General features: G+C 64.7%; 47 protein-coding genes and 1 pseudogene. 35 read left to right on the forward strand and 13 right to left on the reverse strand.

Features of this window, described 5'->3' with window-relative positions:
• Nucleotides 1-256: 256 nt before the first annotated feature.
• Both RBR52_RS11510 and parC read left to right on the forward strand, forming a co-directional pair.
• Nucleotides 257-2296 (forward strand): DNA topoisomerase IV subunit B, encoded by a 2040-nt coding sequence (locus tag RBR52_RS11510; protein WP_320377402.1) that lies wholly within the window; start codon nt 257-259, stop codon nt 2294-2296.
• Between the two features lies 1 nt (nt 2297).
• The gene (gene parC, locus RBR52_RS11515; protein ID WP_320377403.1) at nt 2298-4631 is read left to right on the forward strand and encodes a DNA topoisomerase IV subunit A; all 2334 of its coding nucleotides are present in this window, start codon (nt 2298-2300) and stop codon (nt 4629-4631) included.
• Between the two features lie 37 nt (nt 4632-4668).
• Here parC and RBR52_RS11520 read toward each other — a convergent pair whose 3' ends face one another.
• The 3 genes from RBR52_RS11520 to RBR52_RS11530 form a co-directional block, all read right to left on the reverse strand.
• Complete coding sequence (locus RBR52_RS11520; protein ID WP_320377404.1) at nt 4669-5109, reverse strand: GNAT family N-acetyltransferase; 441 nt, start codon at nt 5107-5109, stop codon at nt 4669-4671.
• Complete coding sequence (locus tag RBR52_RS11525) at nt 5106-5558, reverse strand: RidA family protein (RefSeq protein WP_320377405.1); 453 nt, start codon at nt 5556-5558, stop codon at nt 5106-5108. The genes RBR52_RS11520 and RBR52_RS11525 overlap by 4 nt, the downstream gene beginning before the upstream one ends.
• 117 nt (nt 5559-5675) lie before the next feature.
• Entirely contained in the window at nt 5676-7166 is a 1491-nt protein-coding gene (locus tag RBR52_RS11530) for a DegQ family serine endoprotease (protein ID WP_320377406.1), read from the reverse strand.
• Nucleotides 7167-7285: 119 nt separating this feature from the next.
• Between RBR52_RS11530 and RBR52_RS11535 the strand changes: the two genes are divergently transcribed.
• The 6 genes from RBR52_RS11535 to RBR52_RS11560 all read left to right on the forward strand — a co-directional run bounded on the left by RBR52_RS11535 (nt 7286) and on the right by RBR52_RS11560 (nt 10781).
• A complete protein-coding gene (locus RBR52_RS11535) occupies nt 7286-8020 on the forward strand; it encodes an SIMPL domain-containing protein (protein WP_320377407.1) in 735 nt (244 codons plus the stop codon).
• 76 nt (nt 8021-8096) lie between these two features.
• Entirely contained in the window at nt 8097-8972 is an 876-nt protein-coding gene (gene purU / locus RBR52_RS11540) for a formyltetrahydrofolate deformylase (RefSeq protein WP_320377408.1), read from the forward strand.
• Nucleotides 8973-8996: 24 nt separating this feature from the next.
• Nucleotides 8997-9449 (forward strand): YybH family protein, encoded by a 453-nt coding sequence (locus RBR52_RS11545; protein ID WP_320377409.1) that lies wholly within the window; start codon nt 8997-8999, stop codon nt 9447-9449.
• Nucleotides 9450-9519: 70 nt separating this feature from the next.
• The gene (locus RBR52_RS11550) at nt 9520-10083 is read left to right on the forward strand and encodes a DUF2946 family protein (RefSeq protein WP_320377410.1); all 564 of its coding nucleotides are present in this window, start codon (nt 9520-9522) and stop codon (nt 10081-10083) included.
• Between the two features lie 99 nt (nt 10084-10182).
• Entirely contained in the window at nt 10183-10461 is a 279-nt protein-coding gene (locus RBR52_RS11555; protein ID WP_320377412.1) for a type II toxin-antitoxin system Phd/YefM family antitoxin, read from the forward strand.
• Nucleotides 10461-10781 carry a type II toxin-antitoxin system RelE/ParE family toxin gene (locus tag RBR52_RS11560; protein ID WP_320377413.1) on the forward strand — a complete coding sequence of 107 codons (321 nt, stop codon included), beginning with the start codon at nt 10461-10463 and terminating at the stop codon, nt 10779-10781. The genes RBR52_RS11555 and RBR52_RS11560 overlap by 1 nt, the downstream gene beginning before the upstream one ends.
• A 45-nt stretch (nt 10782-10826) precedes the next feature.
• Here RBR52_RS11560 and RBR52_RS11565 read toward each other — a convergent pair whose 3' ends face one another.
• From RBR52_RS11565 to RBR52_RS11575, 3 genes are read right to left on the reverse strand one after another with little or no spacing between them, the layout of a single operon-like run.
• On the reverse strand, nt 10827-11039 hold the full coding sequence (locus RBR52_RS11565; protein WP_320377414.1) for a type II toxin-antitoxin system HicB family antitoxin: 213 nt from the start codon (nt 11037-11039) through the stop codon (nt 10827-10829).
• A gap of 5 nt (nt 11040-11044) precedes the next feature.
• Nucleotides 11045-11233, reverse strand: coding sequence for a type II toxin-antitoxin system HicA family toxin (locus RBR52_RS11570; protein ID WP_320377415.1), 189 nt, complete (start codon nt 11231-11233; stop codon nt 11045-11047).
• Between the two features lie 59 nt (nt 11234-11292).
• On the reverse strand, nt 11293-11496 hold the full coding sequence (locus RBR52_RS11575; protein ID WP_320377416.1) for a hypothetical protein: 204 nt from the start codon (nt 11494-11496) through the stop codon (nt 11293-11295).
• Between the two features lie 68 nt (nt 11497-11564).
• Here RBR52_RS11575 and RBR52_RS11580 point away from each other — a divergent pair.
• Nucleotides 11565-11638, forward strand: a pseudogene (locus RBR52_RS11580).
• 230 nt (nt 11639-11868) lie between these two features.
• Here RBR52_RS11580 and clpA read toward each other — a convergent pair.
• The 4 genes from clpA to uvrA all read right to left on the reverse strand — a co-directional run bounded on the left by clpA (nt 11869) and on the right by uvrA (nt 21992).
• Nucleotides 11869-14181 carry an ATP-dependent Clp protease ATP-binding subunit ClpA gene (gene clpA / locus RBR52_RS11585; RefSeq protein ID WP_320377454.1) on the reverse strand — a complete coding sequence of 771 codons (2313 nt, stop codon included), beginning with the start codon at nt 14179-14181 and terminating at the stop codon, nt 11869-11871.
• Between the two features lie 10 nt (nt 14182-14191).
• Nucleotides 14192-14518: an ATP-dependent Clp protease adapter ClpS gene (clpS, locus tag RBR52_RS11590; RefSeq protein WP_320377417.1), complete on the reverse strand. Its 327-nt coding sequence runs from the start codon at nt 14516-14518 to the stop codon at nt 14192-14194.
• 196 nt (nt 14519-14714) lie between these two features.
• Nucleotides 14715-15965, reverse strand: a complete 1251-nt coding sequence (gene icd, locus RBR52_RS11595; protein WP_320377418.1) for an NADP-dependent isocitrate dehydrogenase — start codon at nt 15963-15965, stop codon at nt 14715-14717.
• 96 nt (nt 15966-16061) lie between these two features.
• Nucleotides 16062-21992, reverse strand: a complete 5931-nt coding sequence (gene uvrA / locus RBR52_RS11600; protein ID WP_320377419.1) for an excinuclease ABC subunit UvrA — start codon at nt 21990-21992, stop codon at nt 16062-16064.
• An 88-nt stretch (nt 21993-22080) separates the two neighbouring features.
• Here uvrA and RBR52_RS11605 point away from each other — a divergent pair, with 88 nt between their 5' ends.
• From RBR52_RS11605 to RBR52_RS11615, 3 genes are read left to right on the forward strand one after another with little or no spacing between them, the layout of a single operon-like run.
• On the forward strand, nt 22081-23049 hold the full coding sequence (locus tag RBR52_RS11605; protein WP_320377420.1) for a M23 family metallopeptidase: 969 nt from the start codon (nt 22081-22083) through the stop codon (nt 23047-23049).
• Between the two features lie 8 nt (nt 23050-23057).
• Nucleotides 23058-23552 carry a polymer-forming cytoskeletal protein gene (locus RBR52_RS11610; protein ID WP_320377421.1) on the forward strand — a complete coding sequence of 165 codons (495 nt, stop codon included), beginning with the start codon at nt 23058-23060 and terminating at the stop codon, nt 23550-23552.
• Nucleotides 23553-23595: 43 nt separating this feature from the next.
• Nucleotides 23596-25401, forward strand: a complete 1806-nt coding sequence (locus RBR52_RS11615; RefSeq protein ID WP_413818320.1) for an ABC transporter transmembrane domain-containing protein — start codon at nt 23596-23598, stop codon at nt 25399-25401.
• Between the two features lie 8 nt (nt 25402-25409).
• Here the strand turns inward: RBR52_RS11615 and trpB are convergent, their stop codons facing one another.
• Nucleotides 25410-26381 (reverse strand): tryptophan synthase subunit beta, encoded by a 972-nt coding sequence (gene trpB / locus RBR52_RS11620; RefSeq protein ID WP_320377422.1) that lies wholly within the window; start codon nt 26379-26381, stop codon nt 25410-25412.
• Nucleotides 26382-27055: 674 nt separating this feature from the next.
• Here trpB and RBR52_RS11625 point away from each other — a divergent pair.
• From RBR52_RS11625 to RBR52_RS11715, 19 genes are all read left to right on the forward strand, one after another.
• The gene (locus RBR52_RS11625; RefSeq protein WP_320377424.1) at nt 27056-27550 is read left to right on the forward strand and encodes a hypothetical protein; all 495 of its coding nucleotides are present in this window, start codon (nt 27056-27058) and stop codon (nt 27548-27550) included.
• A complete protein-coding gene (locus tag RBR52_RS11630; RefSeq protein WP_320377426.1) occupies nt 27547-28443 on the forward strand; it encodes a helicase RepA family protein in 897 nt (298 codons plus the stop codon). The genes RBR52_RS11625 and RBR52_RS11630 overlap by 4 nt, the downstream gene beginning before the upstream one ends.
• Nucleotides 28427-29311 (forward strand): replication protein C, IncQ-type, encoded by an 885-nt coding sequence (repC, locus tag RBR52_RS11635; RefSeq protein WP_320377427.1) that lies wholly within the window; start codon nt 28427-28429, stop codon nt 29309-29311. The genes RBR52_RS11630 and repC overlap by 17 nt, the downstream gene beginning before the upstream one ends.
• Nucleotides 29312-29521: 210 nt before the next feature.
• Nucleotides 29522-30526, forward strand: coding sequence for a DNA-primase RepB domain-containing protein (locus RBR52_RS11640; protein WP_320377428.1), 1005 nt, complete (start codon nt 29522-29524; stop codon nt 30524-30526).
• Nucleotides 30523-30918, forward strand: coding sequence for a hypothetical protein (locus RBR52_RS11645; RefSeq protein WP_320377429.1), 396 nt, complete (start codon nt 30523-30525; stop codon nt 30916-30918). The genes RBR52_RS11640 and RBR52_RS11645 overlap by 4 nt, the downstream gene beginning before the upstream one ends.
• A 59-nt stretch (nt 30919-30977) precedes the next feature.
• Nucleotides 30978-31199, forward strand: a complete 222-nt coding sequence (locus RBR52_RS11650; protein WP_320377430.1) for a hypothetical protein — start codon at nt 30978-30980, stop codon at nt 31197-31199.
• Nucleotides 31196-31555, forward strand: a complete 360-nt coding sequence (locus RBR52_RS11655) for a hypothetical protein (RefSeq protein WP_320377431.1) — start codon at nt 31196-31198, stop codon at nt 31553-31555. Before RBR52_RS11650 ends, RBR52_RS11655 begins: the two co-directional genes overlap by 4 nt.
• Nucleotides 31552-32556: a hypothetical protein gene (locus tag RBR52_RS11660; protein ID WP_320377432.1), complete on the forward strand. Its 1005-nt coding sequence runs from the start codon at nt 31552-31554 to the stop codon at nt 32554-32556. Before RBR52_RS11655 ends, RBR52_RS11660 begins: the two co-directional genes overlap by 4 nt.
• Before the next feature lie 119 nt (nt 32557-32675).
• Entirely contained in the window at nt 32676-33149 is a 474-nt protein-coding gene (locus RBR52_RS11665; protein ID WP_320377433.1) for a hypothetical protein, read from the forward strand.
• A gap of 114 nt (nt 33150-33263) precedes the next feature.
• Nucleotides 33264-33494: a hypothetical protein gene (locus RBR52_RS11670; protein WP_320377434.1), complete on the forward strand. Its 231-nt coding sequence runs from the start codon at nt 33264-33266 to the stop codon at nt 33492-33494.
• A gap of 10 nt (nt 33495-33504) precedes the next feature.
• Nucleotides 33505-34212, forward strand: a complete 708-nt coding sequence (locus RBR52_RS11675) for a hypothetical protein (RefSeq protein ID WP_320377435.1) — start codon at nt 33505-33507, stop codon at nt 34210-34212.
• Entirely contained in the window at nt 34209-34529 is a 321-nt protein-coding gene (locus tag RBR52_RS11680; protein WP_320377436.1) for a hypothetical protein, read from the forward strand. The genes RBR52_RS11675 and RBR52_RS11680 overlap by 4 nt, the downstream gene beginning before the upstream one ends.
• A gap of 800 nt (nt 34530-35329) precedes the next feature.
• Entirely contained in the window at nt 35330-37078 is a 1749-nt protein-coding gene (locus RBR52_RS11685; RefSeq protein ID WP_320377437.1) for a type IV secretory system conjugative DNA transfer family protein, read from the forward strand.
• A gap of 422 nt (nt 37079-37500) precedes the next feature.
• Nucleotides 37501-37968 carry a hypothetical protein gene (locus tag RBR52_RS11690; protein WP_320377438.1) on the forward strand — a complete coding sequence of 156 codons (468 nt, stop codon included), beginning with the start codon at nt 37501-37503 and terminating at the stop codon, nt 37966-37968.
• Nucleotides 37965-38447: an outer membrane protein gene (locus RBR52_RS11695; protein ID WP_320377439.1), complete on the forward strand. Its 483-nt coding sequence runs from the start codon at nt 37965-37967 to the stop codon at nt 38445-38447. Before RBR52_RS11690 ends, RBR52_RS11695 begins: the two co-directional genes overlap by 4 nt.
• Nucleotides 38448-39194: 747 nt before the next feature.
• Nucleotides 39195-39413 (forward strand): hypothetical protein, encoded by a 219-nt coding sequence (locus tag RBR52_RS11700; protein WP_320377441.1) that lies wholly within the window; start codon nt 39195-39197, stop codon nt 39411-39413.
• 48 nt (nt 39414-39461) lie between these two features.
• Nucleotides 39462-39665 (forward strand): hypothetical protein, encoded by a 204-nt coding sequence (locus tag RBR52_RS11705; RefSeq protein ID WP_320377443.1) that lies wholly within the window; start codon nt 39462-39464, stop codon nt 39663-39665.
• A 55-nt stretch (nt 39666-39720) separates the two neighbouring features.
• A complete protein-coding gene (locus RBR52_RS11710) occupies nt 39721-40167 on the forward strand; it encodes a DUF6573 family protein (protein WP_320377445.1) in 447 nt (148 codons plus the stop codon).
• A gap of 57 nt (nt 40168-40224) precedes the next feature.
• Nucleotides 40225-40653, forward strand: coding sequence for a hypothetical protein (locus RBR52_RS11715; RefSeq protein ID WP_320377446.1), 429 nt, complete (start codon nt 40225-40227; stop codon nt 40651-40653).
• Between the two features lie 23 nt (nt 40654-40676).
• On the opposite strand, the gene RBR52_RS11720 is transcribed toward RBR52_RS11715, so the two are convergent.
• The gene (locus tag RBR52_RS11720) at nt 40677-41909 is read right to left on the reverse strand and encodes a tyrosine-type recombinase/integrase (RefSeq protein WP_320377447.1); all 1233 of its coding nucleotides are present in this window, start codon (nt 41907-41909) and stop codon (nt 40677-40679) included.
• Here RBR52_RS11720 and RBR52_RS11725 point away from each other — a divergent pair.
• On the forward strand, nt 41908-42030 hold the full coding sequence (locus RBR52_RS11725; RefSeq protein ID WP_320377448.1) for a hypothetical protein: 123 nt from the start codon (nt 41908-41910) through the stop codon (nt 42028-42030). The two genes, RBR52_RS11720 and RBR52_RS11725, sit on opposite strands and share 2 nt — an antisense overlap.
• A gap of 48 nt (nt 42031-42078) precedes the next feature.
• Here RBR52_RS11725 and RBR52_RS11730 read toward each other — a convergent pair whose 3' ends face one another.
• The gene (locus RBR52_RS11730; RefSeq protein ID WP_320377449.1) at nt 42079-42348 is read right to left on the reverse strand and encodes a hypothetical protein; all 270 of its coding nucleotides are present in this window, start codon (nt 42346-42348) and stop codon (nt 42079-42081) included.
• Between the two features lie 78 nt (nt 42349-42426).
• Between RBR52_RS11730 and RBR52_RS11735 the strand changes: the two genes are divergently transcribed.
• Genes RBR52_RS11735 through RBR52_RS11745 form a run of 3 tightly spaced genes read left to right on the forward strand, consistent with a single transcriptional unit; the run spans nt 42427 to nt 44108 of the window.
• Nucleotides 42427-43266, forward strand: a complete 840-nt coding sequence (locus RBR52_RS11735; RefSeq protein WP_320377450.1) for a thymidylate synthase — start codon at nt 42427-42429, stop codon at nt 43264-43266.
• On the forward strand, nt 43263-43760 hold the full coding sequence (locus RBR52_RS11740; RefSeq protein WP_320377451.1) for a dihydrofolate reductase: 498 nt from the start codon (nt 43263-43265) through the stop codon (nt 43758-43760). Before RBR52_RS11735 ends, RBR52_RS11740 begins: the two co-directional genes overlap by 4 nt.
• 3 nt (nt 43761-43763) lie before the next feature.
• Nucleotides 43764-44108: a hypothetical protein gene (locus tag RBR52_RS11745; RefSeq protein WP_320377452.1), complete on the forward strand. Its 345-nt coding sequence runs from the start codon at nt 43764-43766 to the stop codon at nt 44106-44108.
• Nucleotides 44109-44210: the final 102 nt, after the last annotated feature.

The raw sequence follows: 44210 nt of genomic DNA on the forward strand, positions 1-44210 counted from the left end.
CCAGCGCCCGTGTAGGGGCGAAGCCCCGCCTAATGGACAATCTGGGTTAGAGCCCCCTGCCTACAATCCTCCCCCAGACCTGCACAGCCATCGCGCAGTGCGGGTCTGCCTCCCGCATCGGCCTGCCTGTTTTTTGGGCAGCCCGATTCACCCGCATGAATTCAGGGCTTTGCGCCCCTCCGATGTCACATTTTCCCCAGCCGCTGGGGATAACTGGGCATCGGCGGCATCCCTGTGGATAATTTTTTGAACCTTTATGGCCAGTCGTCGACCACTGCCGCAGAGCCGCCTCAAGGCAGAGGCAGCCCCCTCGGGGGGCAGCGAACGTAAGCGAGCGTTGGGGTCAACACCTCCCGTTTATTCCGAATCGTCCATCCGCGTGCTCAAGGGCCTGGAGCCCGTGCGCCAGCGGCCGGGCATGTACACCCGCACCGACAACCCGCTGCACATCGTGCAGGAGGTGATCGACAACAGCGCCGACGAAGCCCTGGGCGGCTATTGCCAGCACATCGCCGTCACGCTGCATCTCGATGGCAGCGTGAGCGTGGAAGACGATGGTCGCGGCATCCCCTTCGGCCCGCACCCGGAGGAAAACGCGCCGGTGGTCGAGCTGGTGTTCACCCGGCTGCACGCCGGCGGCAAGTTCGACAAGCTGCAGGGCGGCGCCTACAGCTTCTCGGGCGGACTGCACGGCGTGGGCGTTTCGGTGACGAACGCGCTATCGAAGCGGCTGGAAGTCACCGTCTGGCGCGACGGCCAGGTGGCGCATCTGGTGTTTGCCGGCGGCGAGGTCATCGAACCGCTGACGGTGCGCAAGGCCACGCGCGATGAGCGCAAAAGCGGTACCCGGGTGCGCGTCTGGCCCGATGCCCGGTATTTCGACAGCCCGCATCTCCCGCTGACCGAGCTCACCCATCTGCTGCGCAGCAAGGCGGTGCTGCTGCCCGGGGTGAAGGTCGATCTGATCCAGGAGAAGACCGGCGACGCCACGCACTGGGAATATGCCCGCGGGCTGCGCGACTATCTGCAGAGCAGCCTGCAGCAGCCACCCTGCATCGACCTTTTCGAGGGCGAGCACTACGCCAGCGCTTCCTCCGATCAAGAAAGCTTCGCCGAAGGCGAAGGCGCTGCCTGGTGCGTGGCCTTCACCGAAGAGGGCGCCCTGCTTCGCGAGTCCTACGTCAACCTCATTCCCACGCCCGCGGGCGGCACGCACGAGGCCGGCTTGCGCGAGGGGCTGTTCCAGGCCGTGAAGGGCTTCATCGAACTGCACAACCTGCAGCCCAAAGGCGTGAAGCTATTGCCCGAAGACCTCTTCGCGCGGGCGTCCTTCGTGCTTTCCGCGCGGGTGCTCGATCCGCAGTTCCAGGGCCAGATCAAGGAAAGGCTCAACAGCCGCGATGCGCTGCGCCTGGTCGGCCAGGCGGTGCGGCCCGTGTTCGAGATCTGGCTGCATGAACGGGTGGATCAGGGCAGGAAGCTCGCCGAACTGGTCATCCGCCAGGCGCAGAGCCGCCTGCGCGCGGCGCAGAAGGTGGAGAAGAAAAAGGGCTCGGGCGTGGCCGTGCTGCCGGGCAAGCTGACCGACTGTGAGAGCCGCGATGTCGCACGCACCGAACTCTTTCTGGTGGAAGGCGATTCCGCCGGGGGCTCGGCCAAGATGGGCCGCGACAAGGAGTTCCAGGCGGTGCTGCCGCTGCGCGGCAAGGTGCTCAATTCCTGGGAGGTGGAGCGCGACCGGCTGTTCGCCAACACCGAGATTCACGACATCGCGGTGGCCATCGGCGTCGACCCGCACGGCAAGGACGACACCCCCGATCTGTCGAACCTGCGCTACGGCAGGATTTGCATTCTGAGCGATGCCGACGTCGACGGCTCGCACATCCAGGTCTTGCTGCTCACGCTGTTCTTCCGTCACTTTCCCAGGCTCATCGAGCGCGGTCATGTCTGCGTGGCACGCCCGCCGCTGTACCGCATCGACGCGCCCGCGCGCGGCAAGAAGCCCGCGCAGAAAATCTACGTGCTCGACGATGCCGAACTGCAGGCCGCGCAGGACAAGCTGCGCAAGGACGGCCTGAAGGACGGCGCCTGGCAGATTTCGCGCTTCAAGGGCCTGGGCGAAATGAGCGCCGAGCAACTCTGGGACACCACGCTGAACCCCGACACCCGGCGTCTGTACCGCGTGCGGCTCGATGAAGCAGAAATACTTTTCTCCCAGCTCATGGGCAAAGGCGAAGCCCAGGCCCGCCGCGCGCTGATGGAGGAATACGGCGACCAGATCGAAGTGGACATCTGATATGAGTGAACAAGCCACCCTCGAATTCGACAACCGGCCCGAAGACGACGCCGATACGCTGGCGCTGGGCGACTATGCCCGCCGCGCCTATCTCGACTATGCCATTTCCGTGGTCAAGGGCCGCGCCCTGCCCGATGTGTGCGACGGTCTGAAGCCGGTGCAGAGGCGCATTCTCTACGCCATGTGGCGCATGGGACTGACGGCGGAAGCCAAGCCGGTCAAGTCGGCGCGCGTGGTCGGCGACGTGCTCGGCCGCTTTCACCCGCACGGCGACCAGGCCGCCTACGACGCGCTGGTGCGGCTGTCGCAGGATTTCGCGCAGCGCTATCCGCTGATCGACGGCCAGGGCAACTTCGGCTCGCGCGACGGCGACGGCGCCGCCGCGATGCGCTACACCGAGGCGCGACTTGCTTCAATAGCCCGGCTGCTGCTGGGCGAAATCGACGCAGGCGCCACCGACTTCATTCCCAACTACGATGGCTCGACCACCGAGCCCCGGCTGCTGCCCGCGCGCCTGCCTTTCGTTCTGCTCAACGGCGCCAGCGGCATCGCCGTGGGCATGGCCACCGAGATTCCCTCGCACAATCTGCACGAGGTCGCCAGCGTCTGCGTCGCCCTGCTCAAGAATCCCCGCCTCGAACTCACCGACGCTCTGGCGCTGATGCCCGGCCCCGACTTCGCCACCGGCGGCCAGATCATCTCCAGCCCGCAGGACATCGCCGCGGCCTATGCCAGCGGCCGCGGCAGCCTGAAGGTGCGCGCGCGCTGGACCATCGAAGAACTCGCCCGCGGCCAATGGCAACTCGTCATCCACGAACTGCCGCACGGCACCAGCACCCAGCAGGTGCTCGAAGAAATCGAGGAACTCAGCAACCCCAAGGTCCGCCCCGGCAGGAAGGCGCTCGCACCCGAGCAGATTGCGCTGAAGACCAGCCTGCTGGGTCTGCTCGACACGGTGCGCGACGAGTCGGGCCGTGAGGCGGCGGTGCGGCTGGTGTTCGAGCCGCGCAGCTCGCGCATCGATGTCGCCGAGTTCGTCAACACCCTGCTCGCCCGCACCAGCCTGGAGACCAGCGTGCCGATCAATCTGGTGATGATCGGCGCCGACGGCAAGCCGCGCCAGAAGGGGCTGATGGACATCCTGCGCGAGTGGCTCGCCTATCGCGGCCAGACCGTGCAGCGCCGCACCCGCCACCGGCTGGAGCAGGTGGACGCGCGCATCCACATCCTGCAAGGGCGGCAGCAGGTACTGCTCAACCTCGACGAGGTGATCGACACCATCCGCAACAGCGACGATCCCAAGCCCGCGCTGATGACGCGCTTCGATCTCACCGAGCTGCAGGCTGACGACATTCTCGACATGCGGCTGCGCCAGCTCGCCCGCCTGGAAGCCATCCGCATCGACAAGGAACTCGCCGCGCAGCGCGCCGAAGCGGCCGACCTGCACAAATTGCTGGCCGATGACAAGGCCATGACGCGGCGCATCATCAGCGAGATCGAAGCCGATGCCAAACAGTTCGGCGACGAGCGCCGCACCCTCATCCAGTTTGATGAGCGCGCAGTGGCCGAGGTCAAGGTGGTGGATGAGGCCGTCACCGTCATCGTGTCGCGCAAAGGCTGGCTGCGCACGCAAAAAGGCCACGGCCTGATGCAGGGCGCCCTCGCCTTCAAACCCGGCGATGCGCTCTACGCCACGTTCGAATGCCGCAGCGTCGATCCCCTGGTGGTGTTCGGCAGCGATGGCCGGGCCTACTCGATCGATGTCGCCGACCTGCCCGGCGGACGCGGCGACGGCCAGCCCGTGACCACCTTCATCGAGCTTGCACCGGGCACGCAGGCCCTGCACTATGTCGCAGGCGAGCGCACCACGGCCATGCTGCTGTGGACGGCGCAGGGTTTCGGCTTTGTCGCGCGGCTGGGCGACGGCCTGAGCCGCCAGCGCGCGGGCAAGACCTTCATCACCCTCGAAGATGGCGACGCGCTGCAGCGCCCGCTGCGGCTCGACACCGACGCTGCAGGCCGCCCGCTCGGGCGTCTGGCCGTCTTGAGCGCGGACGGCCGCCTGCTGCTCTATCCGGCAGCGGAAGTCAAAACCCTGGCGCGCGGCGGCAGGGGCATCACCCTGATGGCGCTCGACGCCCAGGAAACCCTGCAAAGCGTGGCGCAACTGGCAACCGAGCGCGACGCCCTGCTGGTCAGCGGAAAAGGTCGCGGCGGTTTGCTGCGCAGCACCACGCTCGGCGCTGCGCAGCAAGCGCCTTACGTCGGCAAACGCGCCCGGCGCGGACGCAAGATCGAGGTGACGTTCAAGCCAGAGTGGATTGGCCGCGCCTGACAGGGCCAAAACCCAAAGGGTCAAAGCCCAACCTTGCTCACCGCCCCGGCACGCGCAACTCGAACAAGTGCTGTACCTTGACCTCGGTGAAACCCCGGCGCAAGTAAAACTGATGCGTGCGCCGGCGCTCGGCGCGGCTGCGCACCTGCAGCACGGCCAGTCCCTGCGAGCGCGTCCAGTCGATGGCGCATTGCACCAGTTCGGCACCCAGTCCATCGCCGCGGTGCGCCTCATCCACCACCAGCCCGGCGATTTCGGCGCACAGCCCGGATTCCAGATGCAGCACCTTGAGCACATGCACCCAGGCCACCTCCCGGCCCTGCACTTCGGCAACGAATACCGCGTGATCGACTGACGGCAGGATGAGCGCCAGCCGCTCGCGCATCACGGCCGCTGTGGCGGGATAGCCCAACTGCTCCGACAGCCCGGCCAGCGCCTCGGCGTCGTCCAGCCCGGCGCGGCGGATCGTCCTGCTCACACTTCGGCGATCAGCTCGATTTCCACCGCGGCGCCCATGGGCAACTGCGCCACGCCAAAGGCGCTGCGGGCATGCGCGCCGCGTTCGCCGAAGACCTGCGCGATGAGCTCCGATGCACCGTTGATCACCAGATGTTGTTCGGTGTAGCCGGGCGCCGAATTCACCAGGCCCAGCAGTTTCACCACGCGCTTGACCCGCTCCAGATCGCCCACCGCGGCCTGCAGCGTGCCCAGCAGGTCGATGGCGATGGCCCGCGCCGCTTCCTTGGCCACAGCGGTGTCCATGTCGACGCCCAGTTGGCCCACCCAGGGCTTGCCGTCTTTTCGGGCGATATGCCCGGAGAGAAACACCAGATTGCCGCTCTGCACATAGGGCACATAGGCGGCGGCGGGGGTGGAAACCGGGGGCAGGCTGATGCCCAGTTCCTTGAGGGTTTGCGCGATCGACATGAAAATCTCCGACAAAAAAACTCCAGTATAGAACCCGCTCGCGATCCGACCGCCCATAAAAAAGCGGAGCCGGCGGCCCCGCGAAACACTGCTTGGAGGAAAGGAGGAAGCGCTCGATCAGCCGATCTGCACGGGCACGAAGATGCGATTGCTGCCGCGCTGGATCAGCAAGGCCACCGACTTGCCCGCGCTTTTCAGGATATTGCGCACCTGATCGATGTTGTTGACCGATTTGCCGTCGACCGCGATCAGAATGTCGCCGGGCTGGATGCCGGCCTGCTCCGCCGGGCCGCTGACACCCTCGACGAGCAGACCATGCGACACCCCGGCCTGCTGTTCTTCGTTGGCGTTGAGCGGGCGCACCACCAGGCCCAGCCCGCCGTGGTCGCCATGCGCGCCGGGGCTGGCCGAGGCCAGCATCACGTTGTCGCTGAAGTTGCCCAGCACCGCGGTGATGGTCTGCTGCTTGTGGTCGCGCCACACGTCCAGCGTCACCTTGCTGCCGGGCTCGGACAGGCCGATCATCATCGGCAGATCGGCCGAGTCGTTCACCGGCTGCCCGTTCACGCTGAGGATGATGTCGCCCGGCTGCAGACCCGCCTTGGACGCCGGGCTGTCTTTCTCGACCTGCGCCACCAGTGCGCCGCGCGGGGTTTGCAGGCCGAAGGAAGTCGCCAGGCTCTGCGTCACCGTCTGCACCGCAATGCCCAGACGGGCGTGCTGCACCTTGCCATGCTCGATGATCTGCTTGGCCACGCGCTCGGCCACGTTGATCGGGATGGCGAAAGACAGCCCCTCGAACGCCCCGGTCTGGGTGAAGATCTGCGAATTGATGCCCACGACCTCGCCCTTGGTGTTGAACAGCGGCCCGCCGGAGTTTCCGGGGTTCACCGCCACGTCGGTCTGGATGAAGGGCACCATGCTGTCATCGGGCAGCGAGCGGCTCTTGGCGCTCACGATCCCGGCAGTCACCGTGTTGTAGAAGCCATAAGGCGAGCCGATGGCCAGCACCCAGTCGCCCGGCTCCAGATTGGAGGGGTTGCCCAGCCGCACCGTGGGGAGGTTGGTCGCCGCAATCTTGATCACCGCGATGTCGGTCTTGGTGTCGTAGCCCAGCACCTTGGCCTTGTAGGTGCGATGATCGGTGAGCGTCACACGCACCGAGCTGGCGCCCTTGACGACGTGCGCGTTGGTCAGAATCAGCCCGTTCGAGCTGATGATGAAGCCCGAGCCCAGCCCCTCGGTGGGCACTTCCTGCTGCTGGCCATTGAACTGCTGGAAGAAGCGGAAGAACGGGTCGTTGCGGAACTGCTTGGGGATCTGCTGCTGCACAGTCTCCTTGGTTTCGCCTTTCACATTGATGTGCACCACTGCGGGCCCATAGGCCTTGACGACGGCGGCGAAGTTCGGCGCACTCGCGGCGACGTTGGTCATCGGCGCTGCGGGAGGGTTGTTGAACAGAGGCACGACCTTGTGGTTCATCTCCACCTGCGGCGCCACCTCGGCATAGCTGAACTGATAGGCCATGGTGCCGGCCCCGGCGATGATGCCTGCTGCCGCCAGTGCGGCCCAGAGTCTTGATGAAGCCTTCGGCTTTGTGCTTTGCATGACTGCCTCCGAAACGAGTCAAACGAATTGCGATGATGGAATGTTCGCTGCGTTGCCTTAGACTCGGCTTAAAGCCCTCGAAATCTGGGTTCAACGCACCTTTGTCTGCGAGGAAAACCATGTCATCCCGTCCTGTTTCGCCCATTGCCGGTCTGTGGCTCGCCAGCCTTCTGTTCTGCTCTGGCGCGCAGGCGCAGAGCGCTCCACAGTCGAACGTGGTCGCTGGCGTGGTCGATCTCCAGGCCACGGCGCAGGTCGAAGTGACGCCCGACCTCGCGGTGATGCACCTGGCCGCAGAACGCAGCGGGCCCGACCCCGCCAGCCTCACCGCGCAGGTCAGCAAATCGCTGGAAGCCGCATTGCAGCGGGCCCGCGCCGTGTCCGGTGTGGAGGCCAGCAGCGGGGCATTCACCACCCAACCCCGCTGGAAGACGGTGAACAACCAGTCGCAGCGCGACGGCTGGACGGTGCGCGCCGGGCTGGTGCTCAAGTCTCACGACTTCGCCGCCCTGGGCAGAATCGCCGGGCAACTAGCGCAGCAGGGCTTCATGATCGAATCCAGCGGCTTCGAACTCTCCAAGGCGCTGCGCGACCGCGAGGAGACCGCCCTGATCGAATCGGCGATTGCGCGCTTCAAGGCCAAGGCCGCCACTGCGGCGCACGCCCTGGGCTACGGCGGCTACACCCTGCGCACCCTGCAGATCGAACCCACGCAGGGACAGTTGCCGCAACCTCGTCCCATGATGATGCGCGCCGAGTCGATGGTGGCCGCTGAGTCGCCTGCCGTCCCCCTGGCCACGGGGCGAACCCCGCTGCAACTCACGGTGCAAGGGTCTGTGCAACTCACGCGCTGATCGCGCGCGGCCATCTGATGCAAGGCTCCTAAAATCATCGCCTTGCCCCTCATCTCTGCCGCCCGCACGGCCCGGTATGCCTCACTCCAAGCCAGAATTCGTTCTCACCCTCTCCTGTCCGGATGCGCCCGGCATCGTGCACTCGGTCTCCGGCCTGCTGTATCAGGCGGGCTGCAACATCATGGATTCGCAGCAGTACGGCGATGCCGACACCGGGCTGTTTTTCATGCGGGTGCATTTTTCCGCCCCCGAGCATCTGCAGGATGCCGGCCAGCTCGCGCTGCTGTTCGGCGACGTGTGCAAGCGCTTTGACATGCAGGCGCAGTTCCACGATCTGCGCGTTCGCCCCAGGGTGGTCATCGCCGTCAGCCAGTACGGCCACTGCCTCAACGATCTGCTCTATCGCTGGAAGGCCGGGCAACTGGCGATGGACATCGCCGCCGTCGTCTCCAATCACCCCACCTTCGCCGACCTGACGCGCAGCTACGGCGTGGACTTTCATCATCTACCCCTGAAGGCCGGAGAAACCGTCGAGACCAAGCGCGCGCAGGAGCAAGCCATCTTCGCCGTGATGCAACACAGCGGCGCCGAGCTGCTGGTGCTCGCGCGCTATATGCAGATTCTGAGCGCCGAGTTCTGCGCGCAGCTCGAAGGCCGCGCCATCAACATCCACCACTCCTTCCTGCCCAGCTTCAAGGGCGCGCGCCCCTACGCGCAGGCCTATGCGCGAGGGGTCAAGCTCATCGGCGCCACGGCGCACTACGTCACCGCCGATCTGGACGAAGGTCCCATCATCGAGCAGGACGTCGAGCGCGTCGACCACACCATGAGCGCCGCCGACCTCACCGCCGTCGGCCAGGACGTGGAGAGCGTCGTGCTCGCTCGCGCCGTGCGCTGGCAGGTGGAGCACCGCATCCTGCGCAATGGCCACAAGACCGTGGTGTTCCGTTGACGCCGCCCCAAACCGAGACCTGTCATGCCGCGCCGCAAGCTCCCGCCCCAGACCCCCTGGACCAACTCGCCCGAAGATGTCGAAGCCGCTTTTTACGAGGCCCTCTCCAGCGGCAATCTCGACGCGCTCATGGCGCTGTGGTCGGAAGATGACGACATCTGCTGCATCCACCCCGGCGGCCAGCGGCTGGACGGTCAGGCAGCGATCCGCGAAGGGTTTGCGCAGTTGCTGGCCAACGGCGGGCTGCAGATCAATGCCGAGGTGCAACACCGCTGGCACAGCATGACCAGCGCTGCGCACAGCGTGGTCGAGCGCGTGCCCATCGACGTGGACGGTCAGGTGCAATGGGGCTTCGTCCTGACCACCCATCTTTTCGTCCAGACCGCCGTCGGTTGGCGCATGGTGCTGCACCACGCCAGCCCCGGCGTGCCCCAGACGCCGCTGGCCGCCCTGGCGCCGACCGACACCCTGCATTGAATCGGCCGCAGGCAGAATTTCCCTGCCACCTGCACCGCATCATCGCCTGCAGCATTTTCCAGCGAAATCGATGGACGCCGCCGTACTCCAGTCCCTGGCCCATTGGCCCCATGTGCCGCGCTGCACCGGCTGGCTGGCGCTCGACCAGCGCGGGCAGTGGTGGATGCGCCATCAAGCCGGCCCCGCCATCTGGCCGCGCGATGCTCACGGTCGATTGGTCAAGACCGACGCCGGTCCGGTTCTGCATGCAGGCCTTACCGCCTTCATCGGCCGCAATTACACGGTCGATGCCACCGGCGCGTGGTACTTCCAGAACGGCCCGCAACGAGTCGATGTCAGCCTGGAAGTCGCGCCGTGGATCATCCGGCTGCAGTCCCAAGCAAGTCAGGCGTGGAGCACTCACACCGGCCAGACCTGCAAAGTCGAATCCATCTGGCTGGACGGCATGGGGCGGATCTGGCTGCGCACCCACCTTGGCCCCGGTCTGCTGCACAGCGCCGACATGCCTCTCCTGGCCGATCGACTCGATGCGCAAGGCACACAACTGCGCCTGCCCGGCTCCGCGCCCATGAACCTGGGCCACTTCACCGCCCCGCCTGCAACATTCTTCGGTTTCCGGCTCGATCCGCCTTGAAGTAGCGAAAAAATCCCGGATGAAAGATGGCGCCCTCTCTGTTGACAGTCACCGAATACAGACCTAAATTCAGGCTACGCATTCCCGCCCGGAGTCAGCATGCAGTCCCTTACCAACATCAGATCCATTTCCTACCTCAAAAGTCACGCCGCCCAGATTTCCGAAGATCTGGAAAAAAATGGAAATCCTTATGTCATCACCCAGAATGGCGAAGCCAGCATGGTGATTGAACACGTCAGCCAGTTCCAGGAAAAGGAAGCCCTCATCGCTGCGCTGAAAATCATTGCCCTTGGTGAGCAAGACCGTTTACTGGGAAAAGGCATCACTGCAGAGGAATCACGGGCGCAATTACTGGCCACTCGCCTTACCCGCAAATAATGGCCATCATCATCCTGCCCGATGCGCAGGCAGACCTGTTAGCCCTGCAGGACTATATGCTCGAAAAATGGGGCGAAGCGGCTTGGGAAATCGCTGAAAACGAAATTTTTGAGAAACTCGCCAAGATTGAATCCGGCGTCCTCGATGGCACACCCATCCAGCAATTGGCGGCCATTGGCATGACGGATTACCTGGGTGTGCTGACGTCCCACCACAAACTGGTCTACCGCCGTATCGACCGTACAGTTTACGTATACCTCGCCGCAGGCCACCGGCAGGATTTCCCCAACATTCTGGTGAATCGAATGCTGCGCAGATAAAAAGTGGCCCACCTTTCCTTGACTCTGCCTTCCCTGATGCTACAACTAAGCCGCGATTTCCAGATATTCAACAATGCTGGTGGGTGGCGGAACGGTTAGGCCATCTTCAATGAGCCCTTTGATATGGAAGCTAATCGCCTCGCGTATTTCTCGCTCAATTTCCTCAATGGTGTGGCCGGTGGCCACGCAGCCGGGCAAATCCGGCACGTAGGCTGAATAATTATTCTCGGTCTTCTCCACAACAATCGCGTAGCGCATAGAGTTTAGTCCTTTAACTGAGCCTGCTTGAGAATGCTATTCAAGGTGCCGGGTGCAAGATCATCACTGGGTTTTCCTGGCACGGTGACACGACCGCACTTTACAGGATGCTTGAACTGACGATGACTACCGCGAGTTTCTGCGAGATACCAGCCATCCGCTTTCAGCTTCATCAAGACTTCACTGACCTTCATCTAAAAAACATAGCAGATTGCCGAGTTGCTGTGTGCGTCAGGCTATGAAGAATGCGACTCTAGAAATTGGAGGCCGCCATTGATGCGCCAAATGCTACAAAGCTAGACCTGACCCCATTTGTTTGCGCCAGCCGGGTTCCGCCTTTTTTGCTCAGGCTGCCGTCTTTCTTGCGGTTGCCTTTGGTCTTGTTCAGGTAGCGCGCCAGCCGGTCGAGCGCGGCGCGCACTTGCGCATCGTCGAGGGTGATGTTGAGGTCGGTCATGACGCTGGGTTTGCGATTGGATGCAATTTGGCAAGTTTTCGCGTAGGAGCTAGACTTCTACCCGCTGTGGCATGGTGTACGCCGATGGGTAAGGGCAGTCCGCAACGGACGATGATGCTGGTTCGAATCCAGCCCCATGTCACAGTTTTCCATCAAAATGGCGGCACATGGGGTCAGGCGGCACATGGGGTCAAGGCGGCACATGCATGAAAGATTGGGGTCAGGTCTATCTTCGTAGCACCCCGCCCCATACCTTCCACATAGTCTATCCCTCACCCCACCCACCACCCTAGCCACATTTGAACCACCCGCATCAAAAAGTAAAACGCCCCGAATAACGAGGCGTTTTATTGAACCGATGCTTGACGAACGTCAAGCCGCAGCGTCCTCAGCCTCTTTTTTCTTCGGCCTCGGCTCGGGCGGGGTGATGTCGAGTTTGATCTTGTCTTTCTCGGCTGCCGCTTCGTCGATATCCACCGACACCCGCCCACCATCGACCAGACGGCCAAACAGCAGCTCGTCGGCCAGGGCGCGGCGCAGGGTGTCCTGGATGAGACGCTGCATCGGGCGCGCGCCCATCAGTGGGTCGAAACCGGCCTTGGCCAGGTGCTTGCGCAGGGCGTCGGAGAAGGTGATGTCCACCTTCTTTTCGGCCAGTTGGGCTTCGAGCTGGAGCAGGAATTTGTCGACCACGCGCAGGATGACGGCCTCGTCCAGCGGCTTGAAGCTGATGGTCGCGTCGAGCCGGTTGCGGAACTCGGGGGTGAACAGGCGCTTGATGTCGGCCATTTCATCGCCCTGCTCGCGCTTGGTGGTGAAGCCGATGGTGGATTTCTGCATGGCTTCCGCGCCGGCATTCGTCGTCATGATGACAATGATGTTGCGGAAGTCGGCCTTGCGCCCGTTGTTGTCGGTGAGGGTGCCGTTGTCCATGACCTGCAGCAGCACGTTGAACACATCGGGGTGGGCCTTCTCGATTTCGTCGAGCAGCAGCACGGCATGCGGCTTCTTGGTCACGGCCTCGGTGAGCAGGCCGCCCTGGTCGAAGCCGACATAGCCGGGCGGCGCGCCAATCAGCCGCGAGACGGTGTGGCGCTCCATGTATTCCGACATGTCGAAGCGGATCAGCTCGATGCCCAGGGTGAAGGCCAGTTGCCTGGCCACTTCGGTCTTGCCAACGCCCGTGGGTCCGCTGAACAGGAAGGCGCCAATGGGCTTGTCGGGCTTGCCCAGGCCGGAGCGCGCCATTTTGATGGCGGCGGCCAGCGCGTCGATGGCGGCCTCTTGCCCGAACACGACGTTTTTCAGGTCGCGGTCGAGGTTCTTCAGCTTGGATCGATCGTCGGTGGTGACGCTGTGCACCGGCACGCGGGCGATCTTGGAGATGATCTCCTCGATCTCGATCTTGCCGATGGTCTTTTTCTGCTTGCTCTTGGGCAGAATGCGCTGCGCCGCACCGGCCTCGTCGATGACGTCGATGGCTTTGTCCGGCAGGTGACGGTCGTTGATGTACTTGGCCGAGAGTTCGGCCGCGGCCGACAGCGCCCCTGGCGAATACTTCACGCCGTGATGCTCTTCGAACCGCGACTTGAGGCCACGCAGAATTTCGACGGTCTGCTGCACGCTGGGCTCGACCACGTCGATTTTCTGGAAACGGCGCGACAGCGCGGCGTCTTTTTCAAAAATGCCGCGGTACTCGGTGAAGGTAGTGGCGCCGATGCAGCGCAACTGGCCCGAAGACAGCGCGGGCTTGAGCAGATTGCTGGCGTCGAGCGTTCCCCCCGAGGCCGAACCGGCGCCGATCAGGGTGTGGATCTCATCGATGAACAACACCGCATGCGGCTTTTCCTTGAGTTGCTTGAGCACGGCCTTGAGGCGCTGCTCGAAGTCGCCGCGGTACTTGGTGCCCGCCAGCAGCGCGCCCATGTCGAGCGAATAGACCACGGCGTCTTCGAGAATCGTCGGCACCTGTCCTTCGGTGATGCGCCAGGCCAGGCCCTCGGCAATGGCCGTCTTGCCCACGCCGGCTTCGCCCACCAGCAGCGGGTTGTTCTTGCGGCGGCGGCACAGCACCTGAATGACGCGCTCGACTTCCTGCTCGCGCCCGATGAGCGGATCGATTCTGCCCTGCTGCGCCAGCGCGTTGAGGTTGAGGGTGAACTGATCGAGCGGCGACTCCTTGCCGTCCCTGTCTTCCACGCTGTCCTCGTTCGACGACGAAGCCGACTTGGCCGGCTCGACCGGCTCCGACTTGCGGATGCCGTGCGAGAGAAAGTTCACCACATCCAGACGGGTGACGCCCTGCTGGTGCAGGTAATAGACGGCGTGCGAATCCTTCTCGCTGAAGATGGCCACCAGCACATTCGCGCCCGTGACCTCCTTCTTGCCGTTGGAGGTGGACTGCACATGCATGATGGCGCGCTGGATCACCCGCTGGAACCCCAGCGTGGGCTGGGTGTCCACATCGTCCGAACCGGGAACGATGGGGGTGTTTTCCTTGATGAACGCGGTCAGGCTCTTGCGCAGATCGTCCAGATTGGCCGAACACGCGCGCAGCACTTCGGCGGCGGAGGGGTTGTCGAGCAAGGCGAGCAGCAGATGCTCGACGGTTATGAATTCGTGGCGCTGCTGGCGCGCCTCGACAAAAGCCATGTGCAGGCTGACTTCCAGTTCTTGCGCAATCATCATGAGCCTCCTAAATGGCTTCCATCACACACTGCAAAGGGTGACCGGCCTGACGGGCCGCGCCGATCACCTGCTCCACCTTGGTGGCCGCAATATCGCGGGTATAGACCCCGCAAACGCCCCGGCCTTCCTGGTGCACTTTTAACATGATTTGCGTCGCTGTTTCGCGGTCTTTATTGAAATAGTGCTGAATCACGACAACCACGAATTCCATCGGCGTGAAGTTGTCGTTGAGCAGGACGACTTGGTACATCGCCGGCGGCTTGAGCCGCTGCGTCTGACGCTCGACGACGACGGCGCCGCCGTCGGCTGGAGAGGGGGAATGAGAAGCTGCCATGCGCAAAATTGTAGAAAGGTCTGCCGCCGTCTGTTGTCGCCGAGGGTAATTCCGCAGGGCTTGCGAAAGGCAAAAAAGCGACAAACCGTGCCGCTCATCTGCGGGGGGTCAGACAGAAAACAAGAGCGGATGTTCCCTCGCTCGAATCGACAAAAAAGACCGCCCAGGGCGGTCTTTCGGCGGTTGGCAGCACCGCTTACATCTGCTCGATCATCACCTGGCCGAAACCCGAGCAACTCACCTGCGTGGCTCCGGGAAGCAGCCGGGCGAAGTCGTAGGTGACCCGCTTGGACAGGATGGACTTTTCCATGCTGGCGATGATGCGGTCGGCGGCCTCGAACCAGCCGATATGGCGCAGCATCATCTCGGCCGACAGGATTTCCGAACCCGGGTTGACGTAGTCCTTGCCGGCGTACTTCGGCGCGGTGCCGTGGGTGGCCTCGAACATCGCCACGCTGTCCGACAGGTTCGCCCCCGGCGCGATGCCGATTCCGCCGACCTGCGCCGCCAGGGCGTCGGAAATGTAGTCGCCGTTGAGGTTGAGCGTGGCGATGACGTCGTATTCCTCCGGGCGCAGCAGGATCTGCTGCAGAAAGGCGTCGGCGATCATGTCCTTGACCACGATGTCGCGCCCGGTCCTGGGGGTTTTGAACGTCATCCACGGGCCGCCGTCGAGCGGCTGCGCGCCGAACTCGCGCTGCGCCAGGGCGTAGCCCCAGTCGCGGAACGCGCCCTCGGTGTACTTCATGATGTTGCCCTTGTGCACCAGGGTCACCGACTTGCGGTCATTGTCGATGGCGTACTGCATGGCCTTGCGCACCAGACGCTCGGTGCCCTCGCGCGACACCGGCTTGATGCCGATGCCCGAGGTTTCGGGGAATCGGATTTTTTTCACCCCCATGTCGTTGATGAGGAAGTTGACGACCTTCTTCGCGCCCTCCGATTCGGCGGCCCATTCGATGCCGGCGTAAATGTCTTCGGAGTTCTCGCGGAAGATGACCATATCGGTCTTCTCCGGGTGCTTGACTGGCGAGGGCACGCCCTGGAAGTAGCGCACCGGGCGCAGGCAGACATAGAGGTCGAGTTCCTGCCGCAGCGCCACGTTGAGCGAACGGATGCCGCCGCCCACCGGCGTGGTCAGCGGGCCCTTGATGGAGACGACGTAGTCGCGCAGGATTTGCAGCGTGATCTCGGGCAGCCACACGTCGGGGCCGTACACCCGGGTGGCCTTCTCGCCTGCGAAGATTTCCATCCAGGCGATCCTGCGCCTGCCGCCGTAGGCCTTCTCAACCGCCGCATCCACCACCTTGATCATCACCGGGGTGATGTCGAGCCCGGTGCCGTCGCCCTCGATGTAGGGAATGATCGGCTGGTCGGGAACATTGAGTGAAAAGTCCGGGTTGACCGTGATTTTCTCGCCTGCAGGTACGCGGATATGTTGATCCATGAGGGGTCTCCTTCGGTAGTAACCCGGGCATTCTATGCCCCGGCAAAGCTGGAATGGAATAGTCTTGTATATGACATAAGAGTTGCGTTTCGGGCATCAGATCGCCTGCCCTGATGCCGCTTGATGTTGCGCCCAGGCTACGCGCAGCGCCTGCGCCGTATGCCCCGGCGCATCGGCTTCGAGGAAGTCGCGCGTCGGCCCCTGCAACACCAGCCGCCCGCCACCCTTGCCACCTTCGGGGCCGAGGTCGATCAGCCAGTCGGCATTGGCCATCATGTCGAGGTCGTGCTCGATCACCACCACGGTGTGTCCTTCGTCGGTCAGGCGGTGCAGCACACGGATGAGTTTCTCGGTGTCGGTCTTGTGCAGGCCGACGGTCGGTTCGTCGAGCACGTACACCGTGGGTCGGGTTCCCGCGGTGGCCAGCTCGGTGACGAGCTTGATGCGCTGCGCCTCGCCGCCCGACAGGAAGGGGCTGGGCTGGCCGAGTTGCAGATAACCCAGCCCCACGTCCTGCAGCAGTTGCAGGGCATGGTGGATTTTGCGGTGCGCCGCGAAAAACTCGACGGCCTCGTCCACCTCCATCTGCAACACCTCGCCCGCGTTGCGGCCGCGCAGCCGCACCGCGAGCGTTTCGGGGTTGAAGCGCAGGCCGTTGCAATCGGTGCAGGGCACGGTGACGTCGGGCAGGAAGTTCATCGCCACCTTCACCGCGCCCTGCCCTTCGCAGGTCGGGCAGCGGCCCGGGCCGGTGTTGAAGGAGAAGCGGCTGGCGGTATAGCCGCGGATGCGGGCTTCCTCGGTGTCGGCGAACGACTGGCGGATGGCGTCCCAGATGCCCAGATAGGTCGCCGCGCAGGAGCGGGGGGTCTTGCCGATCGGGGCCTGATCGACTTCGAGCACGCGCTCGATGCCTTCCCAGCCCGTCAGATCGGCCGCGTCTTCCAGCTCACCTGGATCGCCCGCGAGCCGCTGGCGCAGCGCGGGCAGCAACACCTCGCGGGCCAGCGTGGATTTGCCCGAACCCGACACGCCGGTCACCACGGTGAGCCGACCGCGCGGAAACTGCGCGCTGACGCCCTGCAGATTGTGCAGATGCGCGCCGTGCAGATGCAAGGCGGGCGATTCGGCCTGGGTGGGCGGGCGTGGCTGCAGCGGCCAGGGCATGGGATCGCGCAGGCTGCGCGCGGTGGCGGTGTCGGCGCTGGCGAGCACTTCGTCCAGCGTGCCGCTGGCGACGACCTGGCCGCCGCGCCGCCCGGCTCCGGGGCCGATGTCGATGAGGTGATCGGCGCGGCGCATGGTGTCTTCATCGTGCTCGACCACCACCAGGGTGTTGCCCTTGGCTTTGAGCAGGGCCAGCGCGTCGAGCAGGATGCGGTTGTCGCGCGGATGCAGGCCGATGGTCGGCTCGTCGAGCACGTAGCACACGCCGCGCAGATTGCTGCCGAGCTGCGCCGCCAGCCGGATGCGCTGCGCCTCGCCGCCGGAGAGCGTGGGCGCGGCGCGGTCCAGGCCCAGATAGCCCAGGCCCACCTGCTGCATGAAGGCCAGGCGCGAGCGGATTTCGCTCAGGGCGTCGCGGACGATCTCGGCTTCGCGCGGCGTGAGTTGCAGCGCGTCGAACCAGACCGCTGCCGCGTCGACATCGCGCGCGGCGAGCTGGGCGATGGATAGTTCGCGAAATCGCACCGCCAGACTGTCGCGGTTCAGCCGCGCGCCGTGACAACTCGGACAGATGCTCGGTGCGCTGGCTTGCGTCACGGGCGCGGCCTTGCGGCCCCGTCCCGGTTTGGCTCGCGGTGCGGATTTCTCGCCGTCCGCCTCGACCCAGGCGGCCTCCTCGCCGGTCTGCTCGGCGTCGAAGCCGGCGATCAGTTCGCCCGTGCCGAAGCAGGTGGGACACCAGCCCGTGGGCGAGTTGTAGGAGAACTGGCGCGGATCGAGTTCGCGGAAGCTGCGCCCACAGCCTGGGCAGGCGCGCTTGGTGGACAGCAGCAGGCTCTTCATCCCGGCAATCGCCTGCCCCGACGCCATCGCCTCCTTCAAACCATCGAGCGGCGCCAGCACCCGCACCACGCCTTTGCCCAGCGCCAGCGCGCGCCGCAGCAGATCGCGCAGCGCCTCCTCGTTGTCGGCCCGCACCACGACGTCGCCCACAGGGAGTTCGATGCTGTGCTCCTTGAAGCGATCGAGCCGCGGCCAGGGCTCGGTCGGCACGAATTCGCCATCCACCCGCAGATGCGTATAGCCCATGCTGCGCGCCCACACCGCCAGATCGGTGTAATAGCCCTTACGCTGCACCACCAGCGGGGCCAGCAGGCCGATGTGCTGGCCGCGCCAGTCGCGCATGAGTTGCGCGAGGATGGCTTCGGGGCTTTGCGGGGCTATGGGGATGTTGCAGTCGGGACAGTATTGCGTGCCGCACTTGGCATAGATCAGACGCAGGAAGTGGTAGGCCTCGGTGAGCGTGCCCACGGTGCTCTTGCGCCCGCCGCGGCTGGTGCGCTGCTCGATGGCCACCGTGGGCGGAATGCCGACGATGGCCTCCACATCGGGCCGCGCCGCGGGCTGCACGAACTGCCGGGCGTAGGCGTTGATCGACTCCAGATAGCGCCGCTGACCCTCGGTGAACAGCACGTCGAAGGCCAGGGTCGATTTGCCCGACCCGGAAACGCCGGTGATGACCGTCATCTCGCCGCGCGGAATGTCCACATCGACCGCGCGCAGATTGTGTTCGCGCGCCTGACGGATGGCGATGAATCCGGCCTTGCCCGCGCGCAGGGCGCTGGCGAGGTGCGGGCCGACGGGTTCGTCGGAGGCATCGGCGACTGCGTAAGTTGCTGCGGGTTCGGCGGCCGACAGGAGAGAAGGGGCGTTCGCCGACTCCCCCTCCCGACCTCCCCCAGCAAGTGGGGGAGGAGCAAACAGCGCTGCGCTATGCAAACGATGCCCCTCCCGGCCTCCTCCACCTGTGGAGGAGGTGAAAACTCCCTCCCCACAGGGTGGGGAGGGTTGGGGTGGGGAGGGGTGCCGCCTCGCACTGCACATTGCCGCGTCCCGCGCCAGCGCCTGTCCGGTGAACGATGCCGCGCAGTCGCTCAGTTCGTCCGGCGGCCCGGCGAACACCAGTCGCCCCCCGGCATCGCCGCCTTCGGGTCCGAGGTCGATGACCCAGTCCGACGAGGCGATGACATCGAGGTTGTGCTCGATCACCAGCACGGTGTGCCCGGCGTCCAGCAGTTTGCGCAGGGCTTTCAGCAGCTTGGCCACGTCGTCGAAATGCAGTCCGGTGGTCGGCTCGTCGAACAGGAACAGCGTGCCCTTGCGGGCGAGGCCTGCCCGGCTCTTGGCGGCCTCGGCCAGAAAACCCGCGAGCTTGAGCCGCTGGGCTTCCCCACCCGAAAGCGTCGGCGTGGGCTGACCCAGGCGCAGATAGTCCAGCCCCACGTCCGCCAGGGCCTGCAGCGCCCGGGTAATGTCGGACTGCCCGCGAAAGCGCTGCAGCGCCTCGGCCACGGTGAGGTCGAGCACGTCGGCCATGTTCAGCGCGGCGAACCCGGCCTGCGCCGGCAGTTGCACTTCGAGCACTTCGGCACGGTAGCGCTTGCCATCGCAGTCGGGGCAGCGCAGGTAAACGTCCGACAGGAACTGCATTTCCACATGCTCGAAGCCCGAGCCGCCGCAGGTGGGGCAGCGGCCGTCGCCACTGTTGAAGCTGAAGGTGCCTGCGGTGTAGCCGCGCTCGCGGGCGGCGGGCTGTGCGGCAAACAGCGCGCGAAGACCGTCGAAAGCGCCGACGAAGCTCACCGGATTGGACCGCGCCGTCTTGCCGATGGGCGACTGATCGACCAGCACCACGTCGCCAACCTGTTCCACGCCGAGCAGTCGGTCGAAGGCGCCGGGCGCGGGCGCGGTCTTGCCCAGCGCGCGCGCCAGCGCCGGATACAGCACGTCGCCAATCAGGGTGGACTTGCCGCAGCCCGACACGCCGGTGAGCGCCGTCATGGCGCCCAGCGGAATCTCGACGCTCAGCGCCTTGAGGTTGTGCTCGCGCGCGCCTTCCAGAATGAGACGCGGCGTCAGCAGACCACCCTGCACATCGCGGCGCGGGGTGCGCCTGCGCGGCAAGGCGTCGCTCACCTGCAGCGCACCGCTGAGATAGCGCCCGGTCAGCGTGTTTGAGCGCTGCGCCTGATCGAGCGTGCCCTGGAACACCAGATGCCCGCCGCGCTCGCCCGGGCCGGGGCCGATTTCCAGCATCCAGTCGGCGATGCGCATGAGCTGGGGATCATGCTCGACGAGCAGCAGCGAATTGCCCGCCTCCTTGAGCCGATGCAGCACCCCGCCCAGGCGGTCGAGGTCGCGCGGGTGCAGGCCGATGGAAGGTTCGTCGAGCACGAACAGGGTCTGCGTCAAGGCGGTGCCCAGCGCGGTGGTCAGATTGATGCGCTGCACCTCTCCGCCCGACAAGGTGCGCGACTGGCGATCGAGGGTGAGATAGCCCAGGCCGACATCATGCAGGTAGCGCAGCCGCGAGCGGATGTTGTCGAGCAGCATGCTGCTGGCGGCCTGCGCCATGTCCGGCAGCGACAGATCGGCGAACAGCCGCTGCAGGCGCTCGATCGGCAGCGAGTTGATGTCGTGCAGACTCAGCCCCGGCAGGCTGGCCAGCACGGCATCGCTCCACTGCGCGCCGATCGGGCGGAAGCGCCGGTAGCCACCTTGCAGCGCGGTGTCGGCCTGGAGCTTCGAACCGATGCGCCACAGCAGGGCTTCGGTCTTGAGCCGCGCGCCGCCGCAGGCCGGGCAGACGGTATAGCTGCGGTATTTGGACAGCAGCACGCGCACATGCATCTTGTAGGCGCGGCTCTCCAGCCAGTCGAAATAGCGCCGCACCCCGTAGAACTGCTTCTGCCAGTTGCCGCGCCAGTCGGGGTCGCCGTCGATGACCCAGGTGCGCTCGCGTTCGGTCAGATCGGCCCAGGGCACATCGAGCCTGATCCCGGCCTGCGCGGCGTAGCGCTCCAGATCGGTCTGGCATTCGGCAAAGCTCTGCGTCTGCCAGGGCTTGACCGCCCCGGCCCGCAGCGTCTTGCGCGCATCGGGAATCACCAGATCGAGATCGACGCCGATCACCCGGCCGAAGCCGCGGCAGGTCTCGCAGGCACCGACCGGCGAGTTGAAGCTGAACAGGCCGGGACTGGCATCGCGGTAATGGAGGTCGCAATCGGGGCAGTGCAGATCCGACGAATAACGCCAGATCGCGCCATTCCCGCCACCTTCGGGCGGCTGTTCGTGCACGGCCATACGGCCCTGGCCGAGCCGCAGCGCCGCCTCGATGGCCTCGCTGAGCCGCGCCGTATCGTCGGCCGGCAGACGCAGCCGGTCCTGCACCACATCGAGCACCCTGCCCTGCGGCGTGTCGCGCTCACCCAGCATGCGGGTGTAGCCCTGCACGGCGAGCTGCTGGGTGATGTGCTCCACGCTCATGCCCTGCGGCACTGCCACCGCGAACACGATGGCGGCGCGCAGCCCCTGGGGCAGCAGACGGGCGCGCCGCTGCACGTCGCAGGCGATGCTCTGCGCCGAATCGCGCCGCACCTGCGCGCCGCAGCCCCGGCAGTGCAGCGTGGCCGCGCGGGCGAACAGCAGCTTGAGATGGTCGGCCAGCTCGGTCATGGTGCCCACGGTGGAGCGCGAGGTGCGCACCGGATTGGTCTGATCGATGGCGATGGCCGGTGGAATGCCTTCGATGCGATCGACCTGCGGACGATCCATGCGGTCGAGAAACTGCCGCGCATAAGGCGAAAACGTCTCGACATAGCGCCGCTGGCCCTCGGCATACACCGTGTCGAACACCAGCGAGCTCTTGCCCGACCCCGAAACCCCGGTGACGACGACGATGCGCCCCAGCGGAATGTCCAGGTCGAGATGCTTGAGATTGTTCTGCCTCGCACCCAAGATGCGGATCGCGCTGTCCTCGTCGGAGAAAGAAGCGCAAGGGCTGGGGAAATCTGCAGACATCCGGTCACTATACCGACAGGACTTGCGCAGCGCCGCGCGCAGGATTTTTCTGGAACGGAGTCATAAAGGGCTTGTAAACTGGCTTTTCATGCGATTTCCCAAGTACTCTGCCCTGTTCACCTCCCTGTTCGGCAAGCCGGCCAGCCCGCGCGCGGCGGCCCATTCGCGGCACCTGGAGATTCTCATCACCCGGCCGGGCCATGCCGCGCATCATCTGCGCATCGATCTCGACGCCCTGCGCCGCGTGGCGCTCTGGCTGCTTGCGGCCGTCGCCCTGTGGCTCGCCGTCACCCTTTTCATGGCCTGGCGCCAGGTCGCCAGCGGCAACCTGCAGCAGCGGGCGAATCGACTGGCCGAGCAGGCGGCCTCCGCGCAGAGCGCCAACGCCCGGCTGCAAGCCGAGAACGGCGCCTTGACCAACAACCTGCTCGCGCTCAAGCAACAGGTGGACAGACTCGCCGGCACCCTGCGCGGATTCGTGCAGAAGCGGGCCGAGCAATTTCCCGTCGAGGCGAAAAACCTGGCTCAAGGCGGCATCGCCCAACCCCTCGATACAGCCAATGCCCAGACGCTGCTGCATGATGAAGTCGATCTGATCGGCGCGCGCCTGAGCCTGCTGCTGCCGCAAGCGCATTACCTCGCCTCGCTGGAGGCGGCGCGGCCGATGGGCGAGCCCGTGCCCGGCGATGCCCCGATCACTTCCGATTACGGTCTGCGCTCCAATCCGATGGGGCCGGGAGTGGAATTCCACAACGGCATCGACTTCGGCGTGAAAGTCGGAACCCCCATCCATGCCACGGCCAACGGCGTGGTCGAAAGCGCCGGGTGGAAGGCGGGCTATGGCAACTGCGTGGTCATCGACCACCCCTTTGGCTACCGCAGCCTCTATGGCCACCTCAGCGCCCTGCGGGTCAAGGCAGGCGACGTCGTCACCCGCGGTCAGGTCATCGCCCTGTCGGGCAATACCGGCCGCTCCACTGGCCCGCATCTGCACTACACCCTGTTCTACGGGGACAAGACGCTCGACCCCGCCACCTACCTGCTTGCCCAACGATAGGAGTGCCCATGTTCAAGCCAAAATCCCAGAAAACCGCCGACGTTTGGTCGAAAGAGGCGGCCTCCGTCCCCACGGCGACTGCCGTCACGCCCTCGGCGCTGACCTATATCGGCGCGGGCAGCGAAGTGCATGGCGATCTGCGCACAGCGGGCAATCTGCGGGTGGACGGCACGATCCGCGGCACGGTGCAGGTCGATGGCGATCTCGAAGTCTCCAGCACCGGCGCGATCGAAGGCAAGCAGGTCAACGCCCGCAGCGTGCTGGTGCACGGGCGCATCAAGGCCAAGGTGCACGCCACCGAGCAACTGCGCATTCACGGCCAGGGCCAGGTCGAAGGCGACGTGACGGCACAGTCGCTCGACATCGAGGCCGGGGCGCATTTCACCGGCTACAGCCGCACCGGCAGGGCCCAGGAGGCCGAGGTGCTGCAGCTCGATCATGCAGTCGAAGCGCCCGAATCCGCGCGCACGCAAGGCGACGACGAGATTCGACCCGCGGTTTGACATCGGCCCGGCAACATCAAAGGTGACATGCTGTAATGCCTGCATGTCCGCCGAATACGCCTCATCCCGCTCCCTTCCCCAAACCGACAAACGCCCGCGCAGCCGCTCGATGCGCAGCTTGAGCGGCCTGCTGCCGTTTCTGCGCCCCTATCGCGGACGCATCGCGCTCGCGCTGCTGTTTCTGCTGCTGGCCGCAGGCAGCACGCTGGCCTTCCCCTTGGCGCTGCGCTGGCTGATCGATGCCGGCATGCTGCACGCCCAGGCCAGCCGGGCCAGCCTGGGTTGGCATTTCGCCGGGCTGTTCGCCCTGGCCGCAGCCCTCGGGGTGTTTTCCGCCGCACGCTTCTACATGGTGAGCTGGCTGGGCGAGCGCGTCACCGCCGATGTGCGCAGCGCCGTGTACGCCCATGTGCTGCGGCAGAGTCCGCAGTTTTTCGAGCACACGCAGACCGGCGAAGTGTTGTCCCGTCTCACCACCGACACCACGCTGGTGCAGACCGTCGTGGGCACCAGTTTTTCCATGGGCCTGCGCAATGGGGTGGTGCTGACGGGCGGCATGACCATGCTGATCATCACCAACCCCGGCCTGATGCTGGGGGTGGGCGTGGTCATCGCGCTGGTGGTGGCGCCTGCCGTGTTCATCGGCCGGCGCGTGCGCCGCCTTTCGCGCGCCAGCCAGGACCGCATCGCCGACGCCAGCGCGCTGGCTTCCGAAGTGCTCGCCGCCATGCCGGTGGTGCAGAGCTATGCGCGAGAAGACGACGAAGCCCGGCGGTTTTCCGCCTCGGCCGAAACCGCCTTTCGCACCGCCATCAGCCGCAACAAGGTGCGCTCGCTGCTCACCGCCTTCATCATCGTCGCCCTGTTCGGCGCCCTGCTCTACGGCCTGTATCTGGGCACGGTGTCGGTCATGGAAGGCCGCATGAGCGCGGGCGTACTGGGACAGACGGTGCTCTACATCGGTCTGGTGGCCGGCTCGGCCGCGGCGCTGGCCGAAGTATTCGGCGACCTGCTGCGCGCTGCGGGCGCCACCGAACGCCTGATGGAGCTGCTGGCCGAGCAATCGCCGGTGCGCAATCCGGCGCATCCGGTCGCGCTGCCCGCCGTGCGGCGCGGCTCGGCCGTGGTGCTTGAGCATGTGCGGTTTTTCTACCCCTCACGGCCCGACAAACCCGCACTCGACGACTTTTCGCTGCAGATCGAACCCGGCGAGACCGTGGCCCTGGTCGGACCCAGCGGCGCGGGCAAGACCACGGTGCTGCAACTGCTGCTGCGCTTCTACGACGCCCAGCAAGGCAGCATCCGCATCGACGGCGTGGACGTGCAGCAGGCCGACTTCAAGGCGCTGCGCCAGCGCATCGGCCTGGTGCCGCAGGATGCGGTGATCTTTTCCGCCAGCGCGGCCGACAACATCCGCTACGGCCGCCCCGAAGCCACGGAGTCCGAAGTACAAGCCGCGGCCCGCGCGGCACAGGCCGATGAATTCCTGCAGGAACTGCCGCAGGGTTACGACACCTATCTGGGCGAACGCGGCGTGCGGCTTTCCGGCGGGCAACGTCAGCGCATCAGCATCGCCCGCGCCATCCTGAAAAATGCCCCGCTGCTGCTGCTCGACGAAGCCACCAGCGCGCTCGACGCCGCCAGCGAGCGCGACGTGCAGACCGCGCTGGAACACGCCATGCAGGGCCGCACCACCCTGGTCATCGCCCACCGCCTCGCCACCGTGCAACGCGCCGACCGCATCGTGGTGATGGACCAGGGCCGCATCATCGACATCGGCACCCACGCCGAGCTGATGCAGCGCGGCGGCCTTTACGCCAGTCTCGCCGCGCTGCAGTTTTTGCAGTGAGGCCGCAATCACAGCCCGAGTTTTGCGGCGACGAAATCCGCGTCCTTGTCGCCGCGGCCCGAGAGGTTGACGAGAATGTCGGCTTCCTTGCCCAGCTTGGCGGCGTTCTGCATCGCCCAGGCCACGGCATGGGCCGATTCGAGCGCGGGAATGAGCCCTTCGGTGCGCGACAGGGTCATGAACGCCTCCAGGCAGGCTGCGTCGTCGACGGCGTAATACTCGGCGCGGCCGATGTCTTTCAGATAGGCATGTTGCGGGCCGACGCCAGGGTAGTCGAGCCCGGAGGCGATGGAATACACCGGGTCGGGCTCGCCCTCCTTCACCTCCTGCAGCAGATAGGAATGGAAGCCATGCAGCGTGCCGGGTTTGCCGTAGGTGAGCGTGGCCGCATGCTGGCCCGTCTCGCGGCCGACGCCCGAAGGCTCCACGCCCACCAGGCGCACGCCCGGATCATTGATGAAGCCGGAGAAAATGCCCATCGCGTTCGACCCGCCGCCGACGCAGGCCGCCACCACATCGGGCAGCTTGCCCGCCTGCTGCGGAAATTGCTCGCGCGCCTCGTGCCCGACGATGGACTGGAACTCGGCCACCATCATCGGGAAGGGGTGCGGGCCGACGACCGAGCCGATGGCATAGAAGAAGTGCTCGGGATCGCGCAGATATTCGTCGAAGGCGCTGTCCACTGCATCCTTGAGCGTTTTGGTGCCGCGATCGACGCTCACCACCTTGGCGCCGAGAATCTTCATCTTGGTGACATTGGGATGCTCCTTGGCGACGTCGATCTCGCCCATGTGGATTTCGCACGGCAGGCCGACCAGCGCGCAGGCCGTGGCCAGCGCCACGCCGTGCTGCCCGGCGCCGGTCTCGGCCAGCACCTTGGTCTTGCCCATGTGCCTGGCCAGCAGCGCCTCGCCCAGACAGTGATTGATCTTGTGCGCGCCGGTATGGTTGAGGTCTTCGCGCTTGAACAAACGCCGCAACTATATGACGTACAAAGAGCATGAGGCAACTCGCTCATCCAGTGTTACTGGATAGGTTACTGGAACCAAGGCGGCGGAAGCGGCGCGTTGACACGCTGCGAATTTAGTGTATAACTCGGCGTGATACGCATTTTTACAACAAATCTGCACGCGCCTATTGACGCAGCGGGGTAATGCGCTATCATATGCCTTGGATTAGTTGTCACCGCCGGGCTTGCATCCGGCGCACAGTTGGGTCAACTTGACAGCAGGTGCTGAAGGGGCAAACCGCTTCCCCGGGCGCACTCTCTTGCGGACACGCAAGGGCGCTGGGCAAAATCTCATCCCGCGAATGGAAAACGCGGGGTGTTGCGACTATCGGGGTCCCGCGCATTTTGGGGCTAGTTGGATGACCAGGGCATCCAGGCGGGTTTGCACAAACTTTGTTTGTGCCAGCCGGAGCTTGGCATGCCCTCGTCCACATCTGGCGCACCCGCGCCCATCGCCCCCCCACCAGCCCCGCAGGGGCTGGCTACCTGCGTCCAGGCGCAGGCATTCCTTTCGATATCAAAAACAACGCTATGGCGAATGGAGCGCGACGGGCTGCTGATGCCCGTTCGATTTGGCTCCAGCCGCATCATTCGCTATCGTTGGACTGATCTTCAGCGCATTGCGGGCGCAGAAGGGGGCGCGCAATGACCCCCGCCCGCCACGACCCCCGCATGGTCGCAGCCCTTGGGCCTGTGGCCCGGTCGTATCTCTCAAAATACATCGACCCCGCCGACGCTTGGCTGGCCGAGCAGGAGGGTCTGTTCCACAAACAGGCCCGCAGCCGCGCCAGGAACGCGGCGCGCTGCCTCGGCGGCAGCTGGCCCGACCGCTTGCCCGCCGGAGCGTTGATCGACCCCGCAGAAGCCGCAGAAACCCAGCATTCATGCGGGTTCCACGCCCTTGCACCTGACCAAATCCTTGAGGCGCTGGAGGCCGGCATCGCCGCGCTCGGCGGCGCTGATGGCGCCCGCATGCTGGCGCAGGCCGATGCGCGCGAGGTGGACACCCGCGCGCTGGCCGATATGTCCGGGCTGACACAGCGGCGGGCGCGGCAGATCAAGTCGCTGCGCGTTGCGCGGGCAGCAGTGCAGATGCCGTTGTTTACCGGCGAGGGTGATGAGGAAGGGGGTGAGCAATGAAGCGCTGCACCTTCTTAGAAGCATCCCAACCCCTCCCCCCCCTTGATTTTGTCCTCCCCGGCTTGCTGGGGGGCACAGCAGGCCTGATCGTTGGACCCGGCGCAGTGGGCAAGACCTACCTGGCCTTGCAACTTGCTGCATCCATCGCCCTGGGCCGGCCCGTGTGCGGGGATGAATGCACCCACCTTTACCCGGTGCAGGCCACTGGGGCAGTGGCTGTAGTGCTTGGGGAAGACCCACCGGAAATCGTGTTGCATCGCTTGCAAAACATCATGCGGGGCATTGGTCTCATCCAGCGGGAAATAGAACTGCTGGATGAAACGCTGGAAATTTGCAGCGCGGTCGATGATGACCTGGCTTTGCTCCGCAAAAACCCGGCATCAGGCGAATATCACAAGCTGAAATTCGCCGAGGAACTAGAGAGGCTCTGCGAGGGGAGAAGGCTGGTCATCCTTGACCCGCTGATCTTTTTTGCCGCAGGGCTGGATGAATCGAGCAATGGCGACATGGGGGCGCTCATGCGCACATTGAACCAGATTGCCCATAAAACAGGCAGCGCAATTCTGGTGCTGCATCACATTGGCAAAACCAGCGAAAAGGGGGGCGACGATTGGGAAAAGGCGCGTGGGGCAAGCGCACTGACAACCTCAGTGCGCTTGCAAATCAACCTCTCGCCACCAAGCGCCCTTGAGTGCGTCGAATTCGGCATTTCGCCGGAAGATCGCGGGTTTTATGTCCGGGTAGCGCAGGTCAAGGCCAACTATGCACCGCCCAGCGACCCCGTTTTTCTGAAACGCGGCATGCACGGCGTGTTGCAGGCGCAGCGGCTTGTGGCCGTACCACAGGCAGAGCCAACGGGGAAGAAGGGGGGGCGCAATGCGCAAGGATTTTGACCCATCAGCGCCCATTGCGCGCCATGAAATGGCCCTGGGCCTGACCTCGCTTTTCCGCGCGCTGCCAGACGGCGCAAGACGGCAGGAAGTCGTGCTGGAACAACGGTTCGGGGGATGGTCAATCAGGGTGATGGGGCCGGAACTCTCAGCTTTTGAGCAAGGCATTTTCTTCGCGTTACTTGAAATAGCGCGGCGCAATGAGGGGAGGCAGATCACGGCGCAGGCCGCCGGGCTTCTACCCCCTCCCGGGCGCAAGGCAGGGGTGAACCTCGCCGCAAACGCGCCCGCGTTGCGCTTCACATGCACGGTCCCTGACTTACTGTCAAGCGCAGGCTATGCAAGCGCGCACGAAACCGGCGGTGGCACCCGCGAAGCGCTCGAAAGGTCGTTGCAGCGGCTTAGCTGCGTGACGGTCGCAGCGACAAACGCACAAGGGGATGGCGGGGTTGTCAACCTCATGCTCGCGCGGTGGAGCGGCGGCGATCTGGAGATTTCACTGAATCCGCGCAGCGCCGCCGCGCTGCTTGCGCTGCGCAGCTACGCAGCAATCAACATGCGAACCTACAACAGTCTCGCCACACCCACAGCCAAAGTTTTTTATGCGTGGCTGTGCTCATGGTTCGGCGGGGCGGGAGGAGAAAGACTGATCTCGCTAGACAAGGCCGAATCGCACATCTTCGGTGGCCTGGCGAAGGCCAGAAGCACCCGCAGCAAGCGGCGAGCGGCAATCCACGATGCGGCGCAGCAGATCACCAAGTCTCGCTCATTTGAGATTCACTGCGGGCACAGGACGATCAGATGCCGCCGAGCGGTGGACATTTTGCCGCCCAGCGGTGAACACCTCTACTCGGAAAAACGCCCCGTATAAGTCTTGCTGCATAAAGCAGCAAGACAAGAGAGGGCACGGAAGAAAAACAAGCCCTACCCATAGCCCGGCCCTGGGGGGGCCGGTCAGGGTAGGGAGAGAGATGAAGGGCACAAGGCAGTAGGGCACGCGGGGGGGGATGAACCCCCCCGAGATTCAACCCCCCCCCGCGTGCCCGCCGAATGCCGTAGAGGACAGATGAAAGGACAGATCATGCACAACAGCCAATTGCCCGAATGGGCGCAGCAGCAGCCCCACGCCAAACGCAGCGCGCTGGCCCTCATGTTCGCCCTGGGCGACCCCTTGCCATGGGCTGCAGAGCCGCGCAGCGGGCTTGAAATAGCGGCCCGCATAAATCCCGGGCAGAGGGATGGGGCATTCAAGCGGATCGCCGCGCTGGGCGAAATGAGCGGCACTGGAGACTGGCTCGATGCGCTCACCAGCGCCGGGGGTATGAACCGCCGCCCCGCCCCCCTAGGGGCGAACATCTACATTCGCCCCCTGCCAGCCGCCGCGCACCCATGGATCCTGCTCGATGACCTCCCCTCGTCGCGGGCCGTCGCCCTCACGCACCGGCACTCAGGCATCGCCGTCCAGACCAGCGAACCCAACCCAGCGAAAGGCGAAAAGGAGGGCAACGCGCAGGCGTGGATTCTTCTTGACCGCCCCCTATACCACCCCGATCGCACCGCGATCGCGCGCGCTCTGGCCTCCCACCTGGACGGCGATCCCGCCGCAGCCAATGGCTCACAACCTGGGCGACTGACCGGCTTTCAGCAGCGCAAGTCCGGCAAATCCGGCTGGACAAACATTCTCTCTGACACCTCGCGCACGCTCCGGCCATGGAGCGCCGACGCGCTCCTAAAGCTCGCTGGCGCAGGCGCAGGGCTTGAATCTCGGGGGGGTTCATCCCCCCCCGCGTGCCCTACCGGTGCCCTTCAATCTCTCTCCCCGTCGCCCCTGCCCCCCAAGGGGCAGGGAGCAGAGGGGCATCGGCCTACCCATACCCTCTCAGCCCCCGGCGGGGACGAGTCCGCCCGCGAGTTCGCCTTTGCTTGCCACCGCCTGCGCGGGGGATGGCCGCGAGAGCGGATCGAGGCAGCGATCGCCGCGCGCGCACGGCAGCGTGACAAGCGCAAGAACGAGGTCGCCGCGCACAAATACGCGGCGGCCACTGTGCGAAAGGCGGAACTTGCTGTGAGGGGGGAACGCCCATGAGCGCGACCGAGGCCCGTGAACAGAAGATCGCGCGGCTGCGCCGCGAGATCGCCGAGCACTATGCCTCCACAATCGCGCAGCAGCCCGCAGCGCCGCCCGCAGCCGCAACCCCTACCCAACCCCTGCCCGAAGCCCTGCAAGCCGACCTGGACGCGCTGCGCGCAGCCGGTCTGCGCTTCACCGTCCTATCCATCTCCCCCGCGCCACCCCCGCAAGCGCCCTCGCGCGAGATCACCGCCGACGAAATCGCTCACCTGGACGCTGCCGACCCCATGCGCACCCTGCACCAGTACCAGCGGTATTACTCCCAGCGCGGGCAGCCCATGCCACAACACCTTATTGCAGCGCTGCGCATCGCCGCTGCTGAGCGCCAGAAGCGTCGCCTCCCCTGATTTCCGCCCCCGCCGAATGCGAGCATGGGCGTCTTGCCCATGCACACGGAGATCAACCCATGCTTCCCATCAACGTCCTTCGCCAAATCCAAACCCTCTTCCCCTCCCAAATCGCCGCCCTTGATGGCTGGCAGCAAAATTTCGTGCGCGACCAGCTGCAGCGCTTCCAAAAGTTCGGAGACGACACCCACATCTCTGAAAAGCAGGCGCAGGCGCTTGAAAAGTGCCTCACCGCCATGCAAAAGCGCGCCAAAGGGGCCGAAGAAGGGGGCGCGTTGTGAACGGCGGACTGATCGCGCTGGCGCTAGCCAGTGTGACCGGCCTGCTGGCTGCCTTTCTCTGGCTCTCTCAAACGCAGACCGTCAACAACACCGCCGACCTCCAGCGCGCTGAGCAGCGCTGCCAGCAGGCGCGGTTTGACCAGCGCTTTGACTCCACCCTATCCACCCCCAACCCCGCAGCCGCCGCCAGCGCTGCAGCCCGCGTGCGCCGCATCTGCGGCGAAGCGCACGACCTGCGCCAGCAGCAGCGCGCCCAGGCCGCTTCGCAGGCTGCGCAGATGCAGCGCCTGCAGAAGTCCTTGTCCAACACCTTCACTCCCGCCGCATCCCAACCCAAGAAGGAGCAGCCGAAATGAAACTGAACCACACCCTCAAACTTCTCCCCCTCGCCATCGGCGCCGCGATGCTGTCCGCCTGCCATCAGGGCGGGGTCGGGGTTGACTCGGGCGCCAGCCAGAAGGCCTCCACGAGCGCTGAGCAGGGCCTGAAAAGCGACCGCAGCATTCAGCAGCGCAGCGCTGCCAGCGCTGCTGTGCAGATGCCCGCGGCGGCGTTCATCATCAACACCTTGTCGGACTGGGGCGAATCAGAGCTTGCAACCGCCCCTAACGCACGGGCGCACTTCTGGAATTTGTTTTGCAGCCTGCCTTTGTCCAAAGTTTCTTTACAAGACCAGGCCAAGATGTTCCAGTCTATGGGCGCCTCGATGCAACAGACCGCCATTGAAATGTCCAAGAAACATCCAGATAAAGCCGCATCCCTCGCCGCCATCGCCCACCTGGGCGAGACCCCTCACCCCACACATCAAGCGGCCGCCCAGTTCATTGCCATGTCTGCGACGCCCCTACAGGGCTGGCCCGTGGGCGGCCTTGGCGCGAAAGGGCAGGCTGAGATGGCAAAATGGGGTCGATGGTCCGCTCAGAACATTGCATTCTCCAATCTTGTTTTGTCCCAGATCGCTGCCACGCCCGCGCTGCGCGACGCGCTGGCCGACCCCGCAGCCGCGAAAAAGGCGATCATCGCCGCGTTTCTGTCCATCCCTGCCTCACAGCTAGAGGCGGCATGGGCGCAGGCTGCGCAGGCTGCGCAGGGCGATTTGTCTCTGGACATGACCGGCAGCGGGCCTGCGCCGATTCATTTCACGATCGGCGCCAACGACTTTCAATGTGGGCCGATCGGCTGGAAGTGGAGCCAGTCGGGCGTGCCCTGGTTTGGTGAAGGGCGCATTAACGGCAAAACGGTAATGCTCGGCCTTGACAGCGCCATCGACAAATCCACCGCGCAGACCTCGACCACCGGCACCACCAGCGGCACCAGCACCGACCAGTCCGCCGGGGGCGCAGCAGGCGTGAAGTAACTCTCCCCCCATCCCCTCACCCACCACCAGCCCGGCCGCCGCCGGGCTTTTTTTCGCGGCGATTTCCGCCCCTGCTGAATGCAGGCATGGGCAATCCGCCCATGACACCGGAGAACACCATGACCTCTAAATTTTTCAAACCTGCACTCGAATGGCTCGGCGCAGGCGCGCTCGCTATCGTGACCGCCTGGCTCCTCATCATCTTCACGATCTTCATTATCTTGCCGCTGTTCACCACAACTGCGCACGCCGATGAGATTGGCGGCACCGTTGTCAGCGCCGCAGGCCCTGCGCAGGACTACGCCTGCACCCCACATAAAACCTTCCTCGGCTTTACATGGGGCTGGGATTGCCATGTACCCCTGTACACCAACACCCTCACCCTCACCACCGCCCCGACCAACATTTGGTGCGATGGTCATGGCGCCGACACCCGCTGTAAGACCGCCGCCGACGGGACTCTGCGCATCAACAAGGATGGGTTGGCTGGCCTCACTCAAGCCCGCCATTTCGACCTCGCCCTGCACTGCACCACCACCCCCGGCAACCCCGAAGCGCAATGCAAGGTCGTCATCAGTGGGAGCGAAAAATGAAAGCTGTTGGTCGCCATATGTGGCGGCTGCTGTTTCCGCAGCGGCTGCCATCCCTGCACAAACCAGTTCGCGTCATCCACCCGTTTTATCCACCCACACAACCGGAGAACCACCATGTCCAACCTGAGCGCCCTACTCAAAAAACGTCAACGTCTGGAAGCGCAAATCGCTGAAGCGCAGCGCACTGAAAAGCGCCGGGGCGAGATCCTCGACCTGCTCCAAAAGCACAACCTGCTGCACCTGACCGATGAGCAAATCATCGCCGCGCTGACCCCTCAACCCGCAGCGGCGCAGCCGTTGCAGCCTACCGCCACCACCACCGGAGCCGATGATGACTACCAATAACCTCCCCCGCATGACCCGCGCCGAAATCGACGCGCGGGCTGCTGCGAAAGAATCGCTTGTCCTGAACTTCCTTGCCTCCGGCGAGGTCTGGACGACGGTGCCCATTCTTCAAATGCTGCTCAACCTCTCCCCCCGGCGCGTGCACCTGTTGATGCAGCGCATGGAGCGCGACGCGTTGATCAAATCCGTCGCCGTCACTGACTTCGGTCACACTAAAGTTGCGTTCGGGATCACGCCGACCGGCCTTGCGTTTTCCCAAAACGCCGACCCCAACTGCCCGCGATTTGAATCGTTGCCATCGCCGCAATTCATGTCTCACCACCTGGACACCCAGCGCGCCCGGCTGCAAGCCGAGCGGGCAGGCTGGACGTGGAAACCGGGCAAGCTGCTCTACAACAGCGGCATGCTTAAGGTCCCTGACGCGCTGGCGACTTCGCCTGCCGGCGAGATCGTCGCCATCGAAATCGAGCGGACGATCAAGACGCCGCTTCGGTACAGCCAGATCATCCCGTCCGCATTGAAGGACATTAAATCGAACCGCTACAGCCGCGTGATTTACATCAGCCCACAGGGCAGGGCCGACGCCGTTCAGCGTGCCCTGCGCCGGGTTGACGTTGTGAAAGTCGGCGGTGAGCCAGTGCGTCTTGTCGCCTCGCACTGGGCGCGGTTCGAGTTCATGAACCTCGCCGATTTCCCGCCGGGAGGCGATCAAAAATGAAAACCTTGCTGCGCTGGCTGGGCCTCGTTTTTACGCTTATCGTCGCCCGGATTTTGCTTGCCGCTGCCGTCCTCGTCGTGATGATTTTTGCGATCACCGCCGGCCTGAACGCGCTTGGTTTGCGCCCGCCGACCGCCGCCGAAATCGAACAGCGCCTTGCCCCGGCCCTGCGCGAAATCGCGCCCATCGTGCAGCGGATTCGCGCAGCGTCCCCACCTGCGAGCGCGGCAAGTCCGGCCACCCCGGAAAGCCCTGTTGAACCCCAACCCCCACAGCAGTCCGCATCAATTCCGCAGGCCGCCGCCGCGCAAAATTGAGCGAGCACCCGCCGAACGATGCGCCACAATGCGCGAAATGCCCCCGCCGCAGCGCATGGGCGCGTGTGCATGTCGTGTCCGTGTGCTTAACTGCACCTGTCCCCCGAGGGGTCGGAAAAGCTCGCCTGCGGCTCGGCCCGGCTGGACGCCGGGCAGACTTTTCCTGATCGCTAGGGCGATCCCCCCTCGTGTGCCAGCGCAAAAGAGGCGCCGACACCCCCGCTGAAAGCGGGTGCGCGCCCGTGATCGCCAGACCGCCTTCGGCGGCCCTTCGGGTTCTCCCTCCCTACGGTCGGTCGAATCTGTCGCCCACGGGCGCGCACCCGCTTTCAGCGGGGCTTCGGGCCTGCGGCCCTCGTTCCTCGACTCCCTTGCGGTCGTCTCGGAATCGGCTCTCGTTCCGCTGTCGCTCCACTCGACCGACCTGCGCTCGCACTCGGCATTCAGTCGCTTCGCTCCCTCATGTCCTCGTGTCTTCGCTTGTGTCGGCGGGGCTCCGCCCCCGCCAGCACCGCCTCGCTGGGGCTCGGCTATCTCGGGCGGTTCGAGGCTCGACTGTCGCTGGCGCTCCGTCAAGCCTCTCTCCGTCCACTCGATTGCTGGCGGCTCCCCCGAAGCAAGACGCCCTGAACGGGCGTCACCAGGCAAGGCGGGCTCGTTGGCCCGCCACCAGGCACCCGCCCGCGTTTGTGTGATTTGCGGGCGGCGTCACCCACGGGCTTTCCTGCTTTGGGACTTGCCGATTTCCGCGCTCGCTGAATGCCAGCACCGGTTCATTTTTTCGTGAAGCTCCCATTCCCATGTTCGATCTGCAATCCCTGCTTGGCGGGCTGCTCGCCAAAATTCTTCTGTCCGTGTCGCATTTTTCATGGCTTGGGCTGTCCTCATGGTGGTTCATTTTTGCGAGCGACGCCCGGCACAAAGGCGATGAAAAGAAAGCGGAGTTGTTTACTCTTTTCGCGCTACCCAGCGTGCTGCCCGCGCTGGCGATGATTGCACTGCCATTCATCGCCCGATTCTTTTTCGCCACCGCATGGATGCCGCCGATCTGGCCGATTGTCGCGTGGATGCTCTGTTTCGCGCTGGGCATTGCTGGTGCGCTGTATTGGCACCGCGTCTGGATTCCGCGCATGAATTTTTTCGCCGCGAAGCTGACAAAGAAGACGCAGTTAGAGCGCAACAGAAAAACGGATGTGCGCGAAATCTCGAAGTTCTTGCCCGCCGAAATCGGCGACTATGACCCGGCGCGATACATCGATGAGCGCAAGGGCCTGTTCATTGGCCTTGATGAGAAAAAGCGGCCGGTCTACATTGACTACGAAGCTAGCCGCATTCAGCACATGCTGCTGACCGGGCGCACCCGCTCTGGTAAAGGCGTTGCAGCGCAGATCATCATTCCACAGCAAATTGCGCGCGGCGAATTCGTCGTTGTGCTCGACCCGAAGGTGGACAACTGGATGCCCCATGCATTCCGTGATGCGTGTGTACGCTCGAATGCCCCCTACCATTTTTTGGACCTGCGCCAGAGCGCGCCTGCGCAGTGCAACCCTTTTTCCGGGTGTGATACCGAAGTTCTCGAAAACATGTTAGTGGGCGGCTTCTCGTTGACTGAGAAGGGCGAGGCCGCCGATTTTTATAGACTCGCCGATCGAAAAGCCGCCCGCCAGTGTGCGGCATGGCTTGCCTCGAATCCCGGCGCGACGGCGCGTGATGCGTTGGCGAAGCTGGGCGGTGAATGGTGCGATGAAGAGGGGTTGAACGCGCCCGCCTTCCACTCGTATATGTCCGAAATGGCGGATCTCGACGCCGTGAATGCGCGCTCGGGAGGCGTGGACATTGCTTCTGGCGAGAAGACCGGCGGATGCCTGTATGTCGTGGGCGACATGATCAATCCGCGCATCATTCGCATGCAGCGCCTGATTCTCCTGCGCTTGTTGTTCCTCGCCAAAAACCGCAAGGTCATCGATACGCAGCCGCGCACGATCAGCGTGTTTGCCGACGAATTTAAGGTGCATATCAGCAGGCCCTTTATGACCAGCCTTGGCGCGAGCGCCGGCTGGGGCCTGCACACCATTCTGGCCTTTCAGTCGCTGCAAGACCTGGCTGACTGTCCTGCCGATCTGGACAAGGACATGGTGCGCGGCGCTGTGATGGAAAACTGTTCCATCCAGCTTTCCTATGCGATCAAAGACCCCGACACCGCATTGTGGCTATCGACCTCGACCGGCACGATTCTTGTGGACGATGAATCTCGCACCGTGCAGAAAAATGTGGCGCTCACCGAGACTATCCACAACGAACGCCGCATCTCGCAAAGCGAACGCGCGTTCATCGATGTGAACATGTACCTCAATCTTCCGAAATCCTGCGGCGTGCTCGCCATGCCCGGGCAGCTGGCCCGCTTCTGTTACACCAGTCCGCCGAAGACGGTGCGCAGCGAAGCCGCCATCACGCCGACGCCTGCCATCCTGACCGACGCCCCAACCAGCGCTGCGGCGGCCATTGACGTGAGCGACCCAACCAGCGCTGCGGCGGCCATCGACGTTTAGCGCCGGAGGCGCCGACGCCGGAGCGCCCGACCTCAAAGGCAGGGCCTGCGGCCCCTGCGCTTCGCGCGTAAGCGCCTTCGGCGCAAAACCAGACGCATCTCGCTTCGCTCGGTAAATCGCCTGCGGCGGGCATCACTGCGCCTTCGGCGCGTAAAGCGCCTGCGGCGCGCATCTCGCTTCGCTCGGTAATGCGCTACGCGCCATCGCGCTGTCGCGCGGTAACGCGCCTGCGGCGCAACACCAGACGCATCTCGCTTCGCTCGGTAACGCGCCTTTGGCGCTTTAAGCGCCTTCGGCGCCTCGCGCTTCGCGCGGTAATGCGCCTTCGGCGCCGGGTGCTCCGGACGCGGCGCCTTCGGCGCCGGGGCGCTCCGTTGTGCGGCGCCTTCGGCGCCGCGTTTCCGCCTGCGCTGAATGAGGGCATGAAGATCCTTGCCCTGCTCCTGCTCTCCGTCCTCCTGCTGGCTGCGCCTGCTGCGCAGGCTGCTGATCTGTCGCTTGATGTCAATGTCGCCGCCTGGCACACCCAGGCGTGGGCGCGGCATGACCTGAACCAGCGCAACCCCGGCCTTGGCCTTGAATACCGCCTGCGCCCGCGATGGAGCGCGCTGACGGGCTTTTACCGCAACAGCTACGACCGCACCAGCGTCTACCTTTTGTCCGCATGGACGCCGCTACGCGGCTCCCTGCTGGGCCTGCGCATGGGCGCAGGTCTGGTGGGCGGACTGTTGACGGGTTATCGCCGCAGCGAAGCGTCCTGCGAGCCGCTGGCCCTTGGCGGGCTGCTCACTCTGCGCAATGCGCAGGGCGCCGGCGTGAACCTGTTCATTGTGCCCCCCGTCGGGAGCGATGGCGGGTTTGTCGGGTTGCAGATTGTGGTGCCGCTATGAAGTCCGCGCGCATTCTGTTGACTGCTGCTGCGCTGCTCGCCTGCGGCGCAGCGAAGGCTGCTGACGTGGCCTGCGGCCCGTCTGCGCGCCCGCAGAGCTACGCCGTGTCGCTGCGCGGCAGCGGCTGGCTTGCTCCCGAGATCGAGTTCGTCAGCGAGGGCCGACAGCCTGACCATATCCCCAATATCAACCGGGTGTTGATGCTCAACGCCGTGGCGACTGCCAACCTTACTGACAGGTTGCAAGGCTTCGTGAAGGCGGGCCTTGCATCCAGCCGCTGGAGCACGAACGGCAGCGGCAATGGATACCGCAGCCCCGGGCGATTCGGGTATGACGTGGGAGCGGGGCTGACCTACTGGCTCACTCCGCGCTGGGGCCTGCGGCTGGAAACCCTGTACATGCACCACCAGCAGAGCGACGTGCCGCAGTTCGAGCACTTCACGCAGACTGTCGTGCAGGTGGTTTGGCGTTGGCGTTGAGGCGATGCTGTGTGCGACTGTCGCACACACTGTGTGTCGCTGAATTCTGCGACTGTCGCACACAACTTAGGGCATTACATGCGTTTGCGTCATTTATTCCGGCTCAATCGTTCGAGATTACCCGCTTCGGACGCGGGTACTGTGTGCGACTGTCGCACACATTGTGTGTCGCACACACTGTGTGTCGCTGAATTCTGCGACTGTCGCACGCAACTCTGCTGTTACCGGGTCACGCAATGGGGTGTCCCTTTGGGCCGGGCTGTCGCGCTGCGCACCGAGCCGCTGCGCGTCTCGTCCCTTCGGGCTTCCATCCCTCACCCAACTGCACCGCACCCGCTTTGCGGGAGCGCGCCACCCCGCGCCCGTGTGCTGCGCACACCAGCGCAAAGGCACCCCGGCTGTGCCGGGAGCGCACGACCAGACAGCGCCCGCTTTGCGGGCGGGGGATACGGCGCTTCGCGCCGCTAACGGGGCTTTGCCCCGTGGGGCGCGGGTGAGCTTTTCTGTCTGCCAGTCCGCCGGGCGGCTCTCATCAGTCAGCAGGGCACACCGACTTCTGCGCCTTTGCTCGCAAGCAAGTCCTGCGCGCCAGCCCCGCTGCGCGGGGACGTGGGAGCCGCTTCGCTGGGCTCCCACTCTGTCACTTGTCCTTGCAACTCGCAATGCCGCTGCGCGGCACCGGCTTGAAGTTCTGTTTGTGAGTGCCCTGCCGACCGATGAGAACCTTAACCACCCCGGAGAACCACCATGCAAACTAAAAACCTCAAAACCCCCCGCACCCCACGGCGCGCCGCCCCGTCCACTCCGGCCCGCCTCCCAATGAGGGGACAAAAGGCCAATAAACAGGCGGAGATCGTCGGGGGCGGCGTGGCTGCGCTGGTGTTGGCCTTCCTGCTGGGAGGCTGGCCCGCCGTGTCTGCGCTGGGCGCATTGATCGTTTTTGTCTTGCTACCCATCAATCGTTGACCACCCCGCCCGGCGCGTTGGCCGGGCTAGACCTAGAAAGGAACCATCATGCCGCACATTCGCCTTGTCACCACCCCCGCGCCGCGCTGGGTTTTGGCTATTGCCGCGGGCACCGACGCGCAGGCTGTCTGGAGTGAACATCGCACGCTTGAAGCCGCGATCAAAGAAGCCTGGCGCTGGCAGCGGGCGGGACTCAGTGACCTGGACGTGATGAAGCGCCTGCCGGACGGCACGCTGACCACCGAATTCTGACCACCACCCCGCCCGGCGCGTTGGCCGGGCTACACCACCACGAAAGGAAACCATCATGCAAACCACCACTGCCACCCCCGCCGACCTGTTCGGCGCACCCATCAGCGCCTACACCCGCGCCCAGGCCATCGAGGACGGGCTGCTGATCGACGTGTCCACCACCGCCCGCGAGGCGGGCACCGTCTGGCCCGTGGCCATGACCGCCGCGGCATGGGCCGATTGCGTGGAATGGACGGATGCCACTGAAGCCCGCAAGGGCTACATCGGCCAGAGCGAGAGCGGCAGGCTGTGGGACGTGTGCTGGATGCTCTCACGGGTTCTGCTGCGCGCTGCGCGCCTGGGCCTGCAAGCCAGCCCGTCGTATCCCATGTACGTCGAACTGCTGCGCACCCCGCGCGAAGGCCGGGGCGTCAAACCCCGCCTGGTGCATCTGAAATTCATCATCGGCCCGGACGATGCCGGGCGGCCTTGCATCACGGTGATGATGCCGGGGGAGGACTGATTTCCGCCTGCGTTGAATAGGAACGCCGGGCCGCGCTAACCCACAGGAGGACACATCATGCAAACCACAAGGCGAACACCGAAAGCGACCGCGTGCCACGAGGCCGCTCACGCGGTGGCTGCACTCCATTTCGGGGCGCGACTGGACAAAATTCAGATCGACACCCGGGGCGGGCAGTGCGACTTCAGCGCGCCGTCGTGGTGGACAGATCGAACTGATGCCGTTGCGTTGCTTGTCGGGCCGCTGGCCAGCGTGCGGGTACTCAAGAAAAACCGCCTCGCGCGCATTCTGCTGAGCCAGGACTACGAGATCGCCTGCGAGTTGTGCCGCGACGATCAAGAGCTTTGGGCCGCGATGGATGATGCGCGAGCGCTGCTGCGGGAGTTCTGGCCGCAAATCCAGCAGATCGCAAGCGCCCTGCTGGAAGCGCCGGGGCAAGAACTTTCAGGTGATGAAGTTATGAGCATTTTTTCCCGTTGTAGATAACAAGAGTTATCAATAACGGGAAGTCAGATAGTCCGCCCACCCTTGAGCTTGTCCAGATAGTCCGCCCAGGCTTGCATCATGGCGCGGCGCTGGGCGACAAACTCCGTGCGGTTGTAGGCGCGGCCCAGCGCATCGGGCACCGAGTGCGCGAGCTGGGCCTCGATGATGCGGTCATCGAAACCCAGGCGCTCGGCCAACATGGTTCGCGCACTGGCGCGGAATCCATGCGCTGTGGCGTTGACCCCCATGCGCTTGAGCGCGGCCAGCACCGCGATTTCCGAGATCGGACGGTGATAGCTGCGCGGCGAGGGGAACACCCACTCGCTGCGCCCCGAGAACGGACGGATCTCGCGCAGCAGATCCACAGCCTGCCGCGCCAACGGTACCAGATGCGGTTGACCGCTGATCTTCTCCTGTTTCGTGCGCTTCATGCGATCGGCGGGAATCGTCCACAGCGCGCCGTCCAGGTCGATTTCAGACCAGCGGGCATGGCGTAACTCACCCGGACGCAGGAACACCAGCGGGGAAAGCTGGAGCGCGGCAATCACGGAGGGATGCCCCTTGTAAACATCTATTGCCCGCAGCAGCCCGCCGAACTCCCCAGGCTCGATGATGGCCGCGTGATGCTCGACCAAGGGCGGGGGCAGTGCATCGCGCAGATCGGCGGATATGTCACGCTCGCAAACGCCTGTGGCGATACCGTACCGGAAAACCTGGCCGCAAGCCCTTTTGACCCTGTGCGCGGTATCCAGCGCACCACGATCTGCGACCCGGCGCAGGCACGCCAGTAACTCAGGCGGGCGGATTGACCCTATCGGGATCCGGCCCAGCCAGGGCAAGACATTTTGCTCAAGCAAAAACCGCGTTTGCTCCGCGTGACCCGCAGTCACCTTGAGCGCATGCACGCGCTGCATCCATTCGCGGGCGACAGTCTCAAAAGCATCGGGCGGCGGCGCAGGCTCGGATGGGTCTGGCGCCTGCGCTGCGGCCTTACGCGCGGCGCTGGGGTCGATGTCGTCCAGTAACTGCTGCCGGATCTCGTCGGCCCGCTGGCGGGCTCTCGCCAGCGTCACGTCAGGATAGACGCCCAGGCTCAGGGTCTTGTCCTTGCCCCCCAGCCGATAATCGAAGCGCCACCAGCGCTTGCCGTCTGGCCGCAGCAGCAAGTAAAGACCGTCGCCATCGCGCAGGCGCTGGAGCTTGTCTGTGGGCTTGGCGCGGCGCAGGGCCGCGTCGGTGAGAAGGTTGGATGCCATGCCAGTAACCGCCTTTCAGGAAATGAGCGTTACCGGCAAGGTTACTGGAAGAGACGTTGAAAACGCAAGAAATGATCTGCAACGTCGGGAAATGCAAGATCAACTTAAGCCGCTGATCTAACTGTGTTTTATCGCCAATTTGGAGCATCCTGAAAACTTGCGAAACGTGCTATTGCCTGAGGTCTTCGCGCTTGAACCAGATGCGCGCGCCGCCGCAATGCGCGCTCAGGCGCTTGGCCAGGTAGATGGGGCTGGGGCGGCCGACGTAGTGGGTGTAGAGATCGTTGAGTTCGCTGCGGTAGGCCTGGGTGTCGCGGATGGACAGATAGGCGCGGCCGATGTCGTCCATGATGGCCTTGAGATGCGGCGGCAGATACTGGCCGCCGTAGGGTCCGTAGTTGCCGTTGACGTCGGGTTGCAGATCGATGGCTGGCTGCATGCAAAATCTCCTTGAAATGGATGGGCCGATAATATCCCTGCCCATTCGTGCCATTTGGCGCGCACTCTGACCGGATTCATGCCTTCCATTCCCACCCCTTACGAAGACCTGATGCGGCACGTCTTCACCCACGGCCAGGACAAGACCGACCGCACCGGCACCGGCACGCGCAGCGTGTTCGGCCACCAGATGCGCTTCGATCTGTCGGCGGGCTTTCCGCTCATCACCACCAAGCGGGTGCATTTCAAGAGCATCGTGTATGAACTGTTGTGGTTTCTGCGCGGCGAGTCGAACGTGCGCTGGCTGCAGCAGCACGGCGTGACGATCTGGGACGAGTGGGCGCGCGAAGACGGCGAGCTGGGCCCGATCTACGGCGTGCAATGGCGCTCCTGGCCGGCGCCGACGGCCGACGACCCGCATCGCAGCATCGACCAGATCAGCGAAGTGCTCAAGCAACTGCGCACCCAGCCGGATTCGCGCCGCATCCTCGTCAGCGCCTGGAACGTCGGCCAGATCGCGGAAATGGCCCTGCCGCCGTGCCATGCCTTGTTCCAGTTCTACGTCGCCCCGCCGCGCCGGCCCGGAGAACCGGGGCGCCTGAGCTGCCAGCTCTATCAGCGCAGCGCCGATATCTTTCTCGGCGTGCCCTTCAACATCGCCAGCTACGCGCTGCTCACCCTGATGATCGCGCAACAGACCGACCTGCTGCCCGGAGATTTCGTCTGGACCGGAGGCGACTGCCACCTCTACAGCAACCATTTCGCCCAAGTGCAGGAGCAACTCGGCCGCGCGCCCTATCCCTACCCCACGCTGGAGTTCGCGCGCAAGCCCGAGAGCCTGTTCGACTACACCTTCGACGACTTCGTGCTGAACAACTACCAGCATCACCCGGCGATCAAGGCGCCCGTCGCGGTATGACCGAGCTTGTTCTCATCGCCGCCGTGGCGCGCAACGGCGTCATCGGCAAGGAGGGCGGCATGCCCTGGCATCTTCCCGCCGATCTGCAGCACTTCAAACGCCTCACCCTGGGCCATCCCATGCTGATGGGGCGCCGCACCTGGGAGTCGCTGGGGCGCCCGCTTCCCGGTCGTCGCCACATCGTCATCAGCCGCCAGCCTGGATGGCAGGCTCCCGGGGCGGAACAGGCGGATTCGCTGCAAGCGGCGCTGCAGCGCGTGGCGGGGGACGCCCTCGCTTTCGTCATCGGCGGCGCACAACTCTATGCCCAGGCGCTGCCCCTGGCCGACCGGCTGGAGCTGACCGAGATCGACCAAGACTTTGAAGGCGACACGCGCTTTCCCGATTGGGATCGCAGCCGCTTCACCGAAACGGCCCGCGAGTCGCACGTCGCACCGCAAGGCTGGACCTATCACTTCGTCACCTACACCGCCATAAACTCCCCCTCGCGCTGAATCATGGCCTTCTGCGCAACCTTGTTTCAGGGCGTCGCCGTCTGGGCCGGACTGCCCGCCACCCTGTTCGCCCTCTTGCTGCTGGGGTATCGCCTGAACACCCGGTTCACCTGGACCCTGCTGCTTCTCGGTCTCGCCGGACTGGCGGCACAAGGGCTGTCCATCGCCTGTGCGGGCTGGGCGAGCGCCAGCGTCTGGCTTCCCGATTGCTGCGGATTGGCCGCGCTCGCGCACGGATTTTCCCCGCAGGCGATCTGGCGGCTCAATCTGATCTGGCTTCTGCTGGGCCTGGCCGTCATCGCAGCCTGCGCTGCGGCCATCTGGCGGCTAGGAGCCTGTCGGACTTGAGGATCGTCGGCTGCAAAACGGCCTCGCCGGTCCATTTTTCACCGTTTTGTGGGCCTCTGGCCCATCCCTCGCTGCGCTCGGGACCGCCACTTCGTGGCGTCC

The sequence above is a fragment of the Thiomonas sp. genome, from assembly GCF_034007205.1.
Classification (GTDB): Bacteria; Pseudomonadota; Gammaproteobacteria; order Burkholderiales; family Burkholderiaceae_C; genus Thiomonas.

Coding starts and splice junctions, on each gene's coding strand:
- RBR52_RS11740 (WP_320377451.1), top strand. CDS start 43,263: ATGACCGAGCTTGTTCTCATCGCCGCCGTGGCGCGCAACGGCGTCATC.
- RBR52_RS11640 (WP_320377428.1), top strand. CDS start 29,522: ATGCACAACAGCCAATTGCCCGAATGGGCGCAGCAGCAGCCCCACGCC.
- RBR52_RS11715 (WP_320377446.1), top strand. CDS start 40,225: ATGCAAACCACAAGGCGAACACCGAAAGCGACCGCGTGCCACGAGGCC.
- RBR52_RS11535 (WP_320377407.1), top strand. CDS start 7,286: ATGTCATCCCGTCCTGTTTCGCCCATTGCCGGTCTGTGGCTCGCCAGC.
- clpS (WP_320377417.1), bottom strand. CDS start 14,518: ATGGCAGCTTCTCATTCCCCCTCTCCAGCCGACGGCGGCGCCGTCGTC.
- RBR52_RS11735 (WP_320377450.1), top strand. CDS start 42,427: ATGCCTTCCATTCCCACCCCTTACGAAGACCTGATGCGGCACGTCTTC.
- RBR52_RS11675 (WP_320377435.1), top strand. CDS start 33,505: ATGACCCGCGCCGAAATCGACGCGCGGGCTGCTGCGAAAGAATCGCTT.
- clpA (WP_320377454.1), bottom strand. CDS start 14,181: ATGATTGCGCAAGAACTGGAAGTCAGCCTGCACATGGCTTTTGTCGAG.
- uvrA (WP_320377419.1), bottom strand. CDS start 21,992: ATGTCTGCAGATTTCCCCAGCCCTTGCGCTTCTTTCTCCGACGAGGAC.
- RBR52_RS11570 (WP_320377415.1), bottom strand. CDS start 11,233: ATGAAGGTCAGTGAAGTCTTGATGAAGCTGAAAGCGGATGGCTGGTAT.
- RBR52_RS11685 (WP_320377437.1), top strand. CDS start 35,330: ATGTTCGATCTGCAATCCCTGCTTGGCGGGCTGCTCGCCAAAATTCTT.
- RBR52_RS11510 (WP_320377402.1), top strand. CDS start 257: ATGGCCAGTCGTCGACCACTGCCGCAGAGCCGCCTCAAGGCAGAGGCA.
- RBR52_RS11645 (WP_320377429.1), top strand. CDS start 30,523: ATGAGCGCGACCGAGGCCCGTGAACAGAAGATCGCGCGGCTGCGCCGC.
- RBR52_RS11605 (WP_320377420.1), top strand. CDS start 22,081: ATGCGATTTCCCAAGTACTCTGCCCTGTTCACCTCCCTGTTCGGCAAG.
- repC (WP_320377427.1), top strand. CDS start 28,427: ATGCGCAAGGATTTTGACCCATCAGCGCCCATTGCGCGCCATGAAATG.
- RBR52_RS11525 (WP_320377405.1), bottom strand. CDS start 5,558: ATGTCGATCGCGCAAACCCTCAAGGAACTGGGCATCAGCCTGCCCCCG.
- RBR52_RS11665 (WP_320377433.1), top strand. CDS start 32,676: ATGACCTCTAAATTTTTCAAACCTGCACTCGAATGGCTCGGCGCAGGC.
- RBR52_RS11530 (WP_320377406.1), bottom strand. CDS start 7,166: ATGCAAAGCACAAAGCCGAAGGCTTCATCAAGACTCTGGGCCGCACTG.
- RBR52_RS11710 (WP_320377445.1), top strand. CDS start 39,721: ATGCAAACCACCACTGCCACCCCCGCCGACCTGTTCGGCGCACCCATC.
- RBR52_RS11730 (WP_320377449.1), bottom strand. CDS start 42,348: ATGCAGCCAGCCATCGATCTGCAACCCGACGTCAACGGCAACTACGGA.
- RBR52_RS11690 (WP_320377438.1), top strand. CDS start 37,501: ATGAAGATCCTTGCCCTGCTCCTGCTCTCCGTCCTCCTGCTGGCTGCG.
- parC (WP_320377403.1), top strand. CDS start 2,298: ATGAGTGAACAAGCCACCCTCGAATTCGACAACCGGCCCGAAGACGAC.
- icd (WP_320377418.1), bottom strand. CDS start 15,965: ATGGATCAACATATCCGCGTACCTGCAGGCGAGAAAATCACGGTCAAC.
- RBR52_RS11560 (WP_320377413.1), top strand. CDS start 10,461: ATGGCCATCATCATCCTGCCCGATGCGCAGGCAGACCTGTTAGCCCTG.
- RBR52_RS11575 (WP_320377416.1), bottom strand. CDS start 11,496: ATGACCGACCTCAACATCACCCTCGACGATGCGCAAGTGCGCGCCGCG.
- RBR52_RS11565 (WP_320377414.1), bottom strand. CDS start 11,039: ATGCGCTACGCGATTGTTGTGGAGAAGACCGAGAATAATTATTCAGCC.
- RBR52_RS11625 (WP_320377424.1), top strand. CDS start 27,056: ATGACCCCCGCCCGCCACGACCCCCGCATGGTCGCAGCCCTTGGGCCT.
- RBR52_RS11670 (WP_320377434.1), top strand. CDS start 33,264: ATGTCCAACCTGAGCGCCCTACTCAAAAAACGTCAACGTCTGGAAGCG.
- RBR52_RS11630 (WP_320377426.1), top strand. CDS start 27,547: ATGAAGCGCTGCACCTTCTTAGAAGCATCCCAACCCCTCCCCCCCCTT.
- RBR52_RS11545 (WP_320377409.1), top strand. CDS start 8,997: ATGCCGCGCCGCAAGCTCCCGCCCCAGACCCCCTGGACCAACTCGCCC.
- RBR52_RS11720 (WP_320377447.1), bottom strand. CDS start 41,909: ATGGCATCCAACCTTCTCACCGACGCGGCCCTGCGCCGCGCCAAGCCC.
- RBR52_RS11555 (WP_320377412.1), top strand. CDS start 10,183: ATGCAGTCCCTTACCAACATCAGATCCATTTCCTACCTCAAAAGTCAC.
- RBR52_RS11680 (WP_320377436.1), top strand. CDS start 34,209: ATGAAAACCTTGCTGCGCTGGCTGGGCCTCGTTTTTACGCTTATCGTC.
- RBR52_RS11550 (WP_320377410.1), top strand. CDS start 9,520: ATGGACGCCGCCGTACTCCAGTCCCTGGCCCATTGGCCCCATGTGCCG.
- RBR52_RS11615 (WP_413818320.1), top strand. CDS start 23,596: ATGTCCGCCGAATACGCCTCATCCCGCTCCCTTCCCCAAACCGACAAA.
- RBR52_RS11660 (WP_320377432.1), top strand. CDS start 31,552: ATGAAACTGAACCACACCCTCAAACTTCTCCCCCTCGCCATCGGCGCC.
- RBR52_RS11695 (WP_320377439.1), top strand. CDS start 37,965: ATGAAGTCCGCGCGCATTCTGTTGACTGCTGCTGCGCTGCTCGCCTGC.
- RBR52_RS11650 (WP_320377430.1), top strand. CDS start 30,978: ATGCTTCCCATCAACGTCCTTCGCCAAATCCAAACCCTCTTCCCCTCC.
- RBR52_RS11745 (WP_320377452.1), top strand. CDS start 43,764: ATGGCCTTCTGCGCAACCTTGTTTCAGGGCGTCGCCGTCTGGGCCGGA.
- RBR52_RS11700 (WP_320377441.1), top strand. CDS start 39,195: ATGCAAACTAAAAACCTCAAAACCCCCCGCACCCCACGGCGCGCCGCC.
- RBR52_RS11610 (WP_320377421.1), top strand. CDS start 23,058: ATGTTCAAGCCAAAATCCCAGAAAACCGCCGACGTTTGGTCGAAAGAG.
- RBR52_RS11725 (WP_320377448.1), top strand. CDS start 41,908: ATGCCAGTAACCGCCTTTCAGGAAATGAGCGTTACCGGCAAGGTTACT.
- purU (WP_320377408.1), top strand. CDS start 8,097: ATGCCTCACTCCAAGCCAGAATTCGTTCTCACCCTCTCCTGTCCGGAT.
- RBR52_RS11705 (WP_320377443.1), top strand. CDS start 39,462: ATGCCGCACATTCGCCTTGTCACCACCCCCGCGCCGCGCTGGGTTTTG.